Here is a 57,156-nt window from a genome sequence, read left to right as displayed (position 1 = left end):
CCGCGCACCGCGGTCAGTACATGTGCAGCGACGTCACCGTGTTGGCCCACCCGTTGATGAAGTTGCCCTTCGCGTTCGGGCCCATCACGGTCCAGTCCCCGCCGCCGTTGGCGTAGTCCCAGAAGTCCCAGCTGTAGCTCGTGCGGTTCCAGATGCTCTCGATGTTGTTGTTCATCCCCTGCGGGCCGACGCCGTCGCGCAGGTCCCAGTCGCCGACGACGAATGTCGCCATGACCCCGGTCCCGTCACGGTCGGAGAAGACGCACATCCGTCCGTCGGGACAGCGGGCGTACCCGGTCGCCGCTGACGCGGTCGGGGCCGTGAGGACGACGAGCGCGGCCGTGGTGACGATCGAGGTCAGGACGTGCGTCAGCTTCATGTGGAGCTCCCCCTGCGGTGGACGTCCTCAGGGCGTCTCACGCCCTGAGCCCGATGCGGACGGACGCTAGCAGGGCGTCCGTGCGTCGCCAGGGAAGCGGCGGCGAGGCGTCCCCGACGGGCAACGCGGTGCGCGGTCGCGACGGCGCGGTGCGGGCCGTCAGCCGCGCACGACGTGCACGAGCGTCGCCACCGCAGGCGCCAGCTCGTTGTAGGACCGCTGGAACACCTCGGCGCTGTGGCCGTAGGGGTCCACCACGTCGTCGGCGCCCGGTTCCGCCGGGACCAGCCCGCGCTGGGCGGCGGCGAGCGGCACGAGCGCCCGCAGGCGGTCCCCGATCCCGGCACCGGCGGGGAGCTGCGCACGGTCCACGTGGGACGCGAGGCGGGCGAGCTCGCGCAGCGTGAACGTCCGGCGCACGGCCCCCGGGAACAGCTCGACGACGGCCGAGCGGTGCCGGCGCGTGAGCGCGAGCACGAGGTCCGCCGAGCGCACGATCTCCGGGGTGAGCTGGCGCGCCGCGAAGCCGCTCGCGTCGACCCCGGCGCCGTGCAGCAGGTCGACCATGAGCGGGCTCACGGGTGCCCCGACGACCGCGCCGGTGCCCGCCGACGACACCACGGCGCCGTCCGGGCCCACGGCCGGTCCGCGCAGCGTGCGGCCGACCGGCCACGGCGCGCCGAGCCCCGTCGCGAGCAGCCGCTCGACCGCGGGGGAGCGGCAGATGTTGCCCGTGCACACGGCGAGGACGTGGAACGGCCGGGGCGCGTCGGGGGAGGTCACGCGTCCATCATGCCCGCGCGCCGTGTCCCGACCGACCTGCCGGGCCGCCCCAGGAGCCGCGGGTAGCATCGCGGCGGCCGTGGGGAGCGGCCCCGGGGGTCGTCGCGCGAGCGGCCGCGCCCGCGTGCACGACGGGGAGGCGACGTGACGCAACCAGCGGAGGGCGCGCTGTGGGCGACGCCGGACGCGCCCGCGGGGAGCGGCCGCACGCCCGCCCGGCACGGTCGGCGCCGGCCTCGTCGGCGCGGTCCCGTCGTCGCGCTCGTGCTGACCGTCCTCGTGCTCGCCGTGGTCGCCGCGGCGGCGTCGCTCGCGTACGACGCGATCCGTGCGCGGGAGGCGCTCGAGCTCGCGCGCGGGGACGTGCGCACGCTCCAGGACCGGGTGGTCGCCGGGGACGTCGACGGTGCGGGAGCGGTCCTGCCGCAGCTCCAGGAGCGGGCCCGCACCGCCTACGAGCGCACGCACGGCCCGCTCTGGCGCGTCGCCGCCGCGCTCCCGCGGGTCGGCGCCGACGTCGAGGCGGTCCGCACGCTCAGCGCGGTCGTCGACGGGCTCGCCGCCGACGCGCTGCCCGCGTTGATGCAGGCCACGACGGTCGTCGACCCGGTGTCGCTGGCCCCGGTCGACGGCCGGCTCGACGTCGCCCCGATCGCCGCGGTCGCCCCGCAGGTCGTCGCCGCCGACGCCGCGGTGCAGGACGCGCGGGCCGCGCTCGAGGCCGTCGACACCTCCGCGCTGGTGGGAGTCGTCGCCGACGCCGTGGTCCAGCTGCGCGCGCAGGTCACGGACGTCGCGATGACCACCGCGACCGCGGCGCGCGCCGTGTCGCTGCTGCCGCCGGTGCTCGGGGCCGACGGACCGCGCGAGTATCTGCTGCTCGTGCAGAACAACGCCGAGCAGCGGGCGACCGGCGGGATCCCCGGGACGGTCGTGCACCTGCGCGCCGAAGCTGGTGCGGTCACGCTCGTCGGACAGCGCAGCGGCGGGTCGCTCGCCGGCCTCGCGGAGCCCGTGCTCCCCCTGACCCCCGCGGAGGACGCGCTCTTCGGCCCGCTGCTCGCGACCGACATGCGCGACGTCACGTTCACCCCTGACTTCCCCCGTTCGGCCGCGCTCGCGCGCGAGATCTGGCTGCGCGAGGTCGGCGGCACCGTCGACGGCGTGCTGTCGATCGACCCGGGGGCGCTCGCGCACGTCCTCGGTGCGACAGGTCCCGTCGAGGTCGGGTCCGGGCTCACCCTCACCGCCGACAACGCGGTCGAGACGCTCCTGAGCACGGTGTACCTGGAGATCGAGGACCCCGAGCGGCAGGACGAGCTCTTCGCGGCCACGGCGGGAGCCGTGTTCGGCGCCGTCGTCGACGGGCAGGGCGAGGCGCCCGCCGTGATCGACGCGCTCGCGCGGGGGGCGCGCGAGGGCCGCGTGATGTTCTGGTCCGTGCACCCCGAGGAGCAGGCCCGGCTCGCGGGGACCGTGCTCTCGGGCGAGCTGCGGGGGAGCGCCGGCGGGTCCGGCGTCGTCGGGGTGTACCTCAACGACGGGACCGAGGCGAAGATGGGCTACTACGTCGACCTCGACGTCACCGGGACCGCGACGGCGTGCGCGGCCGACGGGTCCCAGACGCTCCAGGTCACGGTGCGGCTGTCCTCCGCGGCTCCCGCCGACGCGGCGAGCCTGCCCGAGTACGTGACGGGCGCGGGCGCCGTGGTGCCGCCCGGCCAGGTGCGGACCAACGTGCTCTTCTACGCCCCCGAGGGCGGCCGCATCGAGTCGAGCAGGGTGAATTCCGCGGAGGTCGGTGCATTCGCCCAGATCCACGACGGGCTCGGCGTGGAGAGTCGGACATTTACGCTCGAACCCGGGCAGACGGTGACGGTCGAGCTGGACGTGCGCACAGCACCCGGGGACGCGAACAATGCGACATTACGGCACACACCGACCGCGCGGCAGAACGGGCCGGTATTCATTCCTTCCGCTTGCTGACGTGGGCATGTACCGTGTCGTCAGCACTCTTGTGCGCCAGTTTTTTTGTCTACCTGTGGGGGGGACTCACACATGATTCGCCGTAAGGTCCTGATCGTCGCGGCTGCCGCCGCCCTCGTCCTCGCTCCGTCCGCCGCGTTCGGCTACGGCGCGCAGGACTACACGAACAAGGGCACGGTGTCCGACTCGACGCCGGCCGCCGGCGAGAGCTTCACCGTCACCGTGCAGGGCCCGGCCAGCGCGCCGGTCACCCTCACGGTCACGTCGAACCCGGCGTCGCTGCCCGACTCCGCGATCACCATCGCCGGCACCAAGTCGCTCACGAAGACGACCAACGCCTCGGGCACGGCCGTCTTCACGGTGACGCTCGCGCAGGCGGGCACGTACACGCTCGTCGCTGCGGATGCCGCCTCGGGTGCCGTCCTCAGCACGCAGTCGCTCACGGTCGCCGGTGCTGCCGGTGCTGCGCGCGGCGCGCTCCCGACGACCGGTTCGGACGCCCTGCCGCTCGGCCTCGGTGCCGGTGCGCTCGTTCTCGCCGGTGCGGGCGCGGTCGTCGTCGCCAAGCGTCGCCGCGGGGTCACCGCCGCCTGATCGCGGTCGCTCCCCCCACGTAGTGCCGAGAAGGGCCCCCGCCGGTGGCGGGGGCCCTTCTCGTCGTCGGACGCGGGGTGCGTCCCGGCCCGCGCGGGGCGCGAGGACGAAGGCGCAGGAGGGCGGCCCGCGGGCACGGGGAGGCGTCCCGGACCCGCCGCGTCCCCACGGTTCTCCTGCTGCGCCGTGACCTGGTTCGAGGTCGCTCCCGGGGGTGGACGCGCGCCGTCGGGCGGTCCACGCTCCCGGAGCCGACGCTGCCGGCCGCGCATGCGGAAGGGGTCCCCGCCACCGGCGAGAGCCCCGTCGTCGTGCCTGGTGCGGGGTGTCAGCGCGGGGTGCGCTGCTCCCCGGAGCCGGGCTGCGACGACCCGCTCAGCGGCTCGCCCGGCCACAGCCCGGCGATGCCCTCGCCGCGCTGCTGCGACGCGCTGATCGGCTGGCGCGAGGCGGCGCTCGCGGGCCGGGTCGGGCGGACGTCCTTCGCGGACCGGCGCAGCGCGCGGCTGCCGCGGCGGCCCGCCGGCGGCGTCACGGGCTCGCCCGTCGACGTGTGCGACGCGTAGTCGTAGTACGTGTAGGCGTCGCCCTGCTTGCGGACCTGCTGGTTGACCACGACGCCGAGGATGCGCGCGCCGACGGTCTCGAGCGCGCCGACCGACTCGGCGAGCTGGTTGCGGTGCAGCTTGTTGGCGCCGACGACCAGGACCGCGCCGCCCGTGAGCTTGGAGAGGATCGCAGCGTCGGTCACGGGCAGCAGGGGAGCGGTGTCGACGAGCACGATGTCGTACGTGCGGGTCAGCTTGTCGAGCAGGTTCGCCATCGCCTGCGAGCCGAGGAGCTCGCTCGGGTTCGGCGGGATCTGGCCCGAGGGCAGGACGTGCAGGTAGCCGTTGCCCCAGGGCTGGATGACGTCCTCGACGGCGGCCTTGCCGATGAGCACCGTGGTCAGGCCGACGCCGCCCTCGAGGCCCATGTAGCGGGCGACGGAGGGGCGGCGCAGGTCGGCGTCGATGAGCGCGACCCGCGAGCCGGCGTCCGCGAGGCTGATCGCGGTGTTGATCGTGGTGGTCGACTTGCCCTCGCCGGGCAGCGACGACGTGACGACGATCGACTGCGGGCGGTCGGCGATGTCGAGGAACTGCAGGTTGGTGCGCAGCCGGCGGAACGCCTCGGCGCGGTGGCTGTGCGGGCTGCTCTGCACGATGAGCGGGTGCTGCGGGGCGTCCTCGTCGTACCCGATCGTCCCGATGACCGACGTCGAGGTGACCTTGGCGACGTCCGCCTCGCCGCGCACGCGCGTGTCGAGCACCTCGCGCAGGATCGCGAAGCCGACGCCCAGCGCGAGGCCGACGAGCAGGCCGAGGGCGAGGTTGAGCTTGGTGTTCGGCGAGGTGGGGGACGTCGGGGCGGCGGCGTCGCGGACGACGGAGATCTTCACGGCCGAGTCGCCGCCGGACGCCGGGGTCTCGAGCTCGGAGATGACGTCCGTGAACTCGTCGGCGATCGCGTCGGCCAGGGCGGCGGCGATCGCGGGGTTCTCATGGGTCACCGAGAGGTTGATGAGCGAGGTGTTGAGGGGAGAGTCCGCGGTCACGCGACCGGCGAGGGACTCCGCGCGCTCGTCGAGCCCCATCTCGTCGATGACCGGCCCGAGCACGAGCGGGCTCGTCGCGAGATTCGTGTACGAGGTGACCTGCTGACGCGTGAAGTTCGAGCCCTGGAGCAGCTCGGTGGTCGACGACCCGCCCTGCACCGAGACGAACACCTGGGTCGTGGCCCGGTACATCGGGGTGGCCAGGAGGGAGGCGGCCACGGCGCCGGCGACGGCCAGCGCCGTGAGGACGACGATCGAGACCCACCGCTTGCGCAGAATGGTCAGGTAGTCCTGCAGCTCCACAGAATCGCTCCCGCTCCCCGCGCCACGGCCCTGCACCGCAACCGATGAATTCTCGCACGTACCCGGCCCTGTAGGGCATCGGGGGCCCTGCGCGCGCGCTGTGCGCCCACATTCACCCGTTCGCTGCCCGAATTGCGCGGAATTGTCTCGACCGTTTCTGATTACCCTGGACAGGCGTCCGCGCACACGTATTCTCGATGCGACGACGACGACGCGGCCGGGGGGTCAGGTACATGACGGTACGCACGCCGCGGGTCGGTGAATTCCGGCTCCCAGCGCAGCGCGGCGCGCCCGACTCCGAGCGTCTGCGCAGCCCGTCCGTCGCGCCGCCCGCCGCGCCCCGCTGGTCCGGGGGCTACGCGCGCCGTCTGCTCATGACGGACGCGCTCGCCGTCCTCGCCGCCGTGGCCGTCGCCTACGTGGTGCGCTTCGAGGCGACCGGCATCACCACCGTCTCCGGCGAGTTCTCGCCCAGCTACCTGACCGTCTCCCTCGTGCTGCTCGGCGCCTGGCTGGGCGTCCTGGTGTCCGGCCGCACCCGTGACCGGCGCGTCGTCGGCACCGGGCCCGACGAGTACTCGCGCGTGTTCGGCGTGACGTGGCGCCTGTTCGCCGCCGTCGCCGTCGTCGCGTACCTGCTGCGGATGGAGGTCGGGCGCGGCTACCTCGCGATCGCCGCGCCGCTGGGGCTCGCTCTGCTGCTCGGGAGCCGCTTCGCGTGGCGCCAGTGGCTGCACCGCCGCCGTGACGCAGGGGAGTACCAGGCCGGCGTCCTGATCATCGGCCACCGCCCGACGGTCGCCCACCTCATCGAGACGCTGCACCGCAACCCCCGCGCCGGCTACGGCGTCGTCGGCGTGTGCGTCGCGAGCGGCGAGGTCGGCTACAGCGAGACCGTGCTGGGCGTCCCGGTGCTGGGCTCGATGGAGCAGGCGGCGGAGATCGCGGAGCGTGTCGGCGCCGACGCCGTCGCGGTGTCCGGCGCCGACGCCATCACCTCCGAGACGGTGCGCCAGCTCGGCTGGGACCTCGAGGGCAAGGGCATCGACCTCGCGCTGACCCTCGCGCTGACGGACGTCGCCGGCCCGCGCGTGATCATGCACCCGGTGAGCGGGCTGCCGCTCATGTACGTCGACGAACCGCGCTTCACCGGCCCCAGGTACGCGGTGAAGACCGCGTTCGACTGGCTGGGCGCGCTCGCCCTCACGGTCGTGCTGCTGCCGCTGCTCGCCGTCCTGGCGTTCCTCGTGAAGACCACGAGCTCCGGGCCGGTCCTCTTCACGCAGGAGCGCGTCGGCCGCGACGGCCGCACGTTCCGGATGTTCAAGTTCCGCTCGATGGAGATGGGCGCGCAGGAGCGCCTCGCCGAGGTCCTCGCGCTCGAGGGCGTCGAGTCCGTCGGGATGTTCTACAAGCCGAAGAACGACCCGAGGGTGACCCCCGTGGGTCGGGTCCTGCGCAGGTACTCGCTCGACGAGCTGCCGCAGCTGTTCAACGTGCTGCGCGGCGAGATGAGCCTCGTCGGGCCGCGGCCGCAGATCGACTCCGAGGTCGCGCTGTACGACCGGCGCGCGACACGTCGCCTGCTCGTCAAGCCGGGTCTGACCGGGCTGTGGCAGGTCTCCGGGCGCTCCGACCTGTCCGTCGAGGACGGCGTGCGGATGGACGTGTACTACGTCGAGAACTGGAGCCTGTTCGGGGACATCCTGATCCTGGCCCGGACGGCGAAGGCCGTGCTGTTCAGCGGTGGGGCGTACTAGGTGCCGGAGCGAGGCGTCCTGGTCCACGAGTGGCTCTCGCGGACCGGAGGGTCCGAGAACGTGTTCGACGCGATGGTCGGCGCGTTCCCCGAGGCGGACCTCCTGTGCCTGTGGAGCGACGTCCCGGACCGGTACCCCGGGCGGACGCTCACGGAGACGTGGTTGGGCCGAACACCCCTGCGCCGCAACAAGGCGGCCGCCGCGCCCCTCGTGCCGGCGACCTGGCGCAACCGGCGACCCGGGGGGTACGACTGGGCGCTCGTGAGCTCGCACATGTTCGCCCACCACGTGAGCTTCGTGGACCAGCCCGCCGACTTCCGCAAGTACGTCTACGTGCACAGCCCGGCGCGGTACCTGTGGAACCCCGAGCTCGACGCGCGCGGGCGCGGAATCCTGCCGAGGCTCGTCGCCCCTGCCCTGCGCTCGGTCGACCGCACGCGCGCCCAGGAGGCGGTGTCCGTCGCCGCCAACAGCATGTTCGTCCGCGAGCGCGTCCGCTCGACGTGGCACCGGGACGCGCACGTCGTCTACCCGCCCGTGGACGTGCGACGGATCAGCCGGACGGCACGCTGGGCGGACGCGCTCGACCCGTCCGACGCCGTGGTCCTCGCGTCCCTCCCCGACCAGTTCCTCCTCGGGGCCTCACGGTTCGTGCGCTACAAGCGCCTCGACCTCGTGATCGAGGCGGGCGAGATCGCCGGGCTCCCGGTGGTCCTCGCGGGTGCCGGGCCCGAGGAGGCTGCGCTGCGGGATCGCGCCGCCCGGGCGTCCGTCCCGGTGCACGTGCTCCGAGGGCCGACCGACTCCCTGCTCTTCGCGCTCTACCAGGCCGCGCTCGCGTTCGTGTTCCCCGCGGTCGAGGACTTCGGGATCATGCCGGTGGAAGCGATGGCGGCGGGGACGCCCGTGGTCGTGGGGCCCGTCGGCGGCGCCCGGGAGTCCGTCGAGGACGGCGTGACGGGAGCGGTCGCCGAGTCCACGGACCCGCACGCGCTGGCGGAGGCGGTGGAGCGCTGTGCCCGCCTGCTGCCCGTCGACTGCGTGCGCCGTGCCGAGGAGTTCGACGCGGACGTCTTCGACCGCGAGCTGCGCTCGTGGGTGTCGCCCGTCGCGTCGGTCGAGGAGCCGCGTGCCTGAGCGCCGGCGTGTGGTGATCCTTTCGACCGCCGACTTCGACGCGGAGGTGTGGACCAACAAGCAGCACCTCGCGCACGGTCTGGCGCGACGTGCCGACGTCGCGTACGTCGAGTCCTTCGGGCTGCGCGCGCCGAGGCTGACGCGAGCGGACGTGGCTCGAGTGCGCCGTCGGCTCTCGGGGGGCGGAGCGCCCTCGTCCTCGGCGCAGCGCGACGTCGCCCCGACCCGTGTCGAGGTGATCCGCCCGCGGGTCGTGCCGTTCCACGGGAGCCGTGCCGTGCGCGCGCTCAACAGGCGGCTCGTCGACCGGCTCGACGTGCGGGGGCTCGAAGACGCGGTGCTGTGGACCTTCTCGCCGCTGACCTACGGCCTGGAGAGCCGAGCCCGCGCCGTCGTCTACCACTCGGTCGACCTGCTGCACACGCAGCCCGGGGTGCCCGCGGCCGCGCTCCTCGAGGCGGAGGCGGACCTCGTCGGGCGCGCCGACCGCGTCCTCGCGAGCAGTACGGGCGTCGCACAGCACCTGCGCGAGCTCGGGGCCCCCGAGGTGCGTCTCTGGGAGAACGTCGCCGACACCGACCTGTACAGCAGCGTGCACGCCGTGCGTGAACCGCGCGCGGTCTTCGCGGGCAACCTCACGCCGACCAAGATCGACGCCGAGCTCATGCTCGCCGTCGTCGAGCGGGGCGTGCCGCTCGCCGTGGCGGGGCCGGTGCAGATCGACGGGACCTCGGTGCCGCCCGCGTTGCGGGCCGTGCTGGCCCATCCCGGAGTGACGTACCTCGGCACGCTGCGGCCCCCGGAGCTCGCGCTCGAGCTCGCCCGCTCGACGGTGGGCCTGATCCCGTACGTGCAGAACCCCTACACGGCGGGCGTCTTCCCCCTCAAGGTGCACGAGTACCTGGCGGCAGGGCTCGCGGTCGTCGCCACGGAGCTGCCGAGCCTGATGAGCACGGAGCGGCCGGGCGTCGCGACCGTCTCGCGCACCGGCTACGCCGCCGCGGTCGAGCAGGCCGTGCACGCGTTCGACGCCGCCGAGGCCGCGGAACGCTCCCGATGGGCGGGTGCTCACTCGTGGGGAGCCCGCATCGACCAGGCCGAGGAGCTGCTCCGTGGCCTCTGACGAGCGAGCCACGGTGGCGCACCAGTCCTTCGGGATCGTCGTCGTGAGCTACAGGTCCGCCCAGGAGGTCGAGGCGCTCGCCCGCTCCCTGCCGGCGGCGCTCGCCGCGCGCGTCGACGAGCTGTGCGTCGTCGACAACACCGAGGAGGCCGAGGACCTCGCGGAGGTCGGGGCGGTGCTCGCGCACAAGGGTGTGCGGCTGACCGTGCTCCGGCCCGGGGCGAACATCGGCTTCGGAGCGGCCAACAACCTCGGCCTCGCGCACCTCGCCGCCACGGGCTGCGAGCTCGTCTGGTTCCTGAACCCGGATACGCGCGTCGCGGACGCCGACCCCGACCGCCTCGACCGGGAGCTGCGCGCCCAACCCGCACCCGTCCTGCTCGCGACGGGCCTCCGCACGCCTTCCGGCCGACGCGCCGGCACCTCGGTCCTCAGCCTGCGGACGGGCCGGGTCGTGCACGGCGCGCCGAGCGGTGGGCGTGTCACGTTCGTCAACGGGAACTCGATGCTCGCGCGGGTGCCCGGGCTGCTCGCACTCGGAGGCTTCGACGAGCGGTTCTTCCTGTACTTCGAGGAGGCCGACCTCGCGCTCCGCAGCGCCGCCGCGGGCATGCCGCTGGGTGTCGTCGAGGGGCTGTCCGTGACGCACGAGGGTGGCGGCTCGACGGGATCGCGTCGCGGCGAGCGTCGCAGCCGCGTGACGGTGCACCACGCCAACCGCAGCTGCGTGCTGTTCTTCGCCAAGCACCGCCCGGCCCGACTGCCCCTCGTGCTGGCCGCGCGGGCGGCGAACTGCGCGCGTCTGCTGGTCGGTGACCCGCGCGTGGCCGGGGCGGCGACGGCCGGTCTGCTCGCCGGGGTGGCGGCGCTGGTCCACCGGGCGCCGGGAGAGAGGATGGGCCGATGAGGCGGCGGGTGCATGCGGTCGTGTACTGGGGGCTCCTGTGGTGCGCGACCGTGGTCGGGAACGTGCCCTCCCACACGCTGCGCAACGCGTTCTACCGCCACGTCCTGAAGATCACCCTGCCCCGGACCTCGATCGTCTACTGGGGCGCGAGGTTCTTCGGGCGGGGCGGGCTCGTCATCGGCCACCACACGATCGTCGGGGACCACGCCTTCCTCGACTCGAGGCGCGGGCTGACGATCGGCAACAACGTGAACATCGCCTCGGAGCTCCGGGTGTGGACCGCAGAGCACGACGTCGACGTCCCCGGGCTGCCCACCACGGGCGCTCCGGTCACCATCGGGGACCTGTGCTTCATCGGCAGTCGCGTCACGATCCTGCCGGGCGTGACGATCGGCGAGGGCGTGGTCGTGGGTGCGGGTGCGGTGGTCACGAAGGACCTCCCGCCGTGGACGGTGTGCTTCGGTGTCCCGGCGCGACCGGTGCGGGCACGGGCGCGCTCCGAGTACACCCTGTCGACGTCCGAAAGGGCGTTGTTCCAGTGAGCGCGGTCCACGGTGCCGCCGAGGTCGGACCGGGCACGCGGGCACCAGGGGCGGCCGGCACCCGCGCCGACGACGCTGCCGCGTGCGGGGCGCCGCGATGAGCGTGCCCGGGGCGCTCCGTTCGCTCGCCCACCGGCCGGACACGCTGCTCGTCGGGTCGAACGCGCTCGGGCTCGCGCTCGGCCTGGTCTCGGCGGCCGTGCAGGCCCGGATCCTCGGTCCGGAGGGGCGCGGGGAGATCGCGGTCGCCCTGGTGCCCGGCACCATGCTCGGGATGCTGCTGAGCTTCGGCCTCCCCGACTACTTCGGGCGTCGCGCGGCCCAGGGCCGTCCGCTCGGCGACGCGGCCGCGGCCGCGGCCGGGTTCGCGGTGCTGATCGGGGCGGTGTGCGCGCTGCCGTACTCGCTGTTCGTCCACGGGCACACGGACGCGGGGTCGACCGCACGGCTCCTCCTCGTCGCCTACGCGCTCGTGTCGCCGGTCCTGGTCTACGGCTACTGCGTCACGGGCGCGGTCGCCGGTGCGGACCGCTGGCGCGCCGTCGCCGCGGCGCGGTTCGTCCCCCAGGCCGTCACCCTCGTGGGGCTCGTGGTGCTCGTCGGGGTCGGGCCGAGCCCGCTGTCCGTCGGGATGCTGCTGGTCGGCACGACCCTGCTCGGCACGCTCCTGCCGGGTCTGCTCGCCCGCGTGCGTCCGCGTGGCCGTCTCCGCCGGGAGGAGATCCGTCCTGCGCTCGCGTTCGGCCTGGGCGGGTGGCTCGCGGGGGCGCTCGCCCTGCTGAACCAGCGCGCGGACCTGCTCCTGCTCACGGTCCTCGCCTCGGTCGCGGACCTGGGGCTCTACGCCGTGGCCACGACGCTCGCGGCCGTCCTCAACGCGATCGCCGTCTCCGTCGCGATGCCGGTGCGCAACCGGGTCGTGCGGGGGGAGGTCGCCCTGGCGCCGGCGGCCTCCGCGGTGACCGGAGCGGTGGTGCTCGTCGTCGCCGGGGTCGTGGCCCTCGCGCTGCCGGTCCTCGTCCCGCTCGTGCTCGGGGACAGCTTCCTGCCGGCGCAGGGCGCGATGGTGGTGCTCCTCGGCGCCCAGGTGCCGCTCGCGTGCATCGTGGTCCTGACGCAGTGCCTCGTCGCGGTTGGGAAGCCGGGGGCGCCGCTGCTCGGCGAGCTCGCCGCGCTGGTGACGACCGTCGCCCTGGTCCTCGCGGTCTACCCGGTGGGCGGCATCGAGGGGGCCGCCGCGAGCGCGTTCGCCGGGCGGGTCGTGAGCCTGAGCGTGCTCCTGGTCCTGGTGCGCCGGCACGTCACCACGGCCCCCGTCTGGCGCTTCGTCGTCCCCACGCGTTCGGGCGTCGTCCAGATGAGGGGAGCCGCCACGTGAGCGCCGGCGTCGACGTGGTCGTAGTGACTTACAACTCCCGGACGCATCTTCCCGGCGCGGCCGCCGCGGTGCGGGCGCTCGGGGAGGTGACGTCGGTGACGGTGTTCGACAACGCCTCGGTCGACGACACGCCCGCCCTCGCCCGGACCCTGGCGTGGGGGGCGCCGACGGACGTGGTCGCGAGTGCGCGCAACCTCGGTTTCGGGGCGGCCTGCAACGCGGCGGTCCGGTCGGTGGCGGACCCTGCGCCGTACGTGCTGCTGCTCAACCCCGACGCCTCGGTGCCCGAGGGGGGTCTCGCCCGGCTCGTCGCGGACCTCGACGCGGACCCCGCCCTCGGGTGCGTCGGTGCTCGGCTCACGCGCCCCTCGGGCGAACCCGTCTCGTCCGCGCGGTACTTCCCCACCTGGCGTTCCGTGGCCGCCCGCCGGGCGCAGGACGTCGAGCACCGGGGCGCGCTCGTCGAGGCCGACTGGGTCTGCGGAGCGCTCATGCTCTGGCGGCGGGAGGCGTTCGACGGGGTGGGCGGCTTCGCGGACGCGTACTTCCTCTACTACGAGGACACCGACATCTGCCGGCGCGCGGCCGACCTCGGGTGGAGGACGGCCGTCGACGGTCGCGTGCACGCGACCCACGACCAGGGGCACGGCCTGCGGACACCGGCCCACCTCCGTCGGCACAGCCGGCGCAGCCGGCGGCGTTACGCGCTGCGCTGGCTCGGGTGGCGCGGCGCGCTCGCCGTCGCCGTCGCCGACGCGGCCGAGCTGGCCGGGGCCTCCCTGCGCGCGATCGGCCTCCGCCGATGACGCGCGTGCTCGTAGACGGACGAGTCCTCGAGACCGGGTCCTCCGGGGTCCGGGACGTCGCTCGCGGGCTGGTCGACGCGCTGCGCGACCGGGCCGCCGGCGCGGGCGACGACGTGGTCGTCGCGGGCACGACCTCCGCGAGCGACCTGCGCCTCGACCCGCGCGCCTTCATGGAGGTGGGCCTGCCGCGCGCCGCGGTGCGCGGCCGGTTCGACTCGATCCTGGTGCCGCGTCAGACGCGGCCACCGCTCTCGGTGGTCCCGTGCGTGCCGCTGGTGCACGACGTCGGCTTCGTCCGCCTCCCCGAGGCCTACCCGACCGGCCGGCGCATCCGGCTGACGAACCGTGTGGCCCTGCTGTCCCGACGCGCGCTGGCGGTCTCCGACTTCACCGCCGACGAGGTGCGCGCGCTCGGCCGCCGGCGCCCCGTCGACGTCCTGCCGCTCGGCGCGATGCACGACATCGCGTGGACCCCGGCGCAGGAGGACCCCTACCTGCTGTGCACCGCGGTGCACGAGCCCCACAAGAACCTCGTCCGGCTCGTGGCGGCATGGGCGGCCACGAGGCGTCACGGCATGAGGCTGGTCCTGTGCGGCCGGCCGGGGCGCGCCAGCGAGGAGCTCCGGACCGCGGTACGGGCGCACGGCGTCGAGTCGGACGTGACGGTCGTCTCCGGGCTGAGCGACGCGGACTACACGCGCCTGCTCGCGGAGTGCTGGGCGTACGTCCAGCCGTCGCTCTACGAGGGACTGTGCATCCCCGCGCTCGACATGGCGGCGGCGGGGGTCCCGACGGCGGTCTCGTCGACGGGCAACCTCGGCGCGGTCTTCGGCGCGTGCGACGTGCCGCAGACCTTCGACCCGCGCTCGACAGGGGAGCTCGTGCGCGTGCTGGACCGGCTCCTCCACGACGACGGCCACCGAGCGCGCGTCTCGGCCTGGAACGCCGCGCACGTCAGCCGCACGGACTGGTCCGCCGCCGCCGACGTCGCCTGGGGGGTGCTCTCGTGAGCCGCCTGTCCGTCGTCACGGTGACGCACGACTCCGCGCACGTGCTGCCCACCTTCTTCGCGGCGCTCGGGACGGCGCCGGACGGCTGCGAGGTCGTCGTCGTCGACTCCGGCTCACGGGAGCCGGAGACCGTGCGCGCGCTCGCCGAAGGAGCCGGTGCCCGGTTCGTGGCTGCCGGTCGCAACGTCGGGTACGGCAGCGGCTCCAACCGTGGGGCCGCGGTCGCGCACGGCGAGTGGTTGGCGTTCGTGAACCCCGACGTCGAGATCTCCTGGACGTCGCTGCTCCGCCTCGCCGACCTCGGCCAGGAGCGCGGCCTGACGTGCGTCGGCCCGCAGCTCGAGGACGGGCTCGGGCGCGACGTCCCATCGGGGCACCCGTTCATGCGGCCACCGTGGGTCCGGCGCAGCACCGCTCCCCGGGCGCACGGGCCGGTCTCCGTGACGGACGTCGTCAGCGGGTGCGCGCTCGTCGTGCGTCGCGCCGACTTCGTCGCGGTCGGCGGCTTCGACGAGTCGTTCTTCATGTTCGCCGAGGAGCACGACCTCCAGCGCCGCGTGCACGACGCGGGAGGGACGGTCGGGGTCGCGCGCGAGGTCCGGGCCCGGACGGTCGGGGGAGCGAGCTCGGAGTCGGTGAGCCGGCGGTGGAGCGTCGCGGAGCGCTCGGTGGGGCACGTGCGCTACATGCGCAAGCACCACGGACGGCTGGTCGGCGCGCTCGACCTCGCGTACCGCCTCGTGCTCGCGCTGGTCAGGACGGACCAGCGTCCGGCAGCGGCGAGCCTCGCGCAGATCCTGCGGGCGCGGCCGCTGCGTACCGGACCGGGCGCCCGGCCCGACGCCGAGCGTCGCCGCGTGACGTCGGGTCGTGACGGGGAGGTGCGCTGATGGGCGTGCGGCGCCTGGTGCGGGACGTCACCCTGAACACCCTCTGTGCGAGCGCGCTCGTCCCTCGGGCGGCACGCTGGCGCCTTCTGCGCGCCCTCGGCCTGGACATCCCGGGCTGGTGCGCGGTGGCGCCGGGCTGCTGGTTCGGCGGTCGGCGGATCACGATCGGCCGCGACTCGACCGTCAACTACGGCGTCTTCTTCGACAACTCCGCGCGGATCACGATCGGCGAGCGCTGCGACATCGGGATGCTGGTGATGCTCTGCACCGGGACGCACACGCTCGGCGACGCGGGGCGCCGTGCCGGTGCGGCGACCGCAGCACCCATCGAGCTCGGCCCGGGGGTGTGGGTCGGCGCGCGGGCCGTCGTGCTCCCCGGGGTGCACATCGGCGCCGGGTGCGTGATCGGTGCGGGGGCCGTGGTCGCGAAGGACTGCCCCCCGCACGGCCTGTACGTCGGCGTGCCCGCTCGGCGGGTGCGGGAGCTCGACCCCGAGGGGCGACCGGTGAGGACCACATGAGCATGCAGGCCGTTCGGGCACAAATCCTCGGTGGCTCCACGACGCGCGCGACGACGTCGGGGACCGACCTCGGGGCGGCGTCCCGGTGGAGGACCGGGCTCGGCTGGTGCGTCGTCGCCGTGGTCGCCGTCGGCACGGGGTACGCCGTCACGACCTCGCCCCTCCTCGCCGGGGCCGCGCTCGCCGCCGCCGCGGCGGTGATCCTCGTCGTCCGCGCCGCGTCGCCCGCCCCGGTGTTCTTGCTGACCTACCTCGCCCTCGTGCTGCTGCCCGTGCTCCCGGGGTTCCAGCAGCGGAGCGCGTTGCAGCTCGCGGCTCTGGTCGGCGTCGCGGCGCTGGGCTACGCGGGGTTGCTCCGGATCGCCCACGCGCGCGGGGTCTCGGTGGGCGTGGGCGGCTGGGTCGTCGCGGTGCCCGTGGCGCTCGGAGCCGTGACGGTCCTCCTGATGCAGCGGGACGTCCCGCGCTTCGCGCTCGGCGCGCTGATGGCGGTGAACCTCGGCGTCGGGGTGCTGGCCGGTCGGATCACGACCGCGGAGGAACGACGCAGCATCCTGGTCGGGCTCACGGGCTTCGCCCAGGCGATGGCGGTGATCGCGCTGTACGAGGCGGCCACGGGTGCTCCGCTGTACGAGTTCACGCCGTTCCAGGTCCACGAGAACTGGCAGGTGGTCTTCCGGGCGTCCGCCCTGCTCGGGCACCCGCTGATCCTGGCGGCGCTCCTCGTCGCCGTGGCGGCCGCGCACCTCGTGCGCACCGACGTGCGGCCGGCCTGGAACGTGCGGTCCCGGCTGTGGACGGTCGGGCTGCCGCTCGCGGGTGCGGTCGCGACCTCCTCCAGGAGCGCGATCCTCATGATCGTGCTCGCGGTGGCGGCGGTGCTCCTCGTCCGCCGGTCCCGCGACGGCCGGTACGGGCGGGGGGTGGCAGCCCTGGCGCTCACCGCGACCGGGGCGGTCCTGCTGATGTCGCTCCGCGACCCGACCAGCGCGCTCGGGAAGCGCCTCGCGGAGCTGTCGGCCAGTGCCGAGGCCGTGCGCATCTCCGGTCTCGAGGTGGTGCGGAGCATCACCACCGGCGTCGAGGTCGTGGTCGGCGGAGGCTTCGGCTCCGTGCCCGCGGAGGCGAGCACGGGGGCGACGGCCGCCGTCTTCGGGACCGTCGACAACCAGTTCCTGACCGCCTACGCGGACTTCGGTCTCGTCGGCGCGGTCGGCCTCGTCCTGATGGTGGCGACGGTCCTGCTGAGCATCAGGCGCCCCGGCTACGGCCCGGCGACGCGGATGGTCTTCGTCGGTGCCGTGCCGATCATCGTGGCGATGGCCTTCTGCGACGCCCTGGCCTGGCCCGCCCTGTCGATGATCTTCGCCTACGCGCTGGGGGTCGCCAGCGTGCCGGACGTGCCCGCGGCGGCGGACGAGCGCCCCGAGGAGGGGGCGGCGCGCACGCGTGCAGCTGCCCCCAGCGCCCCGGTTACCACCACGTAACACCCGTGGACACCCCGTGCTCACGGGGTGAAGGTTCTGCCACCATGCGTGCCATGGCGACAACCTCCCCCGAGACGGCGACCGCGCCCCCGCGCAACGCCGTCGACCGCTACTTCAAGATCACCGAGCGCGGCTCGACGATCGGCGCCGAGGTCCGTGGCGGCCTCGTCACGTTCTTCACGATGAGCTACATCGTCGTGCTGAACCCCTTCATCATCGGCACGGTCCAGGACGGCACGGGGAGCTTCCTCGGGGGTGGCGACGGGCCCAACTTCGGGATGATCGCCGCGGCGACGGCGCTCGTCGCGGGCGTGCTGTCGATCCTGATGGGTGTCGTGGCGAACTTCCCGCTCGCGCTCGCGGCCGGCCTCGGGCTGAACGCCGTGGTCGCGTACTCGATCGCGTCGCTGCCGGACATGACGTGGGCCGACGCGATGGGCATCGTCGTGCTCGAGGGCCTCATCATCCTGGTGCTCGTGCTGACCGGGTTCCGGGAGGCGGTGTTCCGCGCGGTCCCGATCGAGCTCAAGACGGCGATCAGCGTCGGCATCGGCCTGTTCATCGCGTTCATCGGGCTCGTCGACGCCGGGTTCGTGCGCATCCCCGCGAGCCTCGCCACACCCGTCGAGCTCGGCATCGGCGGGTCCGTCGCGGGCTGGCCGCTGTTCGTGTTCGTCGTCGGGCTGCTGCTCGCGATCGTGCTCATGGTGCGCCGCGTCAGGGGAGCCATCCTCATCGCGATCCTCACGGCGACGGTCCTGGCCGTGATCGTCGAGCTCGTCGCGAAGGTGGGCCCGCAGGGCAGCGAGGGCGAGAACCCGTCGGGCTGGGAGCTCAACGTCCCGGCGATCCCGGACTCGCTGGTCTCGATGCCCGACTTCGGGCTGCTCGGTCAGTTCTCGCTGTTCGGGTCGATCGAGAAGATCGGGTTCGTCGCGGTCGCGCTGCTCGTGTTCTCGGTGCTGCTCGCGGACTTCTTCGACACGATGGGCACGATGGTCGCCGTCGGGGGCGAGGCGGACCTGCTCGACGAGAACGGCAACCCGCCGCGCACCAAGCAGATCCTCATCGTCGACTCGGTCGCCGCGGCGGCCGGTGGCGCGGGGAGCGTCTCGTCGAACACGAGCTACATCGAGTCGGCGGCGGGTGTCGGGGACGGCGCGCGCACGGGGCTCGCGTCGGTCGTCACCGGCATCGCGTTCCTGCTCGCGACGTTCGTCTCGCCGCTCGTCGAGCTCGTCCCGTTCGAGGCGGCCACGCCCGCGCTCGTCGTGGTCGGCTTCCTCATGGTCATGCAGGTCTCGGGGATCGACTGGAAGAACTACGAGGTCGCGATCCCCGCGTTCCTCATCATGGTCCTGATGCCGTTCACGTTCTCGATCACCGCGGGCATGGGCGCGGGCTTCATCGCCTACGTCGTGATCAAGGTCGCGGTCGGCAAGGTCAGGGACGTGCACCCGCTCATGTGGCTCGCGGGCGTGCTGTTCGTCCTGTACTTCACGCTCGGCCCGATCAAGGACGCGCTCGGCGTCTGACGCTCAGCGCTCGCCTGCGGACTCCACGCGCGCCTCTCCCGCCCCGGCGGCGAGGGGCGCGCGTGCGTCGTCCCGGGGCGCCCCGCGGTCCCGGCGGGCGAGCCACAGCCGGTGCCCGACGACGAGGACGACGACGCCCAGCGCCGCGCCGAGGGTGTTCATGACGACGTCCTGCACGGTCGGCACGCGGGTCGGCAGGAACAGCAGCTGCGCCGTCTCGATCCCCGCGGACAGCAGGAGCCCGCCGGCGACCACGCGGGCCCACCAGGCGCGCGTGCGCCGCACGAGCAGCCCGACGAGCACGCCGAACGGCCCGAACATCACGACGTTGGCCCCGGCCTCGACGCCCGCGTAGGTGACGGGGAGCCCGCGTGCGTCGAGCCACTCCGTGATCACCCGGACCTTGCCGAGCGCCTCGTTGTCGGCGAGGTCCGGCGTCAGCGTGATCCACGCGACGAGGAGCAGGTAGACGACGAGCACCGCCTGGGTGCGGCGGCGCGGGCGCGTCCCGGTGATCATCCCGCCAGGCTAAGCACGCGCTGTCGTAGATTGGCGGGACTTCACCCCGCCCTCACGAAGGAGTCACCACGTGCGCATGTCGGTCATCGGGTGCGGGTACCTGGGGGCGGTCCACGCGGCCTCGATGGCGAAGCTCGGGCACGAGGTGGTCGGCGTGGACGTCGACACCGCGAAGGTCGAGGCGCTCGCGTCCGGCCGCGCGCCGTTCTACGAGCCCGGGCTCCCCGAGCTGCTCGGCGAGACGTCCGCGACGGGACGGCTGCGGTTCACGACCGACCTCGCCGAGGTCGCGGGCTCGCGCGTGCACTTCGTGTGCGTCGGCACCCCGCAGAAGCGCGGCGAGTTCGGCGCGGACATGGTGTTCGTCGACGCGGCGTTCGACGCCCTGCTGCCGTTCGTGCAGCCCGGCGACGTGGTCGTCGGGAAGTCCACGGTGCCGGTCGGGACGGCCGAGCGGCTCGCGGAGCGGCTCGCGCCCACGGGGGCGACCCTCGTGTGGAACCCCGAGTTCCTGCGCGAGGGCTTCGCGGTCCAGGACACGCTGCACCCGGACCGGCTCGTCTACGGCCTGCCGACGGGCGACAACGCGGTGCCGACCGAGGCCGGTGAGGCCGCGAAGGCCGTGCTCGACGAGGTCTACGCGACCCCGCTCGCCGAGGGGGCGCCGCTCGTGGTGACCGACTACGCGACCGCGCAGCTCGTCAAGGTCGCGGCGAACTCGTTCCTAGCGACCAAGATCTCCTTCATCAACGCGATGGCCGAGCTGTGCGAGGCGACCGGCGCCGACGTCACCCGGCTCGCCGACGCGATCGGGTACGACGACCGCATCGGGCGCCGGTTCCTCAACGCCGGGCTCGGCTTCGGCGGCGGGTGCCTGCCCAAGGACATCCGCGCGTTCATGGCGCGGGCGGGCGAGCTCGGCGTCGACCAGGCGCTGTCGTTCCTGCGGGAGGTGGACTCCATCAACATGCGCCGCCGCGTGCGCATGGTCGACCTCGCGCGCGAGGTGTGCGACGGGTCGATCGTCGGCCGCCGCGTCGCGGTGCTCGGTGCGGCGTTCAAGCCGGACAGCGACGACGTGCGGGACTCCCCGGCGCTGTCCGTCGCCGCCCAGATGCAGCTCCAGGGCGCCTACGTCACCGTCACGGACCCGCAGGCCGTCGAGAACGCACGCGCCAAGTGGCCGGACCTCAAGTTCGCCGAGTCGGCGCTCGAGGCGGCGCAGGACGCCGACGTCGTGCTGCTCGCGACCGAGTGGCGGGAGTTCCGCGAGCTCGACCCCGAGGTCCTCGGCGAGGTCGTCGCGGGCCGGCGCATCCTCGACGGGCGCAACGTGCTCGACCCGGTCCGGTGGCGCGCGGCGGGCTGGACGTACCGGGCGCTCGGGCGGCCCTGAGCATGACCGCGGCCGGGGGCGGCGGGGGAGCCGACGACGGGACCGGGCGCGGGTCCGGGAACGGCCCGCGGTTCGGTCCGGTGGACCCGCCGGGGTGGACCGGGGGAGTGCCCGACGCGTGGTTCGACTCGCCGCCGACGGTGCGCCGCCGGGCCGTGCCGCCGTGGGCGTGGGCGCTGCTCATGCTCGGGGTCCTCGTCGGGTTCGCGGCGGGCGTCGCGGCGCTCGGTCGCGGCGGCCCGGACGTCGGGCGCCTCATCTCGGTCACCGGCACGCCGACCCCCGCCGCGTCGCCGGCCGCCACGCCGGACGGGTGGGACGTCACCGAGGTCGACCTCGCCGCGTACGCCGCCGGCCTCGTCGACGCGACGAACGACGCGCGCCGGGCCGACGGGCTCGACACCCTCGTCCCGTCGGACTGCGCGCGCGAGGGGGCCGCGGCCCGGGCTGCCGACCTCGTCGGGCAGGAGGCGCTCGAGCACGCGCCCCTCGACCCGGTGCTCGCCGCGTGCACCGGGCCGACCGTCGCCGCGGAGAACCTGAGCCGGGCCGCCGCCGAGCCCCCGGCCGTCGTCGACGCGTGGCTCGGCTCGCCGGGCCACCGGGCGAACGTGCTGGACCCGACGCTCGACGAGCTCGGCGTCGCGTGCGTCGCGGACGGTGACCAGGTGCTGTGCTCGGCGGTCTTCCTCGGCCCCTGAGGCGGGCCGTATTGCGCTGGAGCCCGGCCCGCAGCACCGCGAGACTCGCCCGATGATCGAGCGCCTCGACCCGCCCGGGCTCCACGCGACCCCCGGGTACAGCCACGTGACCGTCTCCGACGCGGGCCGCCTCGCGCACCTCGCCGGGCAGTGCCCGCTCGACCGGGACGGGAACGTCGTCGGTGAGCCGGGCGACCTCGTCGCGCAGACCCGGCAGGTCGTCGAGAACTGCCTTCGGGCGCTCGCCGCTGCGGGTGCCGGGCCGGCGGACGTCGTGCGGTCGGTCGTCTACGTCGCGAGCGCTGACACCGGCGAGCTCGGGCTCGTGTGGTCGGAGCTGCGCGCGTCGGCGCTCGCCCCGGCGTTCACGACCGCGAGCACGCTGCTCGGCGTCGCCGCGCTGGGCTTCCCGGGGCAGCGGGTCGAGGTCGAGCTGACGGCGGCGCTGGGCCCGGCCGCCTGACGGGTGCGAGATGGGCGGTTCGTCCAGTTGCTTACCCAAGGTAATGAACTAGGGTAAGGACATGCCCCTCGGAGAGATCGTCCCGCAGCGCCCGGCGACGGGCCGCGCCCCCGGCGTGGCCGCGACCAGCGGGACGACACCCGGAGCCCCGGCGAAGGCGGGGACCGCGACCGCCGCCGCCCGGCCCGCGCCGACCGCGAAGCAGTGCCGCCCCGAGAACCTCGCGGGCGAGCTCCGCATCGGCATCTTCCGCTCGGCCCGTCGCCTGCGCGCCGAGCGCGGCGCCGCCGACCTGCCCGACCACCAGTTCTCCGTCCTCGCGTGGATCCACATCGACGGGCCCATGACCCCGGGTGCGCTCGCCGAGCGCCAGCACGTGCAGCCGCCGTCGATGACCCGGACCGTCAACGCGCTCGCCGAGCTCGGCTTCGTCACCAAGGCCGAGCACCCGAACGACGGTCGCCAGGTCGTCGTCAGCCTCACCGAGAAGGGCGCCGCGGAGGTCACCGAGACGCGCCGCCGCCGCGACCAGTGGCTGACCCGCCGCCTGACCGCGTTCACCCCCGCCGAGCGAGCGACCCTCGCCGAGGCGGCCCAGCTGCTCCGGAGGCTCGCCGCCGAATGAGTCCCACCTTCTCCTCGCTGCGGTACTACAACTACCGGCTCTGGTTCGGCGGCGCCCTCGTCGCGAACGTCGGCACGTGGATGCAGCGCGTCGCGCAGGACTGGCTCGTCCTGACCGAGCTGACCGACGAGTCCGGCGTCGCGGTCGGCATCACGACCGCGCTGCAGTTCGGGCCCGTCCTGTTCCTGTCCGCGTGGGCCGGCGTGCTCGCGGACCGGCTCGACCGCCGGAAGCTCCTCGCCGCGACGCAGGCGGCGCAGGCCGTGCTCGCGTTCGGGCTCGGTGCGCTCGTGCTGTCCGGCCACGCGCAGCTCTGGCAGGTCTACGTGTTCGCGGGGCTGCTCGGCTGCGTGTCCGCGATCGACGGCCCCGTGCGCAACACGTTCGTCGCGGAGCTCGTCCCGCGCGAGAAGCTCTCGAACGCCGTGGGGCTCAACAGCGCGTCGTTCAACACCGCGCGGCTCCTCGGGCCCGGGATCGCCGGCCTGCTGATCGCGTGGGTCGGCTCCGGCTGGGTGTTCCTGCTCAACGGCGTGACGTTCGCCGCGACGATCCTCGCGCTGACCCGGATGCGCTCGACCGAGCTCCACCGGATGCCCGTCGTCCCGCGCGCCAAGGGCCAGATCCGCGAGGGCATCGCCTACGTGCGCGGCCGCAGCGACATCCTCGTCATCATGGTCGTGATCGGCGTCGTGTCGACGTTCGGCCTGAACTTCCAGCTCACGAGCGCCGTGATGGCGCGCACCGAGTTCGGCAAGGGCGCGGGGGAGTACGGCATCCTCGGCTCGATCCTCGCGATCGGCTCGCTCACCGGGGCGCTGCTCGCGGCCCGGCGGGAGCGGCCGCGCGTGCGGCTCGTGATCGGGGCGGCGTTCGCGTTCGGGGTCACGAGCGGGGTCATGGCGCTCATGCCGACGTACTGGTCGTACGCGCTCGCGTGCATCCCCGTCGGGCTCGCGTCGCTCACGATGATGACCGCGGCGAACACGACGATCCAGCTCACGACCGACCCCGCGATGCGCGGGCGCGTCATGGCGCTCTACATGATGGTGTTCCTCGGCGCGACGCCCATCGGCTCGCCGATCGTCGGGTGGGTCGCCGAGGAGTTCGGCGCGCGCTGGGCGATCGGGATCGGGTCGATCGCGGCGCTGCTCGTCGCGACCGGCGCCGCGCTGTGGGCCGCCCGGAGCTGGCACGTGACCGTCCGGTACCACGTGCTGAGCCGCCCCCACCTCGAGGTGCGGCACCCCGAGCCGGAGTCGCCCGACGGCGCGCACGAGCCCGGTGAACGGGCCGAGGCCGCCCGGCGGCTGCGCGCGCAGGAGGCGTCGGACCGCTCGTCGGCGGCCTGACCCTCCGCGCGCGCTCGCCCTCGCGCTCCCGGGTGAATGTCGCCGTCCCCGCGCGGTCGGCGCAGCCCGCTGTGACACGCTCGGCTCGTGACCCCCTCCGTCGAGCCCGAGCCGGGGTCTGCGCCGGAGCCGGGCGCCGCTGCGCAGCCGGGTCCCGCTTCGGGGCCCGTTCCCGCTGCGCAACCGGTCCCCGCTCAGCAGGTGCCCGCACCGGACGGCGCCGCCTCCAGGGCCGCCGGCGAGGCCGCCGTGCCTCCGCCGCCCGTGCCCGGGACCCCCGGGCCGCCCCGTCGCCGCCGGCTGCGCCGCGCGCTCCTCGTCGCCGGCGTCGTCCTTCTCGTGCTGCTCGTCGCCGCGGGCTGGCTCGCGTCCCGGGCCGCGCAGGCGGCCGACGGCCTGACCGAGGCGGGCGCGGTGCTCGCCGACCTCGAGAGCGGGCTCGCCGGGGGTGACGTCGGCGCGCTCGCGGACGGTCTCCCCGGGCTGCAGGAGGACACCGCCCGGGCGCGGTCCGCGGCGAGCGACCCCGTCTGGCGGCTCGCGGAGCACCTGCCGTGGGCCGGCCCGAACCTCACGGCCGTCCGGACCGTCGCCGTCGCGGTCGACGACGTCGCGACCGACGCGCTGCCGGCCGTGGTCGAGCTGGGCGAGCTCGTCGCCGACCCGCAGGTCCGGCGCGCCGACGGGTCGATCGACCTCGGGCTGTTCGTCCGCGCGGCGCCCGCCCTCGACCGGGCCGCGACGACGACCCGCGCGTCGGCCGCCGCGGTCGGGGCGCTCGACACCGCACGGCTCGTCGGGCGCGTCGCCGGGCCGGTCACCCAGGTCTCCGACGGGCTCGCCACCGCCGCCGACGCGCTGGGCTCCGCGTCCGACGCGGCGCGGCTCCTCCCGCCGATGCTCGGCGCGGACGGGCCGCGGACCTACCTGCTGCTCTCGCTCAACTCCGCCGAGCTGCGCAGCGCGGGCGGCATCGTCGGCGCGGTCGCGGCGTTCACCGCGGACGGGGGCGCGATCCGGCTCGTCGACCAGCGCTCGACGCGCGACCTGCGCCCGCTCGACGAGCCCGTCCTCCCGCTGACGGACGAGGAGCTCGCGGTGCACACCGACCGCCTCGGCCGCTGGGTGCAGAACACGGTCCTCACGCCGGACTTCCCGCGCAGCGCCGAGCTCGTGAGCGCGATGTGGGCCCGCGCCGTGGGCACCCCCGTCGACGGCGTGCTCGCGATGGACCCCGTCGCCGTCGCGTACCTGCTCGACGCCACGGGTCCCGTCGAGGCCGGCGGGGTCGAGCTCACCGCGGACACCGTCCTCGACGTGCTGCTGCGCGAGGCGTACGTGCGCCTCCCCGTGGTGGACGAGGCCGACGCCTTCTACGCCGACGTGGCGTCGGCGCTCTTCACCGCGGTGAGCTCGGGCCGCGGCGACACCCGCGCGCTGCTCGACGCCCTCGTCCGGGCGAGCGACGAGCGCCGCCTGCGCGTGTGGTCGGCGCACCCCGCCGAGCAGGACCGCCTGTCGCTCACGTCGCTGGGCGCGGACTTCCTCGCCCGTCCGGGTGACGCCGCGTACGCGGTCGAGCTCCCCGGCGCGGAGACGGCCCGCACCGGCTCGGGCGTCGACACGCGGTCCCCGGCGGGGGCGCCCGGCGTGTTCCTCAACGACGGCTCCGCGGGCAAGCTCGACTTCTTCCTCACGACGGAGCTGACCGTCGAGGAGCTCCGGTGCGCGGCCCCGCCGGCCCCGGGCTGGGCGACCGCCGTGCTGCGCCTCGACCTCGCGTACGACCCGCCCGGGGACATCGCCGGGTACCCGGAGTACGTCACCGGGACGGCGGACACGGGCCTGCCCGTCGGCGGGCTCGCGACGAACGTCACGGTCTACGCGCCGCCGGGCGGCCGGATCCTCGACCAGCGCCTCGACGACGCCCTCGTCGGCGGGCTCGCGGCGACCGAGCAGGAGCGCGCCGTCAGCACGCTGACCACGCGCCTGCTCCCGGGCGGACGGGCGACGTACCGCGTCACCGTCACGGTGCCCGCGCCCGGGGCGGACGAGAGCCTCGAGGTGTGGACGACGCCGACGCTCACGTCGCCCGGCGTCGTCACGGGCACCTGCACCGACTGAGCACACCGCCCTGCGTGCGGCCCCGCGGGGGCGCCAGCTCGGAGGCACCGCGGGGCCGACGGGACGCCCCGCGCTCTGCCGTGGGCCGCTCCCCGCGTGCCCCTCCGGTGGCCCTTCCCGCGCCCGTCCGGTGGCCCCTCGACCGGGTGATTCCGCGGTTTCACCCGTCCGCCTCGGGGCCCGCGCGGCAGGCCGGAGTTACGGTGGCTTTCCCTGATTGTCCGTTTGATCCGGTTACGGGAGAGAGCACCGCCATGAAGAGATCGATGAGGGTGAGCGCCGCCGCCGCCCTGTCGGCCGCCGTCGGCCTGGCGTTCGCGCTGCCCGCCGCTGCAGCGGTCACGCCGACGCCGAACGCCTGCGACGACACCGGCGGCTACTCCGCCGGGGGCGTGTGCGGGATCAAGGTCGAGGTCCTGTCGCCGGTGTGCGACAACGACGTCCCCTACCTCGCCTACAAGGTCGCGGTCGAGGGTGGGGCGACCGGCCCGCTCACCGTGACCTGGGACAACCCGTCAGGAGCGGACGTCGTGCAGTCCGGCCTCCCGCTCGAGGGCCGCGTCCCGTGGCCCGGCGCCGTCGCCGGCGCGGACGGCAAGGGCGCCGACTGGCCCGGGTGGACCAAGAAGTCCGACGGCACCTGGGTCGAGGGCGACGAGTACGACTGGGTCCGCCCGTCCGTCGCCGTGACGCTCGCCGCGAACGCCTCGGTGACCACGACCGTCGCCTACCCGCCGTCGTCCCCGGTGTGCCTGACGTCGCCCGCGTCGTCGTCGGTCCTCGCCGCGGCTCCCGCGTCCTCGCAGGTGCTGGCCGCGACCGGCTCGGAGACGACGCCGTGGCTCGTCGCCGCGGGCGCCCTCGTGCTCGCCGGTGGCGGGCTCGTCGCCGCGCGTGCACGGTCCCGCCGGGACGTCACGAGCTGAGCACCTGACCCGGCCGGGCCCCGCCCGGACCGCACGACACGACTCGACACGGCCCGTCCCCGCATCCCGGGGGCGGGCCGCGCTCGTGCCGGGGCCGGCTCACGACGCCGTGCCGCCGCTGACCGGCTGTTGGCACGGTCGAGAGCCGTGGCCACCTTTCGCTCGCCCTAAACGATTGCCCAACGCATGTGAGCGATAACATCCTCGCGTCGCCGTGGCAACGACGCCACGGCCGGGTCCCCGGTCCGCGACGACGACCCACGACGCGGGGACCGTGACCCGGCGCCCCGCCACCCGCGTGCGAGCTGCCCCTCGCCCGCGGACTCACCCGCACGCGCGCCGCGACGGACACCTTCCGTGCGGCCCGCGTCGGCCCGTGAAGAACGCCCGGCCCCGGCCCGTGCCGGCGCCGCCCCGCGTCCCCGACGAAGGAGATCCACGTGCGTAGACCCCCCCGATGGATCGCGGCCGCCGCGCGCGTCCTCGCGCCCACGTCCGCCACCGTGATGACCGACGCCGTGGTCGCGCCCCGCCCAGCGCCGGAGCAGGTCGTGACCGGGGAGCGTCGCGACGCCCGCGCAGCGACGACGGCGCGGGGCCGGGCTCGCCGCGGGTGGACCCGGCTCCGGCCGGCCGTCGCCGTGCTGGCCTCGGCCGTCTGCGCCCTGACGCTCGTGCCCACCGCGGCGCACGCGGACAACCCGATCGTCCAGCACGTCTACACCGCCGACCCGGCGCCGCTGGTGGTCGGCGACCGGGTGTACCTCTACACGGGGCACGACGAGGACGCCTCGACCTACTTCACCATGCGTGACTGGCGGGTGTTCTCCTCGGTCGACATGGTCAACTGGACCGACCACGGCTCACCCATGTCGCTCGCGACGTTCGCCTGGGCCGACGCCAACGCCTGGGCCGGGCAGGTCGTGCCGCGCAACGGGAAGTACTACTGGTACGTCCCGGTGCGCCAGCGGTCGACCGGCCAGATGGTCATCGGGGTGGGCGTCGCCGACAGCCCGACCGGCCCGTTCCGCGACGCCATCGGTCGCCCGCTGGTGGGCACCAACGAGATCGACCCGACCGTCCTCATCGACGACGACGGGCAGGCGTACCTCTACTGGGGCAACCCCAACCTCTGGTACGTGCGGCTCAACGCGGACATGATCTCGTACTCCGGCAGCGCGACGAAGATCCCGCTCACCACCGCCGGGTTCGGGACCCGCACCGGCAACGCCAGCAGGCCGACGCTCTACGAGGAAGGGCCGTGGGTCTACAAGCGTGGCGGGCAGTACTACAACGTGTTCGCGGCGCAGTGCTGCTCCGAGTTCATCGGCTACTCCACGGCGCCCGGCCCGACCGGGCCGTGGACGTACCGCGGCACGGTCATGCCCACACAGGGGAGCAGCTTCACCAACCACGCCGGCGTCATCGACTTCAAGGGCGGGTCGTACTTCTTCTACCACAACGGGGCGCTCCCGGGAGGTGGCGGGTTCACGCGCTCCGTCGCGGTGGAGAAGTTCGCCTACGGCTCCGACGGCAGCATCCCGAGGATCACGATGACTTCGCAGGGTGCCCCCCAGGTGGGCACGCTCGACCCGTTCGTCCGGCAGGAGGCCGAGACCATCGCCTGGGGCTCCGGCATCGAGACCGAGCCGTCCACCGAGGGCGGCATGAACATCGGCTGGCTCGAGAACGGGGACCACGTCAAGGTCGAGGGCGTCGCGTTCGGCACCGGCGCCACGTCGTTCTCGGCACGGGTGGCGTCCGCGACCGCGGGCGGCCGGATCGAGGTGCGGCTGGACAGCGCCAGCGGCCCGCTCGTCGGCACGTGCACCGTCGGGGGCACCGGGGGGTGGCAGGCCTGGACGACCACCACGTGCCCGGTCAGCGGCGCCACCGGCACGCACGACCTGTTCCTGCGCTTCGTCGGGGGCAGCGGCACGCTGTTCAACGTGAACTGGTGGCAGTTCGCCGGCGGCGGGAGCACCCCGACGTCGTACCGGGTCACCAACCGCGGCAGCGGCCAGGTGATGGACGTGCAGCAGCCCAACACCGCCGATCTCGCGGTGATCGGGCAGTGGACCGCCAACGGCACGGCGTGGCAGCAGTGGCGCTTCCTCGACGCCGGCAGCGGCCGGGTACGTCTGCAGAGCGTGCACAGCGGCAAGTGCGTCGACGTCAGCGGTGCCTCCGTGGCCGACGGCGCGGCGATCATCCAGTACACCTGCCACGACCGGCCCAACCAGGTCTTCACCTGGCGGTCCATGGGTGACGGGTACGCGCAGCTGGTCAACCTGAACAGCACCCAGTGCCTCGCCGTGGTCGGCGGCTCCACCGCGGCGGGCGCCGCTCTGGAGCAGCGGACGTGCAGCGCGGCGACCAGCATGCAGTGGACCCGCTCGTGAGGCCGGCCCGCTGACCTCGGGCCCGGGGGGCGACGGTGCGGCACGGCGCCGCCGCCCCCCCGGGCCGCCGCGCCACCGCCCCCGGAGCCGCCGGCGCTGGGCGTCGACGTGGACCCGGGCCCGGCGGTTGCCGCCGCGCCGGAGGGGCCGCGCTCGGTGGACGGGTGCGCCGGCCCTAGGCCGTCCCGCCGGCGGCGCCGGCCGCGTCCTGCGCCGCACGTCGCCGCGCGCGCTCGGCGAGCAGCACCGCGCCGACCCCGCACGCGACCAGCGCGGGCACCACGAGGAACGCGGTGTGCGGCCCGACCCGGTCGGCGAGCCCGCCGAGCAGCACCGGCGCGACGGCCACCGCGGCGCCGACCCCGAGCGTCGAGCGGGCCTGCGCCTGGTCGAGCCGGCCGTCGGCCGCGCCGAGCAGCATCGAGATCGCGAGCGGGAACTGCGCGCCGTACCCGAGGCCCGCGACGACGAGCCCGGCGAGCGCGAGCGGCGGCGTCGTCGCGACCCACAGCACGGACCAGCCGGCGGCGGCGACGGCGAACGCCGCGAGCAGCAGCTGCAGAGGGGTGAACCGCAGCGCGAGGCGCCCGACGGCGAACCGCGCGACGCACATCCCCGCGATGAGCCCCGACACCGCACCGGCGGCGACCCCGCTGTCGGCGCCCGCGTGCGTGCGCAGCAGGTCGGCCGCCCACGCGGTCGTCGCGTTCTCGATCGCGACGACGGCCACGAGCGTGGCCCAGAGCAGCCAGAACGTCGCCGAGAACCCGGGGCGCCGACCGGTCGTGGCCGCGTCCGGCCGGGCGTCGGTGCGACCGTCCTCCCGGCCGTCCTCCGCGCCCACGGTCCGCGTGGTCGTCGCGGTGCCGAGCGCACCCTCGCCGGGCAGCCGCGCGACGAGCAGCGCCGTGGCCGCCGCGAGGACGACCGTGACCGCGACCGCGGGCCGCCAGCCCCACCCCGCGGCGACCGACGCCCCGAGCGCGAGCGGCCCGACGAGCCCGACGAGCGCGCCGGTCCCGTGCCCCTCGCTCACGGCGGCCGGCCCGGCGGCCCCGTGGTGCACGGTGAGCGCGGGCTGCGCGGCGGCGATGAACAGCGCGCCGCCGGTCGCGACGACGGTCGCCGCGGGGAGCGTCACGAGCAGCCCGGGCGCGCTCACGAGGGCGACGACGCCGCCCGCGAGCAGCCCGGCGGCGAGCAGCAGGACCCCGCGGCGCCCGAGCCGGCGCACGAGGCGCGCGCTCGTGAAGCCCGACGTCAGCGTGCCGCACGCCATGAACGTCGTGTGCAGGCCGGCCTGCGCCCGGGTGATCCCGAGCTCGTCCGCCAGCAGCGGCAGCCCGGGCACGAAGCTGTAGAGGAACCAGCCCCACGTGCCGAAGCACGCGTACAGCGCCGCGGTGACCCGGTCCCGGACGAGCCGCGCGGGCGCGGGGCGACCGCCCACCGCGGGACCGGTGCGCCGGTCAGCCAAGCTGCCCCACAACGTGGTCGACGCACCGCGTGAGCGCCAGCACGTCCTGCGGGTCGACGGCGGGGAACATCGCGACCCGGAGCTGGTTGCGGCCGAGCTTGCGGTACGGGTCGATGTCGACGACGCCGTGCGCGCGCAGGACGCGCGCCACCGCGGCCGCGTCGATCTCCGGGGCGAGGTCGATCGTCCCGACGACGTTCGAGCGGACCGCGGGGTCCTCGACGAACGGCGTCGCCCAGTCGCGCTGCCCGGCCCAGCCGTACAGGTGGGCCGCGGACTCGGCGGTCCGGCCGGCGGCCCAGTCGAGCCCGCCGTGCGAGAGCATCCAGTCGAGCTGCTCCGCGAGCAGGACGAGCGTCGCGAGCGCCGGGGTGTTGAGCGTCTGGTCGAGCCGTGAGTTCGTCAGCGCCGTCGTGAGCGACAGGAACTCGGGCACCCACCGCCCGCTGCCCTCGACCTGCGCGGCCCGCTCGACCGCGTCGGGCGACAGGACCGCGAGCCACAGCCCGCCGTCGGACGCGAACGACTTCTGCGGCGCGAAGTAGTAGACGTCGGTCTCGCTCACGTCGACCGCGAGCCCGCCCGCCGCCGAGGTCGCGTCGACCACGGTCAGCGCACCCTGCTCGCGCGAGCCGGCCACGCGGCGCACGGGCGCGGCGACCCCCGTCGAGGTCTCGTTGTGCGGGTAGGCGTAGACGTCGACGCCGTCCTCGGGCTCGGGCAGCGCGAGCTGCCCCGGGGGAGCGGTGCGGACCGTCGGCTCGCCGAGGAACGGGGCGCGCGCCGCGGCGGTCGCGAACTTCGCACCGAACTCCCCGAAGCTCGCGTGCTGGCTGCGCTCGCGCACGAGGCACAGCGTCGCGAGGTCCCAGAACGCGGTCGAGCCGCCGTTGCCGAGCGCGACCTCGTACCCGTCGGGCAGGTCGAACAGCTCGGCGAGGCCCGCGCGGACCCGGCCGACGAGCGCGCGCACGGGCGGCTGGCGGTGCGACGTCCCGAGCAGCGTGCGGCCGACGGACGCGAGCGCCTCGACCTGCGCGGCGCGGACCTTGCTCGGGCCGGAGCCGAACCGCCCGTCGACGGGCAGCAGGTCGGCGGGGACGGTGATCGCGGGGATCGCGGGCGCGGTGTCGGGGGCCTCGGGCACGGTGCAGACGATACGGCGTCGGGGGACCGCGGCGCCGGACCGCCTACCCTGGTGGCCAGCGACGACGACGAGTGCGACGAGCGAGAGGCTGCGGCGTGAGCGACCTGATCGACACCACCGAGATGTACCTGAAGACCGTGTACGAGCTCACCGAGGAGGGCATCACGCCGCTGCGGGCGCGCATCGCGGAGCGGCTCGGGCACAGCGGCCCGACGGTCTCGCAGACCGTGGCGCGGATGGCGCGCGACGGCCTGGTGGTGGTGAGCGGCGACCGGCACCTCGAGCTCACGGAGCTCGGGCTCGCGAAGGCGACGCGCGTGATGCGCAAGCACCGGCTCGCGGAGCGCCTGCTGACGGACGTCGTCGGGCTCGACTGGGAGTTCGTGCACGAGGAGGCGTGCCGCTGGGAGCACGTCATGAGCGAGCGCGTCGAGCGCCGGCTCGCGGCGCTGCTCGACCACCCGCACTTCGACCCCTACGGCAACCCGATCCCCGGCCTCGCGGAGATCGGCGAGACCAGCACGTCCGAGAAGTTCCTCGACGGCGTCACGTCGCTGCTCACCGTCGCCAACGCCGCGTCGGGCCGGCTCGACGGGGTCGTCGTCGCGCGCCTCGGCGAGCCGATCCAGCCCGACGTCGAGCTGCTGTCGCGGCTCTCGCAGGCGGGGATCCGCCCCGGCGTGACCGTCACGGTCGAGCGCGGCCCGGGGGTCGTGACCATCGCGCCGCCCGGCTCGGCGACCGTCCTCGACCTGCCCGACGACGTGGCCCGCCACATCTTCGTCGGCAACTCCTGAGCGCCCGGGGCGTGCCCCGCTGACCTGCGCCGACGCGCGCGAGACCCCGCCGAGGACCGTGCCGGCGGGGTCTCGTCGCGCCGCCCGCGGGGCCCGTCGGGGGGAGGGGACGAAACGGGCGTGTCGGATACGTGACATTCGTTCCGCGTCTCCTGTACGTTCGTCCTGCTTCGCCCGGACCCTCCTTCGGGGAAGCCCTCGTGCGGATCGCCCAACCCTGCCGCCGCACGCGGTCCGCTCAACTCGCCGGCAGGGGCGGGGGACCCATGACGGGCACCGGCAACGGTGTCCTTGGGGTGAAGCCCGACGGATGCTCGCATCCCGACGGCCGGGTGTTCTCCCACCCGAACCCGACAGCTGACCTCGCAGGCGACAGGAGAGGTACCCCAGTGACCGAGAGCACGACGCGCGCGCGGCACCGTTCCGTCCGCCGCCCTGCCACACCGCTGACGGACCTCGCGTCCGCGGCGTCCGACTCGATGGGCGCCGTCGGCCGAGGCGCCGCGATCGTCGCCGCGTCGGGCGGCCTGGTCGCCACCATGATCAGCCCCGCGGTCGCGGCCCCCGGTGCCGGTGCGGCGGGTGCGCTGCCCGCGGTCGACACCTCCGCGCTCACCGCGTCGGCCCGTGCCGTGCTGCGGACCTCGCCGGTCGTGTCCGCCCCGGCGGACGCCGCGTGGTCCTTCGAGGCCCCGGCCGTCACCGCCGTCGCGAAGCCGGTCGTCACGACCCGTGCCGCGCGGGCCGCCGCGAGCCGCAGCGCCGAGCGCGCCACCGCCGCCGCGACGGTCAACAACCCGATCCCGCAGTCCGTCTCGGGCAACGCGGTCCTCGAGATCGCCGCGCGCTACGTCGGGACCCCGTACCTGGCGGGCGGCACGACCCCCGAGGGCTTCGACTGCTCGGGCTTCGTCGGGTACGTCTACGCCCAGCTCGGCATCGATCTTCCGCGCACGTCGTCCGGCATCCGCGCGGTCGGCACGGTCGTCTCGCGGGCCGACGCGCTGCCCGGCGACCTGATCTGGACCCCGGGCCACATCAGCATCTACGCCGGGGGCGACGACCAGGTCGACTCGCCGTCGGCGGGCAAGACTGTGCAGTTCCGCAACATCTACCAGAGCTCGCCGGTCTTCCTCCGCATCGGCTGACGCCTCCGCACCGCTCCTCCAGGGCCCCCTGCACGCGACCGCGCGCAGGGGGCCCTGGACGTGCGTCCGGCAGTCGCCGGGCGTTCACGGGGTGCACGTGCGAAAGTCGAGGGACGCGGAGGACCTCGCCGCGTACTCTGGTCGCGCTTGCACTCCCCCAGGGACCCACCAGCCAGGTGGGTCCACCGACCTGGACAGGAGCCCGCCGTGCTGATGCCCGTGACGCACCGGACGCTGCTTCTCAATGCCAGTCTCGAACCCCTCTGCGTCGTGAGCGTGCACCGCGCCGTCACGCTGGTCATGTCCGGGAAGGCGTCGATCCTCGAGACCGACGGGCGCGAGCTCCACTCCGAACGCACCTCGCTCCCGCTGCCGCTCGTGCTGTGCCTGACGCGCTACGTGCACGTCCCGATGCGCAAGGCGGTCGCCCCGACGCGGCGCACGGTCCTGCAGCGCGACAACCACCGCTGCGCGTACTGCGGCGGGGGAGCGGACACCGTCGACCACGTGCTGCCCCGCTCGCGCGGCGGTCGGCACGAGTGGACGAACGTCGTCGCGGCGTGCAGCCGGTGCAACCACCGCAAGGCCGACCGGCTGCTGCACGAGATCGGCTGGGAGCTGCCGTTCGTCCCGCGGGCGCCGCGCGGCCTCGCGGCGCTGATGGCGGGCTCGCACGTCGACGAGCCGACCTGGAGCGCCTACCTCGTCGCCTGAGCGCTCCCGGCCGGGTGGTCCGGCCAGGGCCGTCCGGCCGTCCGAGCACGCCAAGGGTCCCCCAAGAGAGTGTCGCGAAAGTTTCCGCCGCGGGCATGATCGGGGGCAGACTGGGTGCCGTGACGACCAGGAGGTACCGGCGATGACGCACCACGACGACGTCGTGCTCGTGGGGGTGGACGGCTCGGCGGCGAGCCTGCACGCGCTCGACTGGGCCGCCGCCCAGGCGCAGGTGCACGGCCGCCGGCTGCAGGTCGTGTGCTCGTACTCGCTGCCGTCGTTCACGGCCGCCTCGCTCGACGGCGGCTACGCGGCGCTCGACGACTCCGCGATCCAGGAGGGCGCCCGGGCCGTGCTGGCCGAGGCGCAGGCGCGGGTCGCCCCGCTCGGGATCCCGGTCACCGCGACGGTCGCCACGGGCGACGCCGCGGGGGTGCTCGTCGAGATGTCGCACGACGTGGCGCTCGCCGTCGTCGGCACGCGCGGTCGCGGCGGGTTCGCGGACCGCCTGCTCGGCACGGTGTCCTCGGCGCTCCCGGCGCACGCGTTCTGCCCGACGGTCGTGGTGCCCCTGCGCGGTCCGGACAACGCGCGGGGCGCCGTGGACGACGCGCCGCTCGAACCCGTCGCGCCCGTGCGCCGGATCGTCGTCGGGATCGACGGGTCGCCGCAGGCGGACCTCGCGCTGCGCTGCGCGATCACGGAGGCGGAGGCCTGGGGCGCCGAGCTGACCGCGGTCGCGGGCGTGCCCGTCGGCTCCGGGACCGGGATCCTCGCGTGGCTGCCCGCCGCCGTGGACCACGAGCAGGTGCTCGCGGACGCCGCGGAGGGCCTCAACGTCGTGGTCGACCGCGCGCTCGCCGACCACCCCGGCCTCACGGTGCGCCGGCACGTGCTCGACGGCACCGGCGCCGAGCTGCTCACCGAGTTCTCGACCGCGACCGACCTCATCGTCGTGGGGTCGCGCGGGCGCGGCGGGTTCGCGGGGCTGCTGCTCGGCTCGACGAGCCAGGCGGTCCTGCACCACGCGGTGTGCCCGGTGATGGTCGTGACGAGCCGGTGCAAGCAGTTCGCGGAGCGGACCGGCGAGGTGCCGCCCGAGCGTCGGGTCTAGCCGGGCGGGCGCCCGCGGGGACGCGTCCGGCGGGCGGGCCCGCGGGGCCGCGTCAGGCGGGCGGGCCTGCGGGGACGTCCGGGCGGCGCAGCAGGGCGGACAGGACGATCGTCGAGCGGGTCCGGGCGACGAACGGCTCGGCGGCGAGGCGCTCGACGACCTGCTCGAGGTGGCGCATGTCGTGCGCGCGGACCTGGAGCACCACGTCGACGTCGCCCGTGACCGTGCTCGCGGAGACGACCTCGGGGTAGTTCTCGACGGCCGCCCGCATCGTCGCCGGGCTCGTCGAGCCGTGGCAGTAGAGCTCGACGAAGGCCTCGGTCGCCCAGCCGAGCGCCGCCGGGTCGAGGAGCACCGTGTACCCGCGCACGACGCCGCGCGCCCGCAGCCGGTCGACGCGCCGCTTGACCGCGGGGGCGGACAGCGACACCGCGGCGCCGATCTCGGCGTAGCTGGCCCGGGCGTCGACGGCGAGCTCGCGCAGGATCGCGGTGTCGAGGCTGTCGAGGGGCGCGACGTCGGCAGGGCGGTCCGAGAAGGGCGAGGCGGGCGGCACGGGCTCATCATCCCGCACGGCGCTGCGCCCGCCGGCGTGGTCCGACGTCGAGGAAGGGGCGATCGCTACCAAATGGCTCGGATCCCGTAATCTCATGAACCAATACGCCGAGGAATGATTTTTCTGGGCAGTCGGGAACAAACCCGACATTTAGCCGTAACAATGCGCATCCGGTCTTGCGTCCAGGTGGCGATTCCGCAAAAGTCGTGCCCGACGAGAGGCAGGGGCAGCCATGGCGACTGTGCGCGAGGACCGACGGCTCGGCACCATCCCGACGCAGCGCGAGGTCGGCGCGACCGGGGCCGCGCCCGACGCAGCGACGACCGCGCCCCCGGGGACCCCGCTCGTCCCCGCACCGCTCCCCGCGCCCGCGGTCGAGAGCATCGCCCCGCCCGAGGCACCGACCGCCGCACCCGCGCCGACCGCCGGCGCCGCCACCTCCGCGCCCGCGACCCCCGCGCCCGCGACCCCCGCCACCCCCGCGCCCGCCGCCGGCTCGCCGGCGAAGGGCCGCCGCGTGCGGACCGCCCTGGTCGTCAGCGCCCTGGCGCTCGTGCTCGGCGCTCTCGTCGCCGGCATCCTGGTCAAGTTCCAGCTCGACGCCAAGGCCGCCGAGCTCGCCCGCGCCCAGGACCGCGTCGCGACCGAGACCGCCGCGCGTGCGGCCGACACCCGCTTCCTCGACGACCGTGCCCGCGCCACCGTGGCCGCGTCGTCCGCCGCGTTCCGCGCCGCGGCCCTCGCCGACGCCGCCGCGGTCACGCAGGCCGCCCAGGGTGCGCTCGCCGCGACTCCGCAGGCGGGGGAGGCCCCGCGGGCCGCGCTGCAGGCCGCGGTCGACGCGCTCGGAGCCGTCACCACCACGACCGGGAGCGGCACCAGCGTCGCTACGCTGCGCACGGCCGCCGCCGCCGTGGCAGCGCCGCAGCAGGCTGCGATCGACGCGCAGGCCGCGTGGCAGGCCGCCGAGGACGCCCGCATCGCCGCCGAGCGCGCCGCGGCGGAGGCCGCAGCCGCCGCGGAGGCCGAGGCAGCGCAGCGCCGCGCGAACGCCCGTCCCGCGTCCCGCGCACCCCGGCAGGCCGCGGCACCGCGCGCCTCGGGCGGCAGCGCACCGGCCGCCGCCGCAGCGCCGGCCGAGGCCGCCGGGGGCTGGGCCGCGGGCGTCGAGTCGTACGGCGTCGGCGGTCTCGGTGAGGCCATCAACGCGCACCGCGCCGCGAACGGGCTGGGCCCGGTCAGCGTGTCGGGGTCGAGCTCGCTCGCGAACCACGCCGCGGACATGGCCGCGCAGTGGCGGATCTGGCACAGCGGCCGCGACCACATCGTCGGCTACGTCCAGCCAGCGAGCTCGAGCGCGATGATCTCGGCCTACGCGAACTCGGCGGGGCACAACGCGTGGCTGCTGTCCGACTCCTCGCACGTGTCGATCGGCGCCGTCACGCTCAACGGGCGCCTGTTCACGGCGATGTCCTTCAGCTGACCGCCGCCGCACGGCTCCGTCCCCGTCGGCCGGGGACCCGGCCGGACCGACCGCCGACGCACGAGGGCCCCGGACGCAGCACGTGCGTCCGGGGCCCTCGGCGTTCCGGCGGATCCCGCAGCGCGACCTGCGGGAGCGGCTCAGCGCAGGACGAGCGTGAGCCGGTCGAGTGCGAGGTCGAGGTCGTCGCGCCCGATGACGAGCGGCGGCGCGAGCCGGATCGTCGAGCCGTGCGTGTCCTTGACGAGCACGCCCTGCTCGAGCAGCCGCACGCAGACCTCGCGCCCGGTGAACCGCGCCGGGTCGACGTCGACGCCGGCCCACAGCCCGACGGCCCGGAAGCGCTCGACGAGCCCGTCGTCGGCCAGCGACTGCAGCCGCTCGCGCAGGTGCACGCCGAGGGTCCGCGCGCGCTCCTGGTGCTCCCCGGTCGCGAGCAGCCCGATGACGGCGAGGCCGACCGCGCACGCGAGCGGGTTGCCGCCGAACGTCGAGCCGTGGGTGCCGTAGGTGAGCACGCCAAGCACGTCCGCGCGCCCGACGACCGCGGACACGGGCACGATGCCGCCGCCGAGCGCCTTGCCGAGCGTCATGAGGTCGGGGCGCACGCCCCACAGCTCGCACGCGAACGTCGTCCCGGTGCGCCCGAGGCCCGACTGGATCTCGTCGGCGACGAGCAGCACGCCCGCCTCGTCGCACGCGGCGCGCACGGCCGGCCAGTAGTCGTCGGGCGGGATGACGACGCCCTGCTCGCCCTGGATCGGCTCGAGCAGCACCGCGACCGTCGTCTCGTCGATCGCGTCCCGCACCGCCGCCGCGTCGCCGTACGGCACGATGCGGAATCCCGGGGTGAACGGGCCGAAGCCGGTGCGCGCGTCGGCGTCGTCCGAGAACGAGACGATCGTCGTCGTCCGGCCGTGGAAGTTGCCCGACGCGACGACGATCGTCGCCCGGTCCGGCGCGACGCCCTTGACGTCGTAGCCCCACTTGCGGGCGGCCTTGATCGCGGTCTCGACGGCCTCGGCGCCGGTGTTCATCGGCAGGACCATCGGGGGACCCGCGACGCGCGGCGCGGCCAGGGCGGCGAGCGCGTCGGCGAACGGCACGAGCAGGTCGTGGTCGAACGCGCGCGAGGTGAGCGTGATCCGGTCGAGCTGCGCGTGCGCCGCGGCGAGCAGGGTGGGGTGCCCGTGCCCGAAGTTGAGCGCCGAGTACCCGGCCAGGAGGTCGAGGTAGTCGGCGCCCGCGGTGTCGCGCACCCAGGCGCCCGAGCCGGACGCGAGCGTCACCGGGAGCGGGTGGTAGTTCTGCGCCAGCGTGGGGGTGCTCCCGGCGGCGTGCGCAGCGCCCGGCGCGGCGGCGGGCACCGTCGTCGTCATCGCGCGCTGCGGATCTCGAGCGTGCAGCACTTCGCGCCGCCGCCGCCCTTGAGCAGCTCGCTCGTGTCGACCGGGATCGGGTTCCAGCCGCGCTCGGTCAGCGCCGCCGCGAGGTCGACGGCCCCGGGGGCGACGACGACGTTCTTCCCGTCGCTCACCGCGTTGAGGCCGAGGGCCACCGCGTCGCGCTCGGTCGCACGGATCGCGTCGGGGAACACGCGCTCGAGCAGCTCGCGCGACCGGTCCGAGAACGCCGGCGGGTAGTACGCCACCTGCGGGTCGGCCGGGTCGCTCGACAGCACCGCGAGCGCGGTGTCGAGGTGGTAGTAGTGCGGGTCGACGAGCTCGAGCGAGACGACCTCGCGGCCGAACAGGCCGGCAGCCTCCTCGTGCGCGGACTGGTCCGTCCGGAAGCCGGTGCCCGCGAGGATCACGTCGCCGACGACGAGCAGGTCGCCCTCGCCCTCGTTGATCTCCGACGCGGTGTGCGTGACGTAGCCCCGGTCGGCGAACCACTTCTGGTACGCGGGGCCCTCGGGGCCGCGCTCGGCGTACCGGAACCGGGCCGAGTAGACGACGCCGTCGACGACCGTCGCGCCGTTCGCGGCGTAGACCATGTCCGGCAGGCCCTCGACCGGGTCGATCGTCTCGACCGTGTGGCCGAGGTCGAGGTACACGTCCCGCAGCGTGCGCCACTGGCGGACGGCGAGACCGGCGTCGGTGTGGCGCGTGACGTCCATCCACGGGTTGATCTCGTAGGAGACGGTGTAGTGCACGGGCTCGCACATGAGGAAGTGACGCGGGGTCGCGGTGCGCTCGGGGGTGGGGGTCGCGGGCGTGACGGACATGAGGCTCCTCGGCGGGCGGTGGTCAGCGCGGGGCTGGGGGCGACGCGCCGGGCCGTGGGGGGTGGGCCCGGCGCGTCCTGAGGCCCGAGCGGTGACTCGGGCCGGGCACCCTCCGAGCGTACGAGCCGCCGGGGCGTCGACCTGGCACGCCGCGTTGCGCGTCCGGGTGCGGAACGTTGCGCCGTGCGCGGGTTCCGCGGCGATTCGTTGCGCAGGGCGACGCGGCTCAGCGCAGCTCGCGCGCGATCCTCGCGAGCGCGAACCGCAGCATGAGCCCGAGCACCGGCGCGAGCACCGCACCGGCGGGGACCGGCCCGGCGAGGACCACGCGCTCGGACCAGGTCACCCGTGCTCGCCCGGGGCCGGCGTCGGCCACGCGGACGGCGGCCTCACCGAGGAGGATCGGCCCCAGCTTGGTGAAGACGGCCTCCCCGGCGCGGTCGGCGGTCGGCGGCTCGAACCGGTCGAGGCGCATGCGGTCGAGCAGCCCGGGGGCGCCGCGCCGGGCGAACGGGCCCGACGTCGCCTCGAAGCGCGCACCGAGCCGCAGCGGCCCGTCGGGCAGGTCGATCCGGGTCAGGGGGATCCACCGCTCGTGGTTGCGGCCCTCGAGCAGCAGGTCCCACGCGGCTTCGGCGCTCACCGGCAGGACGCGGCTCACGGCGATCTCGCGTCCGCGGGGCGCGCCGCTCACGGGCGGCGGTCCGCCGGGGGAGCCGTTCACGCGTCGAGCGCCCGGAGCATCCGCACCAGCGCGACCTGGCGGTAGGACGAGTCGAGCAGCTCCCGCACCTCGTCCCAGTCGACGGTCGGGTCGAGGCGCAGCGCGAGCCACCCGGCGGGACCGAAGTACGGCGGCGAGAAGAACCGCTCGTCCTGCTCCAGCGCGGGCCGCTCGTCGGGGTCCGGCTTGAGGATCAGCGCGGGCTCGTCCGTCCCGCTCGACCCGTACACCGCGAAGATCTTCTTGCCCGCACGGAACGTCGGGCGGCCCCACGCCTCGACCTCGACCGACTCCGGGAAGCGCGCCGCGACGTCGCGGACGTGCGCCAGGAGCGGGTCGCCGTCGTCGTACATCCGGGGGTGCTCCATGCGTCCTCCTGGGGACCGGGGCGGGGTCGGCGTCCGGGCCGGCGGCGCCGCGTCGACCCTGCCCACCCGCGCAGCCCAGGGTAGCGTCGGCCGCATGGAGAAGCGTGTGCTGGGCAGGACGGGACGGTCGGTCGGCGTGGTGGGGCTGGGCTGCTGGCAGCTCGGCGGTGACTGGGGTGACGTCGGGGACGACGACGCGCTCGCGGTGCTCGACGCCGCGGTCGCGGACGGCGTGACGTTCCTCGACACGGCCGACGTGTACGGCGACGGGCGCAGCGAGCGGCTCGTCGGGAAGTTCCTGCAGGCGCAGCGCGCCGCGGGCGGCGAGGTCCCGACCGTCGCGACGAAGATGGGCCGCCGGGCCGCGCCGCACGACGCGGACGCGTACACGCTCGACGCGTTCCGGGCCTGGAACGACCGCTCCCGCGAGAACCTGGGCGTCGACACGCTCGACCTCGTGCAGCTGCACTGCCCGCCGACCGAGGTCTACTCGCGCGACGCGGTGTACGACGCGCTCGAGACGCTGGTGCAGGAGGAGCGCATCGCGGCGTACGGCGTCTCGGTCGAGACGGTCGACGAGGCCCTCACCGCGATCGCCCGCCCGAACGTCGCGAGCGTCCAGATCATCCTCAACGTGTTCCGCCGCAAGCCGCTCGAGCGCGTCCTGCCGGCGGCCCTCGAGGCCGGGGTCGGGATCATCGCGCGCGTCCCGCTCGCGAGCGGCCTGCTCTCGGGCAAGTACGACGCGAGCACGCAGTTCGCGGAGAACGACCACCGCACGTACAACCGCCAGGGCGAGGCGTTCGACGTCGGCGAGACGTTCGCGGGCGTGCCGTTCGAGGTCGGCGTCGCGGCGGCCCAGGAGGTCGCGGAGATCGGGCGCCGCGTGGCCCCGGACGCGACGACCGCGCAGCTCGCGCTGCGGTGGATCGTCGACCAGCCCGGCGTCTCGACGGTCATCCCGGGCGCCCGCAACGGGGAGCAGGCCCGGGCGAACGCCGCCGCGGCCGCGCTCGCGCCGCTCGACGCCGAGGCGCTGGCCGCGCTCGAGGACGTCTACGACCGGTCGATCCGGGAGCACGTGCACGGCCGCTGGTGAACCGCACCACGTGATCGACGAGGGGCCGCACGCGGAGCACGTCGCGTGCGGCCCTCGTCGTGCGGTGCCTGGTCGTCATTCGTGCCTCAGTCGACGACGGCCGTCGCCTCGATCTCGACGAGCGCGTCGGGGTCGGCGAGGCCCGCGACGAAGATGCCGGTGAGCGGCGCCTGCGGGGTGACGCCGAGCCTCTCCGCCGCCCGGGAGATGCCCTCGAAGAACTGCGGCATCTGGTCGGGCCGGGGGTCGGCGACGTAGACGGTGAGCTTGACGACGTCGGCGAAGGTCGCGCCGGCGTCGGCGAGGGCCGTGCCGAGGTTGAGGTAGCACTGCTCGACCTGCGCGGCGAGCTCGCCGACGCCGACCAGCGCGCCGTCGGGGCCGCTCGCGAGCTGCCCGGCGACGAACACGAGCCGCGAGCCCGTCGCGACGGCGACCTGGTGGTAGAAGTCCGGCTTCGGCAGCCCGTCGGGGTTCCGCAGGGTCACGGCCATGATCGCTCCTCGTAGGGGACGGGTCGGACCCGACCGGGCTCGACCATCAAAACATAGCATTGAAATGCTATGTAGTCTCGGGGCGTGGCTCGCACCAAGGACCCCGCCGTCCGCACGCTCCTGCTCGAGCGCGCGGCCCGGATGCTCCGCGCCCGGGAGCCCGTCACGCTGCGCTCGCTCGTCGCGGGGACCGGGGTCTCGACGATGGCCGTCTACACCTACTTCGGCGGCATGGACGGGCTGTGGAAGGCGCTCCGGCAGGAGGGGTTCACGAGGCTCGAGGCCCGGTTCGCCACGACGGCGCCGTCCGCCGACCCCGTCCGCGACCTCGCGGCCCTCGTCGCGGGGTACCTCGCGCACGCCCTCGACCACCCGGACCTCTACCGGGTCATGTTCGACGCGAGCGTCGACCTCGAGGACCTCCCGGCGGCCGACGCGACGCTCGAGCACCTCGTGCAGGGCGTGCGGCGGGCGCGCGACGCGGGCCGGTTCCGCCCGGAGACCGACCCCCTGGCGCTCGCGATCCAGAGCTGGGCGCTCGGGCACGGGCTCGTGTCGCTCGTGGCCACCGGGCCGCTGCCGCGCGAGACGCTCGACCACGGCGTCCCCATGCTGACCGCGCTGCTCGTGAGCGTCGGTGACGAGCCCGAGCGGTGCCGGGCGTCGGTCGAGCGGGGCTGGGCGGAGCTGGCCACCCACGGCAACGGGCCGGCGCCGGGGTGACCCACGCAGGGCCGGTGCGCCGTGCGCCGGGGTGACTCACCGCGGCCGGCCGGCCGTGCGCCGAGGGGCTGCACGGTGACCTCCGCCGGTCGAGCGGACCCGCACGCACGACGACGGGCCGGTGCCGGGGTGACGCCCCCTGCACCGGCCCGCCGCGGACGCTCGACGCCCTGGTCCTGCGGGTCAGCGCCCGCGGCGCCCCGGGCCCTGCGCTTCGATGACCCGCGGTGTCCCGCCGGTCTCGACGACCTCGACGACCTGCGGGAACCGCGCGGGCGGCTCCCCGAACGCGAGCCGTGCACCCTCGACGACGGGCTTGCCCAGCGCCCGCGCGCCGGCGATGCCGACGGCCGCCCCGATGCCGAACGGCAGGAGCCGGCCGAACAGGAGCCCTCCCTGCTTGGCGGCCTGGCGCCGGATGAGGCGCTTGGTCAGCGTCGAGTTGACCTTCTTGACCGTGCCCGACGGCATGCGCGTGAGCAGCGTCCGCGCGAAGTGCACGCCGCTGACCCCGGCCGCGTCGCCGACGACCTCGCCACCCTGCTCGCCGAGGATCGTCGCGAGCAGCAGCGCACGGCGGCGCTCGGTGTCCTGCACGTCGATGCCGTGCACGCTCGCGACGCCCAGCGCGAACGCGGCCGACGCCCCGAAGAACGTCGCGACGTCGCTCGCGGTGAGCGTGAACGCGATCCCGGTGCCGACGCCGGGGGCGGCCGCCGCGGCGCCCACCGCTCCGCCCGCGCCCTGGATGACGAGCAGGTACTCCTTCTCGAGCATCGCGATGATCTGGGCCGGCGACGCCTCGGGGTTGCGCCGGCGCAGCGAGTCGACGTGCGCGTGGATGCGCTCGGACGGGACCGTCACGGCCCGGTCGAGCAGGCCGTCCGCGAGGCTCTTGCGCCCCACGGTCCTCGGCCGGTCGGGCTTCGTGGTGTCGACCGTGATGCCGGGCGGCGTGGCGTACCCGTTCTGGGCGGCCCAGTCGGTCGTCGTGACGTCCTTCGATCGGCGGCGCAGTCCCATCCGCTTCACCTCTCCTCGCGTCGTCCGCACCGGCAGGGGGTCGCCGGGCGGGTTCCTCGGTACAGGATCGTGGTCGCGGGGCCGGACCGCTCGTCGGCGACGTCCTGCGCGCGGCGTCGCCCGGTGGGCCTCAGCGCTCGCCGGTGACCGTGAGCTCGACGGTCGCGCCGGCCTCGATCGTGCGGCCCACCGTGCAGTGCAGGTCGATCGCCCGGTGCACGACGGCGATGAGCCGCTCGCGCTGCGCGGGGTCGAGCGGGCTCAGGTCGACGACGAGCTCCTCGGTCAGCGCCGGGTAGCGGTCCTCCTCGGGGTCGCTCAGGCCCGAGACGCGCACCGTGACCTGGACGTCGTCCCCGAGCCGGTGCGCGAGCGCGGTGTCGGCGCTCATGCCCGAGCATCCCGCGAGGGCGATCTTGAGCAGCTCCCCGGGCGTGAACACCGCGCCGGCCTCGGCCGGGCCGATCAGCACCTCGGCGCCGCGCGAGCTGCGGCCGGTGTACGTGCGGCGTCCCGTGCGCTCGACCCAGAGCTCGACCGGCGGCGGAGCCTCCGGCGTCGCGGGCAGGCTGGCTCCGGGCACGATCTCCGACGTCATACCCGGATCCTCCCACGCACGCCCGGCGGGAGCCGAGCCGCTCCCGCACCCGGCGTCGGCCGGCGGCTGCCCGGCAGCGGCGTGGCGGCGGCCCGACGGTGGCCGCCGCCCGCCGCGGGTGCCACGATGCAGGTCTGACGACAGTCGGGGGGCGGGGTGAGCTGGGCACGCACGGACGTCTCCCTGACCAGCCGCCCGCTGACGAACAGGCTGCTGTCGGTGATCTTCGTGGCCGCCGGCGCCCTGCACCTGGGGGTCGGGGCGATGAACCCGCCCGAGCGCCGCCCGGTGGCGTGGCTCGCCGTCGGCCTGGTCTACCTCGTGCTCGGGCTGTGGCTGTACCGGACCCGCGACAGCTCGCGGGGTCCGTGGGCGGTCGCGGTTCTCATCGGGCTCAACATCGCGCTCGTCGCGCTCATGGCGGCGACGTCGCCCGTGCCGCCCAGCGCGCTGTCCGTGCTGCTGTTCTGGGACATCCCGTTCGTCTGGTCGCTGTTCCGGCTGCGCGTCGCGCTCCCCGTGACCCTGCTCCAGGCGGTGCTCGGGGTGGGGATGATCCTGCGCGGCGCGGCGATGAACGGCGTCACGGAGGCGCACCTGATCGTGGGTCCGGCGGCCGTCTTCGTCCTGACCGTCGGGGTCCTCGCGCTGTGCACCCGCGTCCTGCTGAACGCGTTCGTGGCGATGCGTCGGACGTCCCTCGAGCTCGCCGCCCAGGCCGAGCACGCCGCCGTGCACGACCCCCTGACGGGTCTGGGCAACCGCGCGCTGTACGCCGAGCGGCTCCCGCACGCGATCGGCCGTGCCCAGCGCAACGGCACGCACGTGTGCGTCATGGTCATCGACCTCGACGAGTTCAAGCTCGTCAACGACAGCCTCGGCCACTACGTCGGCGACGAGCTCCTGCGCGCCGTCGGCCGGCGGCTCGTGGGGGCGTTCCGCGCGCAGGACACCGTCGCCCGGCTCGGCGGCGACGAGTTCGTCGTCATCTGCGAGGACCTCACCGCGCCCGAGGACGGTGTCGCGATCGCCCGGCACGTGCTGCGCTCGCTCCGGGAGCCCGTCGATGTGGACGGCCACGAGCTCTACGTCTCGGCGAGCATCGGCATGACGCTCCTGCACGAGGCCGACGGGGGGCCCGACGCCGCGCTGCGCGACGCCGACGCGGCGATGTACCAGGCCAAGCGCCGCGGCCGCGGGCTCGTCGAGGTGTACGACGAGGCGCTCCGCAGGTCCGTGACCCGCCAGCTCAGCATGGAGAACGGCCTGCGCCGCGCGCTCGACGGCGCGCCCGGCACCGCGGGGCCCGACGAGCTCCGCACCGTCTACCAGCCCATCGTCGACCTGCGCAGCGGCGTGATCGTCGGCGCGGAGGCGCTCGCCCGGTGGACCAGCCCCGACCTCGGCGAGGTGAGCCCCGAGGAGTTCATCCGGGTCGCTGAGGGGACCGGGCTCATCGTCCGGCTCGGCGAGCGCGTGCTCGACGACGCGCTGAAGGCGCTGCACGCGTGGCGTGAGGTCCGCCCCGACATCACCGTCGCGGTCAACGTCTCGGCGCACGAGCTGCAGGGCAGCGACTACGCCGAGCGCGTCAGCGCGAGCGCCGACCGGCACCACGTCGCGCTCACCTTCCTCAACCTCGAGATCACCGAGCACACGGCGCTCGCGCAGAGCGCCGTGACGGTCGGCAACATCGGCCGCCTGTCCGCGCACGGCGTGCGGTTCTCCCTCGACGACTTCGGCACCGGGTACTCGTCACTCGCCGCGCTGCGCCTCCTGCCGCTCGCGGCGCTCAAGATCGACATCACGCTGCGCGACGACGCCCCGGTGCTGCGCGCGTGCCGTGACCTCGGGACGGCGCTCGGGCTCCGCGTCATCGCCGAGGGCGTCGAGTCCAACGCGGCGCGCGAGCGGTTCTCGGAGCTCGACTACGAGTACGCGCAGGGGTTCCTGTTCGGGCGGCCGATGACGGGGGAGGCGTTCGGGGCGCTGCTCGCGGGGGAGGTCGTGGGGCGCTGAGGCGGGGCGCGGGGCCGAGTGGCCAGGCGAGAGGGAGACCGGCTCGACGCCGCAGCGCGGTCGTCCGTCCGACGCAGCACGCGCCGTCGGCGCCGAACCCGGAGTCATCCCGCCGGCACCGCTTCGCTACGGTGTGCGCGGCCTCACGGTGCCCGCCGCCCCTGCCACACCTGCACGGGCCCGACGACCTCACGACCTCACGGAGCCGACGATGACCCGCCGCTCGCCCGGACGCCCCGCACGCGCCGCGCTGCTGACCCTGCTCGCCGTCGGGTCGCTCGTCGCCTGCACCGGACCCGACCCGGCGCCTGCGCCGACGACCGCCCCGACCGCGTCGTCGGCCCCGTCCACCCCGGCCGCCACCGCGAGCGAGCCCGCCGCGCCGGCCCCCACGGCGGACGCCCTCACCTTCCACCCGGAAGGACGCATCGACGACTTCCCGCCCAACGCGCCCGAGGCCGACGTCGTCGCGCACCTGACCGAGCGCCTGGGAGCCGGCCCGGAGACGCTCGACGCCGAGTACGCGTGCGACACCGCGGGGCAGCCCGGCCGTCTGCTCGGGTGGCCCGGCCTGCGGGTGTTCGTGCTCACGAGCGATCCCGAGGGTGGCGAGACCGCCCCCTACGTCGGCGGATGGTCGCTCCTCGACGAGGAGGGCGGCGACCCGGCGTCCGCCACCGCGGAGGGTCTGCGGATCGGCGACCCGGAGGACCGCGTCGCCGAGCTCTACCCCTCGGCGGTCAACGGCGAGCCGTCCGCGGACGGCCAGCGGTGGTGGTACACCCGGGACGACGGGGGGTACACCGTGATCGCGTCCGACGAGGGCGCAGGGGCCGTGGTGGGTGCGATCGGGAGCGGGTTCCTCTGCATCGCGAGCTGACGACGCGGCCCTCCGGGAACCGGGTACCCGCCACCATGTCGGCCGTGGGACGGCGCACCACGTCGGGCGGGATGTGAGACCGAGGTCCGGACCCCACAGGCGGCTTGCGCGCAATGCGCACGATGTCCGAGCCTGAACAGGCGAAAACAGCCGCGCGGGTGTACAAGCCACCACTACGGTGTGCGCATCCGACCCGGCGGTCCCCGGGCTCAGCCCAGGAGGCCTGCATGTCCAGCGAGTTCCCCCCGTCCGCCCCGCCCGTCGCGCCGCCGCCCGTCGCACAGCCCGCGAACGTGGGTCGCGGAGCGCTCCTCGCGCTGGCGACGATCCCCGTCGGCATCGCCGCGTGGGTCCTGCTGTGGGGCATGGGGTTCATCGCCTCGATCGTCGCGGCGCTCGTCGCGTTCCTCGCGGTGCGGCTGTACGTGCTCGGCGCGGGCCGGCTGACCCGCACCGGCGCGCTCGTCGTCCTCGCCATCACGGTCGTGACCCTCGTCCTGGCGTTCGTCGGCGGCATCGCGTGGGACGCCGCGACGGCGGTGGGCGAGGAGACCGGCACCAGCGCGTGGGGCGCCCTCACCGACCCCACCTTCTGGTCGTGGTTCTCGTCGATCCTCCCCGAGGTGCTGCCCGAGTACGGCACGGACATCGCGTGGGCCGCGGGCTTCGGCGCGCTCGGCTCGTTCACGACGCTCCGCGGCGCGTTCACGCAGCCGGAGGAGCTGGCGCCCGCCCCGGCTCCCGTCGGCGAGCCGACCGCCCCGGACGCTCCCGGGTCGCACTGACCTCCCGGTCCGCGCCCCGTCCCGGGCCCGGACCGCAGAACTCCCCACGACGAGCCGCGGATCACCTCCGCGGCTCGTCGTGTGCCCGGGCTCGTCGCACGGTGGTCCGAGAGGACCGCCGGGTCTCTGACGCACGCCCGGTGACGCTTCGGCTCTCGGCGCACCGGGCCCAACCGGTAGGCTCGTCGGCGTCCCGCCGCGGCTGTCCGAGCGACGGAGACCCCCGCGCCTGTAGCTCAGGGGATAGAGCACCGCTCTCCTAAAGCGGGTGTCGGCAGTTCGAATCTGCCCAGGCGCACGCAGTGCACGTGAAGGTCGGGCGACTGGGTCGCGCTGGCTGCACCGTCCACTCTCTGCGGACTCATGGTCAGCGGATGCTCAGCGGCCTCTCCCAGGACGCGGACGGCGCGGAGTGACGGGGCGGCGCCTCGCTCGACACGTGCCTGGTCGGGCCAGCGTCGCCATTGCCGTCCAGTGCCCGGGGATTCACCTGCGCCGCCCCCGCGTCCGCACCGGCCGCGGGAGCGGGTCCGCTGTGTGCCGCAGATCGTGGACGGTCGCCTCGACGACGTCGTCGATGGCGCGCCCGCCACGGTGGATCGGCCGGGACCTGCGCGTCACGATGGGCAGATGGAGCAGAGCATCACGGTGGACATCTCGTCCCCGCCCGAGCGGGTCTGGCGTGTGCTGACCGACGTCGAGTCCTGGTCGGAGTGGACGCCCACGGTGACGTCGGTGCGCCGGCTCGACGAGGGCCCGCTGCGCCCGGGGAGCCGTGCCACGATCGCCCAGCCGCGCCTCCCCGAGACCGAGTACGTCGTCACCGAGCTGGAGCCGGGTCGTTCGTTCACGTGGGTCGCGACGGGACCGGGTGTGGTCGCGACCGCCCGCCACGACGCCGAGCCGGTGCCAGGCGGAGGGACGCGGGTGCGGCTGTCGGTGTCGCAGTCGGGGTGGCTCGGCTCGGTCATGGGGCGCTTCTACCGGAGGCTCACCGACCGCTATCTCGCCAACGAGGCCAACGGCCTGAAGGCCCGGTGCGAGGGGCGGCGATGACGACGACGAAGGCCGGTCGCCGTCGCTGAGGTCGGCGACACCTCATGCCGGTCGCCCTCGGCGGTGATCGACCCGGCCGGCCGTCCGGCGTCCCTGGTGTAACGATCGCGTCCCAGCGTCCGCGTCCGGCAGCGACCCGTCTCGCGATGCGGATACGCTGTCGGGGTACGTGGGCAGCCATCGGTCGACGCCGGTCGGCTCGCCCGGACGGATGACGCCGCCCCGACTCCTCGAGACCGGGCGGTCGTCGCACGCGGTCCCGAGCGTCGTGACGACGGACGGAAGACGGCCGCCGGTCGCACCAGGCGGCCCGGCACAGCGCACCCGACGTGCGCGTGCGGTCCTGCCTCGGGCAGGGCCCGGCCGACGTGTTCCCGGGCTGCCCCGGGAACGGCTCCCTGCGCCGCAGCCGCGGTGTGGATGCTTCGAAGGAGGACATGTGGCCCGACCAGGCCAGCGCCGGTCCGGTCGTGCGCGCCCGGAGCCCGTCACCACCCAGCGTCGCCGCGGCGCCCAGCGCCCCACCGAGGAGGGGCTGATCCCCGTCCTCGCCGGGGTGGCCCGCGAGGTCGAGAGTGCCGTCCAGCGCCCGCCGACGCGCCCGGCGATCCGGACGAAGTTCCAGGTCGTCGCGCTGCTGGTGCGTGAGGAGCGGACGCGGGTCAAGGCCGACGCCACGCTGAGCGAGGCGAAGCGGACCCAGGAGCTCAAGCGGCTCGACGGGGTCGCGACGATGCTCGCGAAGATCGCCGCCCGGGACACGTCGCTGCTCGCGCTGCTCGGCGAGGACGCCAAGGTCACCGACGCGGCGCGCGCCTTCATGGCGACGGTCCTGCGCGCCGGCGGGATCGAGCCGCCCGAGGAGCCCGAGCCGACGCCGCCGCCCGCGCCGGTGGCGGGGGCCGAGAACCGGGTCGTGCCGCGGTCGGTGATCTCACGTCAGCTGGCGAACCCGTTCCTGGCGCCCGACTTCGAGGCGGCCGCGCAGCGCACGGCGGCCCGTCCCCGGCGCCTCGCCGGCTGGGAGCTGCTCGAGCCGCTCTTCCGGTCGTTCGCGGAGGCCGCCGCCGGCGCGCCGGCGTGCATGCCGCTGCCCGAGCCTCGCCCCGTGCGTGTGCCGCTGGGTCGCGAGCTCATGCCGCACCAGGCGCAGGTCGTCGCCGCGACGGCCCGTGGCCACCGCACGTTCCTGCTGGCCGACGAGCCCGGGCTCGGCAAGACCGCGCAGGCGCTGCTCGCCGCGCAGGCCGCCGACGCGTTCCCGCTGCTCGTCGTTGTCCCCAACGTCGTCAAGACGAACTGGGCGCACGAGGTGGGCATGTGGATGCCGCACCGCCGCGCCACGGTCGTCCACGGCGACGGGGAGCAGGTCGACGGCTTCGCGGACGTCGTGATCGTCAACTACGAGCTCCTGGACCGGCACGTCGGCTGGCTCGGCGACCTGGGCTTCCGCGGGATGGTCGTCGACGAGGCGCACTTCATCAAGAACAAGACCTCCCAGCGCTCGCGGCACGTGCTGGCGCTCTCGGAGCGGATCCGGGAGCGCGTCGCGCGGCCGCTGCTCATGGCGCTCACCGGCACGCCGCTCATCAACGACATCGAGGACTTCCGGGCGATCTGGCAGCTGCTCGGCTGGATCGACGACAAGCAGCCGCTCGGCGCGCTGATGACGTCGCTCGAGGAGACCGGGCTGACGCCCGCGGACCCCGGGTTCTACGCGGAGGCCCGGACCAGCGTGATCGAGATGGGCATCGTGCGCCGCCGCAAGGCCGACGTCGTCGCGGACATCCCGGCGCGCCGCGTCGCCGACCTGCCCGTCGAGCTCGACGGCCCCGTGGGGCGCTCGATCCGTGCCGCCGAGGCTGCGCTGGCCCGCCGGCTCGTCGAGCGCTACCGGTCCGTCATGGAGGCGCGCGCGGCGGAGGGCGTGCCCGACGGGATCGACCTCGAGCTCGCGCGCCGCATCGCCGCGACCGAGCTCAAGGACTCGAGCTCGAAGGCCGGCGGCGAGAACGTGTTCACGATGGTCCGCCGGATCGGTCAGGCGAAGGCCGGGCTGGCCGCCGACTACGCCGCCCAGCTCGCCCGCAACGTCGGCAAGGTCGTGTTCTTCGCCAAGCACGTCGACGTCATGGACCAGGCCGAGCAGACGTTCGCCGACCGCGGCATCCGGTACGCGTCGATCCGCGGCGACCAGACGCCGAGAGTCCGCGCGAAGAACATCAAGGCGTTCGTCGAGGACCCCGACGTGCAGATCGTCGTGTGCTCGCTGACCGCCGCCGGCGTCGGCCTGAACCTCCAGGTCGCGTCGAACCTCGTGCTCGCGGAGCTGTCCTGGACCGACGCCGAGCAGACCCAGGCCATCGACCGCATCCACCGCATCGGCCAGACCGAGCCGGTCACCGCGTGGCGGATCATCGCCGCGCAGACCATCGACGCGAAGATCGCCGAGCTCATCGACAGCAAGTCGGGGCTGGCGGCGCGGGCGCTGGACGGCGCGGGGGAGGACGACTCCTCGTCGTCCACGGACGTGCAGCTCGAGGCGCTGGTCGCGCTGCTCACCGACGCGCTGGCCGCGGAGGGCCTGGGCTGATCCACCCAGCGCCGCCGGCGCACCGACGCCGATCGAAAGGCCCCCGGCAACCAAAGTGTGACAGAGTTGCTCATCTGCTTGCAGTACGACCACTCTGGGGATACGTTCTGCACACAGTTCGCGTATCCCGCCGCAAGGGGGTTCGGCACCATGGGCGTTGCCCTGACAGCGGAGCAGCGGGTGCGGCTCGCCCGCGCTCGCGAGCTGGTCTCGGAGGCCGCGACGATCCTCGACGAGCTGGACGACCTTCCCGGCGGCGCCGACCTGGCTGCGGCGCACCGAGAGCTCGGCGAGCACCTCCACGCGCTCGAGGCTGCCGACGGTCCGGTCCGGACCTTGCGGCTGGCCGGCGGTCGGCGGCTGCGTGAAGCGCTCCAGCGGGGTCCGCTCGGGGCGGTGGACGCCGCCGCGCTCAAGCCCTACTACGCGAACCCGCGCAAGGCCCTTGCTGACGCGGCCTCCGACGGACGCCTCCACCGCGTGGCGCGGGGCATCTACATGCCCAGGCCGCGGACGGCGACCGACCGGTGGAAGCCGACGATCGAGACCGCGGCCGCTGCCGTGGGGGCGGTCACGATGGGGCAGCCCACCCCGCTGATGGGCATGAGCGCCGCGCGGATGCACCAGGCGCTCCCGCGCGCGCTCGGTCGCGCCTGGGTGGCCTCGCCCCGGACGCACCGGGCGGTCGAGCTGACCGGTGGCGGGGCGGTCTCGTTCGTCATGCGTCGACGCTTCGATGCACTCGACATCGAGAAGATCGACTCCGAGCTGGGACCGCTGACGGTGACGACGGTCGACCAGACGATCCTCGACCTGATGCGCGGCCTCGGTGCGGCCGGCCTGGAGAACGAGATCGACAACGTGGTGCTCGCGCTTGCGGAACGGACCGACGTCGGACGACTGCACCGCGTCGTCAAGGAGGACAAGGGCAGTCTCGCGGCGTTCCAGCGCTTCCTGGACCTGCTCGCATGAGTCTCGACCCGGACGAGCTCGTCTCTGTCGCGGAACGGTTCGGCGTCGCTGACGAGCAGGTGCAGCGGGATCACGCCATCTCGCACATGCTCGCCGCTCTCGCGCGGACCGCGGCCGACCATGTCGTCTTCTTCGGGGGCACCGCTCTGTCGCGCACGCACCTAATGAACCTGCGGCTCAGCGAGGACATCGACCTCATCGCCATCGGCCCACGTACGGAAGCCGCCCGTGCAGTGACGAACGCCTTCGACGCCGGGCCCGTGAGGCGCGAGCTCGGGCGCATCACGTGGCGCCCGGACCTGGGTGTCGCGCGGGGATCCGCGGCGGCCGTGGCGATCACGGCGACCGGCCACGCCGTCAAGGTGCAGCTCCTCTCCGGCCAGGGGTATCCATCCTGGCCCTCGGAGCTTGTGCCGATCCAGCAGCGGTACTCCGACGTGCCGGCCGCGTCGTTGCGGGTGTTGACCCGGGACGCTTTCGCCGCCTCGAAGCTCTCGGCGTGGATCGACCGCCGGACGTCGCGAGACCTGTACGACCTGTGGGCGATGGTCGGGGCAGGGATGATCACGACCGGCGCGGCAGACCTGTTCTGTCGCCTCGGCCAGAGGACGCGCGTGCCTGAGCGCGCGGTGATCGCGGTGGAGCCGAGCGATGACTGGGTGACTGCTCTGGGAGGGCAGACGCGCATCGCGATCGACCAGGGGAGCGCTGCGGACGTCGTCGCCAACGCCTGGAGCGCTGTGCGGCAGTAGCCCTCAGTGAGCGCCCGTGCGGCCCCACCCCTGCGCTCATGTGCCGTGACGGCGTCCGGGTGGGTCCGGGAAGCCGCGCACCCGGAGCCCCGGACGAGACGGCCGATACCCGGACATCGCGGAACCCATAACAGAAAACCGTCCACACCTTCGGGCGATGGCGGCTTACTGACCTGTATGTCAGGATCACTAACCAATTGCCCGACGGCGCCGTCCGCACCGGACACGTCGCCGCGTCTGGGCGCGCAGTGTCGCGCGCCCGCTCCCGCGCGCTGGACGGCGCGCGGGCCCACCAGGGGGCGAAGGGAAGACGATGCATCAACTTCGGAAGTGGCTGACCGCGCTGGTCGCGGGAGCCGTCTGCGTCATGGGGGCGGCCACGCCGGCCGCCGCGCTCGGGCCGGACCGGCTGCCGATCACGGTCGGGAACCAGTCGGGCCGCAGCGAGCAGGTGTTCGTCCACGTGCTCGGCACGAACCTCGCGACCGGCCAGCTCGGCTGGGTCGACGGTGGCGGCACGTTCCGCGCGTGGCCCGCGGGCTCGAACCCGCCGTCGCCCGCGCCGGACAGCGCGATCGCCGGACCCGCCAACGGCGGCGCGGTCACGGTGCAGGTCCCGCGCGGCTTCTCGGGCCGCATCTACTTCTCGTTCGGTCAGAAGCTGCCGTTCTCGCTGACGCCGGGCGGCGTCGTGCAGCCCGCGCCATGGGCGGCGGGGGACCCGACGCGCGACATGCTGTTCGACTGGAGCGAGCTCACCTACAACGACTCCGGGCTGTGGCTGAACAGCTCGCAGGTCGACATGTTCGCCGTCCCGCACTCCGTGAGCGTCACGGGCGCCTCGGGGGCCACGCGCACCACGGGGAAGCTGGTCCCCAACGGCCGCCAGCAGATCATCGACGCGCTGCGCGCCGACCCCGCGTTCGCACGCAGCGTCGTGACGCGCGCCGACGGCACGGTCCTGCGCGTCCTCGCCCCCGGCAAGGCCGCCGGCGCCGGGCTGCTCAGCGCGACCTACCTCGACAGCTACATCGCGTCGGCGTGGAACGCGTACACGACGCGTGCGCTGACCGTGCAGCCGTTCGGCGACCGCCCCGAGGTCCGCTACACGGGCCGCACGTCGGGCACGACGCTGCGCTTCACCGACCCGTCGGGCCGTGAGGTCGCGGTGTTCCCGCGGCCGTCGTCCTCGGACGTCTGGGGCTGCGACGGGGCGCTGCACGCGCCGAACGACCAGGTCGTCGGCCCCATCGCCCGGACGCTGTGCGCCGCGCTGTTCCGCGGCACGCTGGGCGCGAGCTCGACCGAGCCGGTGCTCGACGCCGGCCAGTTCTACCGCTCCACGCCGCCGAACCTGTACGGGCGCGTGATCCACGCCGCGATGACCGACGGCCGCGCGTACGCGTTCGCGTTCGACGACGTCGGCGCGTTCGAGTCGCTCGTGCACGACGGCGACCCGCGCAGCGCGCGCATCGACCTCACCCCGTTCGGTGCGGGCACGGGTGGCGGCGGTGGCGGTGGCGGTGCGACGACCGGGACCGGCGCGGTGACCTCCGGCGTGGCGGGCAAGTGCCTCGACGTCGCGAGCGCCAACAGCGCCAACGGCACCGCGGTGCAGCTCTGGGAGTGCAACGGCACGAACGCCCAGCGCTGGACCTTCGGCACCGACGGCTCGCTGCGGGCCCTCGGCAAGTGCCTCGACATCGCGGACTGGGGCACGGCGAACGGCGCCAAGGTCCAGCTGTGGGACTGCGCCTCCGGCCAGTCGAACCAGACCTGGGTGCGCGACGGCAGCTCGTACCGCAACCCCGCGTCGGGCAAGTGCCTCGACAACCCGGCCAACGGCAGCGCGAACGGCAACCGGATCCAGATCTGGACCTGCTACAACAACGACGCCCAGCGCTGGTCGGTGCCGGGCGCCTGACGGACCCACCAGCTGCACGAACCACGCCGCCCGACGACAGGACAGTCGTCGGGCGGCGTTCTTCGTGCCGACCACCCCGGGTGCACCCGCGCGTCCGTGCGCGACAATGACCGCACCACCTGGGGGGTGCGCATGGGCCTGGGCCTGTATCTCGCGGCAGCCGTGGTCGGCGGCCTGCTCGCGACCGGGGTGCGGCTCCCGCCGCTCGTCGGCTACCTCGTCGCCGGGTTCGCGCTCGGCGCGGTGGGTGCGCCGGCGCCGGACGGGCTCGAGCAGGTCGCCGAGCTCGGCGTGGTCCTGCTGCTGTTCGCGATCGGGCTCAAGTTCGACGCGCGCACGCTGCTGCGCCGGGAGATCTGGCTCACGACGAGCGTCCACATCGTGCTGTCGACCGCCGTGACGATCGGCTTCCTCGGGCTGCTCGCCGTCGCCGGGCCGGCGCTCGTGGCCGACGAGCCGCTCGGCGGGCTCGCGCTCGTGGGGTTCGCGCTGTCGTTCTCGTCGACCGTGTTCGTCGTCAAGGTGCTCGAGGACCGCTCCGACACGACGTCGCTCTACGGGCGCATCGCGGTCGGCCTCCTCGTGATGCAGGACGTCGTCGCGGTCGTGTTCATGGCGCTCTCGGGCGGCGAGGTGCCGAGCCCGTGGGCGCTCGCGCTCGTGCTCGTGATCCCCGCAGCCTGGCCGCTGCACCGGATCTGGGACCGCATCGGGCACGGCGAGCTGCAGGCGCTGTTCGGCGTGACGGTCGCCGTCGCGCTGGGCTGGGGACTCTTCGAGGCGGCCGGCGTGCACGGCGAGCTCGGGGCGCTGCTCATGGGCGTGCTCCTCGCGAAGCACCCCGGGGCGTCGGAGATGTCGCGGTCGCTCATGACGTTCAAGGACCTCATGCTCGTCGCGTTCTTCCTGCAGATCGGGCTGCACGGGCGACCGGGCCCCGAGGAGCTGCTGCTCGCCGTCGCGCTGCTCGCGGTGCTCCCGTTGCAGGTCGCGTTCTACGCCGTCCTGCTCTGGGCGATGCGGCTGCGGCGGCGCACCGCGTTCCTCACCGGGCTCGTGCTCGCGAACTTCTCCGAGTTCGGCATCATCGTCGCGGTCGTCGGCGCTTCCGCGGGGATGCTCGACGAGCGGTGGGTCGTCGTCGTCTCGCTCGCCGTCGCGATCAGCTTCGCGGTGTCGGCGCTCGTCAACCGCCGCGGCGTCGAGCTCGCGAGCAGGATGGTCAAGCTGCTGCCGC

The 57,156-nt window shown here is 74.7% G+C and carries 52 protein-coding genes, 1 tRNA gene and 1 riboswitch (1 of these 54 cut by a window edge); of the genes, 39 read left to right on the top strand and 14 right to left on the bottom strand.

The features are described from left to right. Positions 1-13: 13 nt before the first annotated feature. Together CCE01nite_RS18980 and CCE01nite_RS18975 are read right to left on the bottom strand one after the other, a co-directional pair. Positions 14-379, bottom strand: a complete 366-nt coding sequence (locus CCE01nite_RS18980; RefSeq protein WP_052104148.1) for a peptidase inhibitor family I36 protein — start codon at positions 377-379, stop codon at positions 14-16. 159 nt (positions 380-538) lie between these two features. Then, on the bottom strand, positions 539-1,162 hold the full coding sequence (locus CCE01nite_RS18975) for an arsenate reductase/protein-tyrosine-phosphatase family protein (protein ID WP_034629948.1): 624 nt from the start codon (positions 1,160-1,162) through the stop codon (positions 539-541). A 144-nt stretch (positions 1,163-1,306) separates the two neighbouring features. On the opposite strand from CCE01nite_RS18975, the gene CCE01nite_RS18970 reads away from it, so the two are divergent. Together CCE01nite_RS18970 and CCE01nite_RS18965 are read left to right on the top strand one after the other, a co-directional pair. Next, positions 1,307-3,148, top strand: coding sequence for a DUF4012 domain-containing protein (locus tag CCE01nite_RS18970; RefSeq protein ID WP_052104145.1), 1,842 nt, complete (start codon positions 1,307-1,309; stop codon positions 3,146-3,148). Positions 3,149-3,220: 72 nt separating this feature from the next. Then, positions 3,221-3,742: an LPXTG cell wall anchor domain-containing protein gene (locus CCE01nite_RS18965; RefSeq protein ID WP_084142690.1), complete on the top strand. Its 522-nt coding sequence runs from the start codon at positions 3,221-3,223 to the stop codon at positions 3,740-3,742. Positions 3,743-4,070: 328 nt separating this feature from the next. Here CCE01nite_RS18965 and CCE01nite_RS18960 read toward each other — a convergent pair whose 3' ends face one another. Further along, positions 4,071-5,642 carry a tyrosine-protein kinase domain-containing protein gene (locus CCE01nite_RS18960; protein ID WP_174774716.1) on the bottom strand — a complete coding sequence of 524 codons (1,572 nt, stop codon included), beginning with the start codon at positions 5,640-5,642 and terminating at the stop codon, positions 4,071-4,073. A gap of 233 nt (positions 5,643-5,875) precedes the next feature. Between CCE01nite_RS18960 and CCE01nite_RS18955 the strand changes: the two genes are divergently transcribed. The 12 genes from CCE01nite_RS18955 (at position 5,876) to CCE01nite_RS18900 (ending at position 18,738) form a co-directional block, all read left to right on the top strand. Continuing rightward, positions 5,876-7,402, top strand: coding sequence for a sugar transferase (locus CCE01nite_RS18955; protein WP_034629944.1), 1,527 nt, complete (start codon positions 5,876-5,878; stop codon positions 7,400-7,402). Continuing rightward, on the top strand, positions 7,403-8,539 hold the full coding sequence (locus CCE01nite_RS18950) for a glycosyltransferase (RefSeq protein ID WP_034629940.1): 1,137 nt from the start codon (positions 7,403-7,405) through the stop codon (positions 8,537-8,539). Next, complete coding sequence (locus CCE01nite_RS18945) at positions 8,532-9,662, top strand: glycosyltransferase (RefSeq protein WP_141372834.1); 1,131 nt, start codon at positions 8,532-8,534, stop codon at positions 9,660-9,662. Before CCE01nite_RS18950 ends, CCE01nite_RS18945 begins: the two co-directional genes overlap by 8 nt. Further along, positions 9,652-10,569 carry a glycosyltransferase family protein gene (locus tag CCE01nite_RS18940; protein WP_169744022.1) on the top strand — a complete coding sequence of 306 codons (918 nt, stop codon included), beginning with the start codon at positions 9,652-9,654 and terminating at the stop codon, positions 10,567-10,569. Before CCE01nite_RS18945 ends, CCE01nite_RS18940 begins: the two co-directional genes overlap by 11 nt. Beyond that, on the top strand, positions 10,566-11,111 hold the full coding sequence (locus CCE01nite_RS22430) for an acyltransferase (protein WP_084142688.1): 546 nt from the start codon (positions 10,566-10,568) through the stop codon (positions 11,109-11,111). The genes CCE01nite_RS18940 and CCE01nite_RS22430 overlap by 4 nt, the downstream gene beginning before the upstream one ends. A gap of 97 nt (positions 11,112-11,208) precedes the next feature. Beyond that, positions 11,209-12,489, top strand: a complete 1,281-nt coding sequence (locus CCE01nite_RS18930) for a lipopolysaccharide biosynthesis protein (protein ID WP_141372833.1) — start codon at positions 11,209-11,211, stop codon at positions 12,487-12,489. Continuing rightward, positions 12,486-13,295, top strand: coding sequence for a glycosyltransferase (locus CCE01nite_RS18925; RefSeq protein WP_169744021.1), 810 nt, complete (start codon positions 12,486-12,488; stop codon positions 13,293-13,295). Before CCE01nite_RS18930 ends, CCE01nite_RS18925 begins: the two co-directional genes overlap by 4 nt. A 5-nt stretch (positions 13,296-13,300) precedes the next feature. Next, positions 13,301-14,305 (top strand): glycosyltransferase, encoded by a 1,005-nt coding sequence (locus CCE01nite_RS18920; protein ID WP_170223993.1) that lies wholly within the window; start codon positions 13,301-13,303, stop codon positions 14,303-14,305. Continuing rightward, entirely contained in the window at positions 14,302-15,195 is an 894-nt protein-coding gene (locus CCE01nite_RS18915) for a glycosyltransferase family 2 protein (RefSeq protein ID WP_034629929.1), read from the top strand. Before CCE01nite_RS18920 ends, CCE01nite_RS18915 begins: the two co-directional genes overlap by 4 nt. Beyond that, the gene (locus CCE01nite_RS18910) at positions 15,195-15,716 is read left to right on the top strand and encodes an acyltransferase (RefSeq protein ID WP_052104136.1); all 522 of its coding nucleotides are present in this window, start codon (positions 15,195-15,197) and stop codon (positions 15,714-15,716) included. Before CCE01nite_RS18915 ends, CCE01nite_RS18910 begins: the two co-directional genes overlap by 1 nt. After that, positions 15,713-17,203, top strand: a complete 1,491-nt coding sequence (locus CCE01nite_RS18905) for a hypothetical protein (RefSeq protein ID WP_141372832.1) — start codon at positions 15,713-15,715, stop codon at positions 17,201-17,203. The genes CCE01nite_RS18910 and CCE01nite_RS18905 overlap by 4 nt, the downstream gene beginning before the upstream one ends. A gap of 53 nt (positions 17,204-17,256) precedes the next feature. After that, positions 17,257-18,738, top strand: a complete 1,482-nt coding sequence (locus CCE01nite_RS18900; RefSeq protein ID WP_034629922.1) for an NCS2 family permease — start codon at positions 17,257-17,259, stop codon at positions 18,736-18,738. A 3-nt stretch (positions 18,739-18,741) separates the two neighbouring features. On the opposite strand, the gene CCE01nite_RS18895 is transcribed toward CCE01nite_RS18900, so the two are convergent. Next, positions 18,742-19,257 (bottom strand): VanZ family protein, encoded by a 516-nt coding sequence (locus CCE01nite_RS18895; protein ID WP_084142685.1) that lies wholly within the window; start codon positions 19,255-19,257, stop codon positions 18,742-18,744. Between the two features lie 70 nt (positions 19,258-19,327). Here CCE01nite_RS18895 and CCE01nite_RS18890 point away from each other — a divergent pair, with 70 nt between their 5' ends. From CCE01nite_RS18890 to CCE01nite_RS18855, 8 genes are all read left to right on the top strand, one after another. Beyond that, entirely contained in the window at positions 19,328-20,653 is a 1,326-nt protein-coding gene (locus tag CCE01nite_RS18890; RefSeq protein ID WP_034629919.1) for a UDP-glucose dehydrogenase family protein, read from the top strand. 2 nt (positions 20,654-20,655) lie between these two features. Then, entirely contained in the window at positions 20,656-21,354 is a 699-nt protein-coding gene (locus tag CCE01nite_RS18885) for a CAP domain-containing protein (protein ID WP_141372831.1), read from the top strand. Positions 21,355-21,406: 52 nt separating this feature from the next. Further along, positions 21,407-21,817, top strand: a complete 411-nt coding sequence (locus CCE01nite_RS18880) for a RidA family protein (protein WP_034629912.1) — start codon at positions 21,407-21,409, stop codon at positions 21,815-21,817. Between the two features lie 61 nt (positions 21,818-21,878). Beyond that, a complete protein-coding gene (locus CCE01nite_RS18875) occupies positions 21,879-22,442 on the top strand; it encodes a MarR family winged helix-turn-helix transcriptional regulator (protein WP_084142684.1) in 564 nt (187 codons plus the stop codon). Next, positions 22,439-23,794: an MFS transporter gene (locus tag CCE01nite_RS18870; protein ID WP_034629906.1), complete on the top strand. Its 1,356-nt coding sequence runs from the start codon at positions 22,439-22,441 to the stop codon at positions 23,792-23,794. The genes CCE01nite_RS18875 and CCE01nite_RS18870 overlap by 4 nt, the downstream gene beginning before the upstream one ends. Before the next feature lie 249 nt (positions 23,795-24,043). Beyond that, positions 24,044-25,918, top strand: coding sequence for a DUF4012 domain-containing protein (locus CCE01nite_RS18865; RefSeq protein ID WP_141372830.1), 1,875 nt, complete (start codon positions 24,044-24,046; stop codon positions 25,916-25,918). A 266-nt stretch (positions 25,919-26,184) separates the two neighbouring features. After that, complete coding sequence (locus CCE01nite_RS18860; protein WP_246056738.1) at positions 26,185-26,844, top strand: LPXTG cell wall anchor domain-containing protein; 660 nt, start codon at positions 26,185-26,187, stop codon at positions 26,842-26,844. A 440-nt stretch (positions 26,845-27,284) separates the two neighbouring features. Next, positions 27,285-29,246, top strand: coding sequence for a family 43 glycosylhydrolase (locus CCE01nite_RS18855; protein WP_246056737.1), 1,962 nt, complete (start codon positions 27,285-27,287; stop codon positions 29,244-29,246). A 175-nt stretch (positions 29,247-29,421) separates the two neighbouring features. Here CCE01nite_RS18855 and CCE01nite_RS18850 read toward each other — a convergent pair whose 3' ends face one another. Then, complete coding sequence (locus CCE01nite_RS18850; RefSeq protein ID WP_141372828.1) at positions 29,422-30,696, bottom strand: MFS transporter; 1,275 nt, start codon at positions 30,694-30,696, stop codon at positions 29,422-29,424. A 19-nt stretch (positions 30,697-30,715) separates the two neighbouring features. Next, positions 30,716-31,870 (bottom strand): phosphoserine transaminase, encoded by a 1,155-nt coding sequence (serC, locus tag CCE01nite_RS18845; protein WP_246056735.1) that lies wholly within the window; start codon positions 31,868-31,870, stop codon positions 30,716-30,718. A 95-nt stretch (positions 31,871-31,965) separates the two neighbouring features. Here serC and CCE01nite_RS18840 point away from each other — a divergent pair, with 95 nt between their 5' ends. From CCE01nite_RS18840 to CCE01nite_RS18825, 4 genes are all read left to right on the top strand, one after another. Next, on the top strand, positions 31,966-32,667 hold the full coding sequence (locus tag CCE01nite_RS18840; RefSeq protein WP_141372827.1) for an iron-dependent transcriptional repressor DtxR: 702 nt from the start codon (positions 31,966-31,968) through the stop codon (positions 32,665-32,667). Between the two features lie 225 nt (positions 32,668-32,892). Continuing rightward, positions 32,893-33,053, top strand: a riboswitch (cyclic di-AMP (ydaO/yuaA leader). Between the two features lie 3 nt (positions 33,054-33,056). Beyond that, positions 33,057-33,815 (top strand): C40 family peptidase, encoded by a 759-nt coding sequence (locus CCE01nite_RS18835; RefSeq protein WP_141372826.1) that lies wholly within the window; start codon positions 33,057-33,059, stop codon positions 33,813-33,815. Between the two features lie 213 nt (positions 33,816-34,028). After that, positions 34,029-34,529 carry an HNH endonuclease gene (locus CCE01nite_RS18830; protein ID WP_141372839.1) on the top strand — a complete coding sequence of 167 codons (501 nt, stop codon included), beginning with the start codon at positions 34,029-34,031 and terminating at the stop codon, positions 34,527-34,529. A gap of 142 nt (positions 34,530-34,671) precedes the next feature. After that, a complete protein-coding gene (locus CCE01nite_RS18825; RefSeq protein ID WP_141372825.1) occupies positions 34,672-35,643 on the top strand; it encodes a universal stress protein in 972 nt (323 codons plus the stop codon). Positions 35,644-35,695: 52 nt separating this feature from the next. Here the strand turns inward: CCE01nite_RS18825 and CCE01nite_RS18820 are convergent, their stop codons facing one another. After that, complete coding sequence (locus CCE01nite_RS18820) at positions 35,696-36,199, bottom strand: Lrp/AsnC family transcriptional regulator (protein WP_246056731.1); 504 nt, start codon at positions 36,197-36,199, stop codon at positions 35,696-35,698. 232 nt (positions 36,200-36,431) lie between these two features. Between CCE01nite_RS18820 and CCE01nite_RS18815 the strand changes: the two genes are divergently transcribed. Then, a complete protein-coding gene (locus CCE01nite_RS18815) occupies positions 36,432-37,682 on the top strand; it encodes a CAP domain-containing protein (RefSeq protein ID WP_141372823.1) in 1,251 nt (416 codons plus the stop codon). Between the two features lie 140 nt (positions 37,683-37,822). Here CCE01nite_RS18815 and rocD read toward each other — a convergent pair whose 3' ends face one another. From rocD to CCE01nite_RS18795, 4 genes are all read right to left on the bottom strand, one after another. Next, positions 37,823-39,061, bottom strand: coding sequence for an ornithine--oxo-acid transaminase (gene rocD / locus CCE01nite_RS18810; protein ID WP_034626301.1), 1,239 nt, complete (start codon positions 39,059-39,061; stop codon positions 37,823-37,825). After that, the gene (gene ddaH, locus CCE01nite_RS18805; RefSeq protein WP_034626303.1) at positions 39,058-39,909 is read right to left on the bottom strand and encodes a dimethylargininase; all 852 of its coding nucleotides are present in this window, start codon (positions 39,907-39,909) and stop codon (positions 39,058-39,060) included. The genes rocD and ddaH overlap by 4 nt, the downstream gene beginning before the upstream one ends. Before the next feature lie 226 nt (positions 39,910-40,135). After that, a complete protein-coding gene (locus tag CCE01nite_RS18800) occupies positions 40,136-40,603 on the bottom strand; it encodes an SRPBCC family protein (protein WP_141372822.1) in 468 nt (155 codons plus the stop codon). Between the two features lie 26 nt (positions 40,604-40,629). Next, positions 40,630-41,001 carry an MmcQ/YjbR family DNA-binding protein gene (locus tag CCE01nite_RS18795; RefSeq protein ID WP_034626308.1) on the bottom strand — a complete coding sequence of 124 codons (372 nt, stop codon included), beginning with the start codon at positions 40,999-41,001 and terminating at the stop codon, positions 40,630-40,632. Positions 41,002-41,095: 94 nt separating this feature from the next. Between CCE01nite_RS18795 and CCE01nite_RS18790 the strand changes: the two genes are divergently transcribed. Beyond that, a complete protein-coding gene (locus CCE01nite_RS18790; protein ID WP_034626310.1) occupies positions 41,096-42,100 on the top strand; it encodes an aldo/keto reductase in 1,005 nt (334 codons plus the stop codon). Positions 42,101-42,186: 86 nt separating this feature from the next. On the opposite strand, the gene CCE01nite_RS18785 is transcribed toward CCE01nite_RS18790, so the two are convergent. Continuing rightward, on the bottom strand, positions 42,187-42,594 hold the full coding sequence (locus tag CCE01nite_RS18785) for a RidA family protein (RefSeq protein WP_034626313.1): 408 nt from the start codon (positions 42,592-42,594) through the stop codon (positions 42,187-42,189). 84 nt (positions 42,595-42,678) lie between these two features. On the opposite strand from CCE01nite_RS18785, the gene CCE01nite_RS18780 reads away from it, so the two are divergent. Further along, the gene (locus CCE01nite_RS18780; protein ID WP_034626315.1) at positions 42,679-43,317 is read left to right on the top strand and encodes a TetR/AcrR family transcriptional regulator; all 639 of its coding nucleotides are present in this window, start codon (positions 42,679-42,681) and stop codon (positions 43,315-43,317) included. A gap of 183 nt (positions 43,318-43,500) precedes the next feature. Here CCE01nite_RS18780 and CCE01nite_RS18775 read toward each other — a convergent pair whose 3' ends face one another. Then, the gene (locus CCE01nite_RS18775; protein WP_246056729.1) at positions 43,501-44,340 is read right to left on the bottom strand and encodes a hypothetical protein; all 840 of its coding nucleotides are present in this window, start codon (positions 44,338-44,340) and stop codon (positions 43,501-43,503) included. A gap of 130 nt (positions 44,341-44,470) precedes the next feature. After that, positions 44,471-44,938 carry an OsmC family protein gene (locus CCE01nite_RS18770; protein WP_084142501.1) on the bottom strand — a complete coding sequence of 156 codons (468 nt, stop codon included), beginning with the start codon at positions 44,936-44,938 and terminating at the stop codon, positions 44,471-44,473. A gap of 156 nt (positions 44,939-45,094) precedes the next feature. On the opposite strand from CCE01nite_RS18770, the gene CCE01nite_RS18765 reads away from it, so the two are divergent. The 10 genes from CCE01nite_RS18765 to CCE01nite_RS18720 all read left to right on the top strand — a co-directional run. After that, complete coding sequence (locus CCE01nite_RS18765) at positions 45,095-46,957, top strand: putative bifunctional diguanylate cyclase/phosphodiesterase (RefSeq protein ID WP_052103622.1); 1,863 nt, start codon at positions 45,095-45,097, stop codon at positions 46,955-46,957. A gap of 211 nt (positions 46,958-47,168) precedes the next feature. Then, positions 47,169-47,837, top strand: coding sequence for a hypothetical protein (locus CCE01nite_RS18760; protein ID WP_034626318.1), 669 nt, complete (start codon positions 47,169-47,171; stop codon positions 47,835-47,837). A 227-nt stretch (positions 47,838-48,064) separates the two neighbouring features. After that, positions 48,065-48,622 carry a hypothetical protein gene (locus tag CCE01nite_RS18755; protein WP_052103626.1) on the top strand — a complete coding sequence of 186 codons (558 nt, stop codon included), beginning with the start codon at positions 48,065-48,067 and terminating at the stop codon, positions 48,620-48,622. 225 nt (positions 48,623-48,847) lie between these two features. Next, positions 48,848-48,920 (top strand) — tRNA-Arg (locus tag CCE01nite_RS18750). Positions 48,921-49,252: 332 nt separating this feature from the next. After that, entirely contained in the window at positions 49,253-49,678 is a 426-nt protein-coding gene (locus tag CCE01nite_RS18745) for an SRPBCC family protein (protein WP_034626321.1), read from the top strand. 439 nt (positions 49,679-50,117) lie between these two features. Then, positions 50,118-52,271: a DEAD/DEAH box helicase gene (locus tag CCE01nite_RS18740; protein WP_034626325.1), complete on the top strand. Its 2,154-nt coding sequence runs from the start codon at positions 50,118-50,120 to the stop codon at positions 52,269-52,271. A gap of 78 nt (positions 52,272-52,349) precedes the next feature. Beyond that, on the top strand, positions 52,350-53,243 hold the full coding sequence (locus tag CCE01nite_RS18735) for a type IV toxin-antitoxin system AbiEi family antitoxin domain-containing protein (protein ID WP_141372821.1): 894 nt from the start codon (positions 52,350-52,352) through the stop codon (positions 53,241-53,243). Beyond that, a complete protein-coding gene (locus CCE01nite_RS18730; RefSeq protein WP_034626331.1) occupies positions 53,240-53,995 on the top strand; it encodes a nucleotidyl transferase AbiEii/AbiGii toxin family protein in 756 nt (251 codons plus the stop codon). Before CCE01nite_RS18735 ends, CCE01nite_RS18730 begins: the two co-directional genes overlap by 4 nt. Positions 53,996-54,308: 313 nt before the next feature. Further along, positions 54,309-55,919: a glycoside hydrolase family 64 protein gene (locus tag CCE01nite_RS18725; RefSeq protein WP_034626337.1), complete on the top strand. Its 1,611-nt coding sequence runs from the start codon at positions 54,309-54,311 to the stop codon at positions 55,917-55,919. Positions 55,920-56,051: 132 nt separating this feature from the next. Further along, positions 56,052-57,156 carry the 5' portion of a cation:proton antiporter domain-containing protein gene (locus tag CCE01nite_RS18720; protein ID WP_084142504.1) on the top strand. 593 nt of this gene lie beyond the right edge of the window, so 1,105 of the gene's 1,698 nt are visible here — the first part of the coding sequence; it begins with the start codon at positions 56,052-56,054; its stop codon lies beyond the right edge, outside the window.

The organism is Cellulomonas cellasea (assembly GCF_006538745.1).
In the GTDB taxonomy this organism is placed as follows: Bacteria; Actinomycetota; Actinomycetes; order Actinomycetales; family Cellulomonadaceae; genus Cellulomonas_A; species Cellulomonas_A cellasea.
The sequence above is the reverse complement of the archived record's forward strand: the minus strand, read 5'-3'. Positions and strand labels throughout refer to the sequence as shown.

Coding starts and splice junctions, on each gene's coding strand:
- CCE01nite_RS18795 (WP_034626308.1), bottom strand. CDS start 41,001: ATGGAGCACCCCCGGATGTACGACGACGGCGACCCGCTCCTGGCGCAC.
- CCE01nite_RS22430 (WP_084142688.1), top strand. CDS start 10,566: ATGAGGCGGCGGGTGCATGCGGTCGTGTACTGGGGGCTCCTGTGGTGC.
- CCE01nite_RS18775 (WP_246056729.1), bottom strand. CDS start 44,340: ATGGGACTGCGCCGCCGATCGAAGGACGTCACGACGACCGACTGGGCC.
- CCE01nite_RS18880 (WP_034629912.1), top strand. CDS start 21,407: ATGATCGAGCGCCTCGACCCGCCCGGGCTCCACGCGACCCCCGGGTAC.
- CCE01nite_RS18955 (WP_034629944.1), top strand. CDS start 5,876: ATGACGGTACGCACGCCGCGGGTCGGTGAATTCCGGCTCCCAGCGCAG.
- CCE01nite_RS18895 (WP_084142685.1), bottom strand. CDS start 19,257: ATGATCACCGGGACGCGCCCGCGCCGCCGCACCCAGGCGGTGCTCGTC.
- CCE01nite_RS18860 (WP_246056738.1), top strand. CDS start 26,185: ATGAGGGTGAGCGCCGCCGCCGCCCTGTCGGCCGCCGTCGGCCTGGCG.
- CCE01nite_RS18870 (WP_034629906.1), top strand. CDS start 22,439: ATGAGTCCCACCTTCTCCTCGCTGCGGTACTACAACTACCGGCTCTGG.
- CCE01nite_RS18875 (WP_084142684.1), top strand. CDS start 21,879: ATGCCCCTCGGAGAGATCGTCCCGCAGCGCCCGGCGACGGGCCGCGCC.
- CCE01nite_RS18815 (WP_141372823.1), top strand. CDS start 36,432: ATGGCGACTGTGCGCGAGGACCGACGGCTCGGCACCATCCCGACGCAG.
- CCE01nite_RS18910 (WP_052104136.1), top strand. CDS start 15,195: ATGGGCGTGCGGCGCCTGGTGCGGGACGTCACCCTGAACACCCTCTGT.
- CCE01nite_RS18730 (WP_034626331.1), top strand. CDS start 53,240: ATGAGTCTCGACCCGGACGAGCTCGTCTCTGTCGCGGAACGGTTCGGC.
- CCE01nite_RS18905 (WP_141372832.1), top strand. CDS start 15,713: ATGAGCATGCAGGCCGTTCGGGCACAAATCCTCGGTGGCTCCACGACG.
- CCE01nite_RS18900 (WP_034629922.1), top strand. CDS start 17,257: ATGGCGACAACCTCCCCCGAGACGGCGACCGCGCCCCCGCGCAACGCC.
- CCE01nite_RS18830 (WP_141372839.1), top strand. CDS start 34,029: ATGCCCGTGACGCACCGGACGCTGCTTCTCAATGCCAGTCTCGAACCC.
- CCE01nite_RS18825 (WP_141372825.1), top strand. CDS start 34,672: ATGACGCACCACGACGACGTCGTGCTCGTGGGGGTGGACGGCTCGGCG.
- CCE01nite_RS18760 (WP_034626318.1), top strand. CDS start 47,169: ATGACCCGCCGCTCGCCCGGACGCCCCGCACGCGCCGCGCTGCTGACC.
- CCE01nite_RS18885 (WP_141372831.1), top strand. CDS start 20,656: ATGACCGCGGCCGGGGGCGGCGGGGGAGCCGACGACGGGACCGGGCGC.
- CCE01nite_RS18980 (WP_052104148.1), bottom strand. CDS start 379: ATGAAGCTGACGCACGTCCTGACCTCGATCGTCACCACGGCCGCGCTC.
- CCE01nite_RS18770 (WP_084142501.1), bottom strand. CDS start 44,938: ATGACGTCGGAGATCGTGCCCGGAGCCAGCCTGCCCGCGACGCCGGAG.
- ddaH (WP_034626303.1), bottom strand. CDS start 39,909: ATGTCCGTCACGCCCGCGACCCCCACCCCCGAGCGCACCGCGACCCCG.
- CCE01nite_RS18965 (WP_084142690.1), top strand. CDS start 3,221: ATGATTCGCCGTAAGGTCCTGATCGTCGCGGCTGCCGCCGCCCTCGTC.
- CCE01nite_RS18745 (WP_034626321.1), top strand. CDS start 49,253: ATGGAGCAGAGCATCACGGTGGACATCTCGTCCCCGCCCGAGCGGGTC.
- CCE01nite_RS18725 (WP_034626337.1), top strand. CDS start 54,309: ATGCATCAACTTCGGAAGTGGCTGACCGCGCTGGTCGCGGGAGCCGTC.
- CCE01nite_RS18930 (WP_141372833.1), top strand. CDS start 11,209: ATGAGCGTGCCCGGGGCGCTCCGTTCGCTCGCCCACCGGCCGGACACG.
- CCE01nite_RS18785 (WP_034626313.1), bottom strand. CDS start 42,594: ATGGCCGTGACCCTGCGGAACCCCGACGGGCTGCCGAAGCCGGACTTC.
- CCE01nite_RS18790 (WP_034626310.1), top strand. CDS start 41,096: ATGGAGAAGCGTGTGCTGGGCAGGACGGGACGGTCGGTCGGCGTGGTG.
- rocD (WP_034626301.1), bottom strand. CDS start 39,061: ATGACGACGACGGTGCCCGCCGCCGCGCCGGGCGCTGCGCACGCCGCC.
- CCE01nite_RS18755 (WP_052103626.1), top strand. CDS start 48,065: ATGTCCAGCGAGTTCCCCCCGTCCGCCCCGCCCGTCGCGCCGCCGCCC.